Source organism: Mycobacterium sp. Dal123C01 (genome assembly GCF_052566995.1).
Map to the genome: position 1 here is coordinate 5817562 of NZ_CP199580.1, position 57671 is coordinate 5875232.

Genomic DNA, 57671 nt, shown 5'->3' on the forward strand with positions numbered 1-57671 from the left:
CCACCTGCGGGGTGCCGTCGGTGGAACCGTTGTCGGCCATCAGGACGCTGACGGGGCGCTCGGTGGCATGCGACAGCGAAGCCAGAAAACGTTCGAGGTGGTGGCCCGGCGAGTAGGTCACCGTCACGACCGGCAAGACGTCAGTCACGCGTAGAGATTACCGGTCGTTCGGTTGGCAGTCCGCTGCCCGAGGCGGCCAGCGCGGCGACAAGTGCAGGGCGCCAGGGCCTTAGCGGCGCCATGCCCGCCGCCACCGACTGCCGGCTCGACAGCGCGGAGTAGGCCGGCCGCGGCGCCGGGCGGGGAAATTCTTCGGTGCTCACCGGGTTCACCCGCTCGGGGTCGGCGCCACACTCCTCGAAGACCGCGCGCGCCAGCCCGAATCGGGAGACGACGCCCTCGTTGGCGGCGTGCAGGATCGGCCCGGGCACACCGTCATCGGCCACTTGGAGCAGCGCCTCGGCCAGGTCGGCGACGTAGGTCGGCGAGCCAACCTGGTCGTCGACGACCTTGATCGGGCCATTGACATCACCGCCGGCCGCGAGCCTGCGCATGACCGCGACGAAGTCCTTGCCGGTGCCGCCGGTGTAGACCCACGCGGTCCGGACCACGATGCACTGGGAGGCCTCCGGCAGCGCCGCCAGCGCGGCCACCTCACCGGCGCGCTTGCTGCACGCGTAAACGCCGCGCGGCGAGGTCTCGTCGCCGGGTTCATAGGGGCGCTCGGCGCCACCTTCAAACAACGGGGGATCACCGGCGAACACGAAGTCCGTCGACACGTGGATCAGGCGGGCCCCGGCGCGCGCGCATGCCCGCGCAATGTGTTCCGGCGCGGCCTCATTGACCGCATACGCCCTCGCTTCGTCGCTTTCGGCGCCGTCAACATCGGTGTACGCGGCGCAATTGACAACGATGTCGCCACTTTTCACGATCGTCTCAGCGGCGGCCGGGTCGGTGATGTCCCACTGCGAGGACGTCAGGGCCAATAGCTCGCGACCCTGGTCAGTGGCTTGGGCGGCCAGGCAACCGCCCAACTGCCCGCCGGCTCCGGTGATGACGATCCTGCCTGACATGGTTCGAGTCTGGCATGCCTCAGGCTCGCCGCCGCTGGCTACCCGAGAAGCGGGTGTTCCGCAAGTAACCTAGTGTGATGCCTGTGCAACGTGTTGTTCGTGTTGCTGCCACTGTGCTCGCCCTCGCCGTCGTCCTCGGGACCGGCGTGGCCTGGAACAACGTCCGAGCGTTTGAAGACGGCATCTTCCACATGTCGGCGCCATCGCTGGGCAAGGGCGGCGACGATGGCGCGATCGACATCCTGCTGGTCGGCCTGGACAGCCGCACCGATGCTCACGGCAACGCGTTGACACCCGAGGAGCTGGCGACCTTGAAGGCCGGTGACGAGGAGGCCACCAACACCGATACCATCATCCTGGTCCGGATACCGAACAACGGGAAGTCGGCCACCGCGATCTCGATTCCGCGGGACTCCTATGTCATGTCCCCCGGTCTGGGCAAGACGAAGATCAACGGCGTCTACGGCCAAACCCGGGAGGCCAAGCGAGTCAACCTGGTCAAAGCCGGTGATTCGGCCGAGGATGCCGCCACCCAGGGAACCGAGGCCGGCCGTGAAGCCTTGATCAAGACGGTCGCCGACCTCACCGGTGTGACCGTCGACCACTACGCCGAAATTGGGCTGCTCGGTTTCGCGTTGATCACCGACGCGCTCGGCGGCGTCAATGTGTGTCTCAAAGACGCAGTGTACGAGCCGCTTTCGGGTGCCGACTTTCCGGCCGGCCCGCAAAAGCTCGACGGCTCGGAGGCGCTCAGCTTCGTGCGCCAGCGCCACGACCTGCCGCGCGGCGACCTGGACCGGGTGGTGCGCCAGCAAGTCGTGATGGCCTCGCTGGCCCACCGGGTGATCTCCGGCCAGACGCTGTCCAGCCCCACCACGATGAGGCGGCTGGAGTCGGCGGTGCAGCGCTCGGTGGTGCTCTCTCAGGGCTGGGACGTCATGGATTTCGTCCAACAATTGCAGAAACTGGCCGGCGGCAACGTCGCGTTCGCCACCATCCCGGTGCTCGACGGGGCCGGCTGGAGCGACGACGGCATGCAAAGCGTGGTCCGGGTGGACGCGCATCAGGTTCAGGACTGGGTCGCCGGCCTGCTGCACGACCAGGATCAGGGTAAGACCGAGGAGCTGGCCTACACGCCCGCCAAGACCACCACCAGCGTCGTCAACGACACCGACATCAACGGGCTGGCGGCCGCGGTATCAGACGTGTTGAGCTCCAAAGGATTTACCACCGGCGCCGTCGGCAACAGCGACGGCACCCACGTGAAGTCCAGCCAGGTGCGCGCCAACAAGCCCGACGACCTGGGGGCGCAGGAAGTCTCCAAGGAGCTGGGCGGATTGCCGGTGGTCCCCGACGCGTCGCTGGCGCCGGGATCGGTGCGGGTGGTGCTGGCCAGCGACTACACCGGACCGGGCTCCGGCCTGTCCGGCGGACCCGTGGCACCGGCCCGGGTGACGAACCAGTCGGCCACCGACCCGAATGTTCCAGCTCCGTCGCCCATCCTGACCGCCGGCAGCGACAAGCCGGAGTGCATCAACTGACCACTCTGTCCGGGGCGATCCTCGATCCGATGTTGCGGGCCGACGCGGTCGGCCCGCGCATCACCTACTACGACGATGCCTCCGGCGAGCGCATCGAATTGTCTGCCGTGACCCTGGCCAACTGGGCCGCCAAGACCGGCAACCTGTTGCGCGACGAGCTGGGTGCGGGCCCGGGCAGCCGGGTGGCGGTCTTGCTGCCGGCGCATTGGCAGACCGCGGCGGTCCTGTTCGGGGTGTGGTGGATCGGGGCCGAGGCCGTGCTCGACGCGTCCGGACCGGCCGACCTCGCCCTGTGCACCGCCGAACGGCTGGACGAAGCCGACTCAAGCGTCGAGCCCGGTGGCGAGGTCGCGGTGTTGTCGCTTGACGCGTTCGGCCGTTCCGCGCCCGACCTGCCGATCGGCGTCACCGACTACGCCACCGCCGTGCGAGTGCACGGCGACCAGATCGTTGCCGAACGCCACCCCGGCGCGGCGCTGGGCGGCCGATCCGTCGACGAAATCCTGGCCGACTGTGAAAATTCGGCGGCCGCACGGGGTCTGACGCCCAAAGATCGGGTACTTTCGAGCGCCTCGTGGTCCGGACCCGCCGAGCTGGTCGACGGCCTGCTGGCGGTCATGGCCGTCGGCGCATCGCTGGTGCAGGTCGCCAACCCCGATCCGGCGGCGCTGCAGCGCCGAGTCGAGACCGAGAAAGTCACCCGTGTCCTCTGAAGACGCATATTGATATCGCAATACATCAATGTTAATTTCGTGCAAGCATCAGTTGGACGGCGCGATAACAAGCAGGGCGCTTAGCTGTTACCGCGGCCGCGGGGTAGTTTCTTGGTAATGGTTGTCGTTAGCAACTAGCTGGCAGAAAGGTTCCGGCAATGGCGGTGTACGGGTTATTGGCAAAAGCCGCAGGAACGGTATTCACCGGATTGGTCGGGGTGACGGCGTATGAGGTAGTGCGCAAAGCCGCGGCCAAGGCGCCGCTACACCAGACCGCGGTGGTTACCGCGGAGCTCGGATTGCGCGGAACCCGCAAGGCCGAGGAGACCGCGGAGTCCGCACGACTCAAGCTCTCCGACGTCATGGCCGAAGCCCGCGAGCGCATCGGCGAGGAGGCACCCACCCCGTCCGTCGGCGAAGCCCACGATCACGAGCACTGACCCTCGGACATGAGCCTCGCGATTGTTGAAGACGTCGCAACTGCCGAAGATCCCGCCCTAACAATAGTTTCGGATGCCGCTGGCCGCATGCGAGTTTCGGTCGCGTGGGTTCGCGCCAACTCGCTGCGGGCCGTCGCGGTCGAAGAGGCCGTTGCCAAAAAGACCGGCGTGCGCGCCGTGCACGCCTACCCGCGCACCGGATCGGTCGTCGTCTGGTATTCACCGCACCGCTGTGATCGCTCCGAGGTACTGGCGGCGATCAGCGGTGCCGAACACGTCGCCGCCGAACTGATCCCAGCGCGCGCACCGCATTCGTCGGAGATCCGCAACTCCGATGTGCTGCGCATGGTGATCGGCGGCGTCGCCCTGGGCCTGCTCGGGGTGCGCCGCTACGTGTTCGCACGACCACCGTTGCTTGGCACCAGCGGCCGGGTGGTCGCCACCGGCGTCACCATCTTCACCGGCTACCCCTTCCTGCGCGGCGCGCTGCGCTCGTTGCGGTCCGGCAAGGCCGGCACCGATGCGCTGGTCTCGGCAGCCACCGTGGCGAGCCTGATCCTGCGCGAGAACGTGGTCGCCCTCACCGTGCTGTGGCTACTCAACATCGGTGAGTACCTCCAAGATCTGACCTTGCGACGGACCCGGCGGGCCATCTCGGAGCTGCTTCGCGGCAGCCAGGACACCGCGTGGATTCGGCTGACCGAGGGGCCGCAAGCCGGCACCGAAATCCAGGTGCCCATCGACAGCGTCGAGATCGGCGACGAAGTGGTGGTGCACGACCACGTCGCCATCCCGGTGGACGGCGAAGTCGTCGATGGCGACGCCGTGGTCAATCAGTCCGCGATCACCGGTGAAAACCTCCCGGTGAGCGTCGGCGTCGGGGCACACGTGCACGCCGGTTCGGTCGTGGTGCGCGGACGCGTCGTGGTGCGCGCCGAAGCCGTCGGCAAACAAACCGCCATCGGCCGCATCATCACCCGCGTCGAGGAGGCCCAACACGACCGGGCACCCATCCAGACGGTTGGTGAAAACTTTTCCCGCCGTTTCGTTCCCACCTCGTTCATCGTTTCGGCGATCACGCTGGCGGTCACCGGAGACGTCCGGCGCGCGATGACCATGCTGTTGATCGCCTGCCCCTGCGCGGTGGGTTTGGCCACCCCGACCGCGATCAGCGCCGCGATCGGCAACGGCGCTCGCCGCGGCATCCTGATCAAGGGTGGATCCCACCTCGAGCAGGCGGGCCGGGTCGACGCGATCGTGTTCGACAAGACCGGCACGCTGACCGTCGGGCGTCCGATGGTCACGAATATCGTTGCTATGCATAAGGATTGGGAGCCCGAGCAGGTGCTGGCGTATGCCGCCAGCTCGGAGATCCATTCCCGCCATCCGCTGGCCGAAGCGGTGATCCGCTCCACCGAGGAGCGTCACATCACCATCCCGCCGCACGAGGAGTGCGAGGTGCTGGTGGGCCTGGGCATGCGGACCTGGGCCGACGGCCGCACCCTGCTGCTGGGCAGCCCGTCGCTGCTGAAAGCCGAAAAGGTGAGGGTGTCAAAGAAGGCGACGGAGTGGGTGGAGAAGCTGCGCCGCGAGGCGGAGACCCCGCTGCTGCTGGCGGTGGACGGCAAGCTGGTGGGGCTGATCAGCCTGCGTGACGAGGTCCGGCCCGAGGCAGCCGAAGTGCTGACGAAGTTGCGCGCCAATGGGATTCGCCGCATCGTCATGCTCACCGGCGATCACCCCGACATCGCGCAGGTCGTCGCCGACGAGCTGGGGATCGACGAGTGGCGCGCCGAGGTGATGCCGGAGGACAAGCTCGAGGTGGTGCGCGAGCTGCAGAACGCGGGCTACATCGTCGGCATGGTCGGCGACGGCATCAACGACGCCCCGGCGTTGGCCGCCGCCGACATCGGGATCGCCATGGGGCTGGCCGGAACCGACGTCGCCGTCGAAACTGCCGACGTGGCGCTGGCCAACGACGACCTGCATCGCCTGCTCGACGTTCGGGACCTGGGCGCCCGGGCGGTCGACGTGATCCGGGAGAACTACAGCATGTCCATCGCCGTCAACGCCGCCGGGCTGATCATCGGCGCGGGCGGGGCGCTCTCCCCCGTGCTGGCCGCGATCCTGCACAATGCGTCGTCGGTAGCGGTGGTGGCCAACAGCTCCCGGCTGATCCGTTATCGGCTGGACTGAACACCAAGCCGCACTGGGAGCCACTATCTTTCAGCTGAGAGTCGCTGCCTCTCAACTATTTTGGTAACCACCGATCTTCGGCGGACCCGGTTGGAACGTGCTGCCGTCGCTACGGATAAGCGGCGCCTGCCGCAGCCTGCTCATCCGTTCCATGAACTCCTTGATCAGGTACGCCTGCCGCTCGGCTGCCGCCTTCGCAGCCGCCTGGGCGGTGTCGAGGATCAACTTGGCAAGTGCTTCAGATCCCTTGTGGTAGGCGCTATCTCCCAGCCACAACCCCGTCATCGCGCCCAAGCCGTCTACCTCGGCACTTACCGACCCACACCGGCTCGTGACACGCACCGAGATGGACTTACAGTGCTGGTCCATCGCTTGCATCAAGTCGCGCTGCATCCCGATGCGCGCGAGCAACGAATCCGCAAGTCCGCCGGTCAAATCGGGGCCATCCAGGTACCGGGAACACCGTCGGAGTCATCGCCTCGCAGCGCCGCCTCGGCTTGCTGCAGTTCCTCCTCGGTGCTGAGATCAAGGCCCCGAACGACGCCCGGGCTAAAGCCACGAGCAACTAGGTCGCGGCGGCGCGCGACCTGCATACGCCGTGCGGAAAGCTGGCACAGCAAAAGAATCTCACTCGCCAATTGCGTTGGTGGTCTTGATAGCTCACGTTGATCGAGCTTGAGCGCGATCGGCAATCCGCGTTCGGTCGTCCGAACCACGATCCGCCCACTCGGGGAACTCAGCGATCCGTCCATCTTGATTGTCCTCGCCAAAGATTCGAAACCGTCTGCCCTGCAGCTTAGTACAATCACAGTCGACCCTGCTGTAGTCATCTGTCCGGCAAACGTCGACGCCATCCGTGTCACCGTTCCCCGAACCGAGACCGAACGAAAGGGAGTTGGGGACACCGATGAGCGGTGATAACAGAAATGCGCAGCGTGTGTTCGATGCGGGGGTGCTCTCTCTCGGTATCCCGATCGACGGTCTCGAAGTCGAACGCGACCTGCACTACGCGACATTGGCATTCAAACGAGCAACCGAATATGACCCGCACATGTGCGACGCGTGGCTCGGGCGAGCCGCCACCGGCGAAACCACCGCGGAGGTGATTCACCACCTCTTTCGCACCAGCGGACTGCTCGGTCGTGAACAACGGCGGTTAGGTCTGGCGCCGCGCACACTCTGCGGCCGGTTCGAGACCGGCCTATATGTGGACTACACGCTGAGCTCGCTGACCGAAGTCACGCTGGCCTATGTGGCCAGCCTGATCCAGGGCCAGGACTACGACGAGGCCGAGCGAACGCTCGACGAACTCGTTGCGTCGGACGTAGCGATAGGCGACCTTGCCACCGAAGAGGTATGCGCCTACATGCGCGGCATCCTTCATTTCACGACTCAGCGTTGGCCCGATGTGCTTACGGCGCTGGCGACTTCGGCCTCGTTCACCGACGACTACATCGCGGCGGGCGCACATCTGATGGTGGGCTCGGCCTGTTCACAGATGGGCTTGTTCGGCGAAGGGCTGCGCCGGCTCGAGCAGGCGCTCGAGGGCCCGATCCCGGCGGCGCGGCGCGCCGCGGAATTCACCAGGGGCCTCACACTGCGGGAAATGGGCAACGAAGACGAGGCACGCAAGACCTTCGAGCGCATCTACAGCGAGGAACCGGGATTCGAGGCCAACTACGCGGCCCTGAAAGACTCAAAATACCGGCTAGTCGTGACAACCAAGGAAGTCATCGAGTCTCGCGCCGACAAATGGGACCCGAGTACCGCGGCGACGAACGCGGGCCGCGAGGCGGACGAGCTCACCGAGCGCGGCAACGAACACCTCCGCGCCGCGCAGCAAGAACTCGACCGCCAAGTCGGGCTAGGAGAGGTCAAGTTGCAAGTGGCAAAACTGCGGTCCGCCGCGCGGCTGGCAAAAATGCGCGAGGATAAGGGCCTGAGCACGGCTTCACGCAGCCTGCATCTGGCGTTCACCGGTCCGCCCGGAACCGGTAAGACCACCGTCGCCCGTGTGGTAGCTAAAACCTATTGCGGACTTGGCCTTTTGGAATCGCTTTCCGTCGTCGAGGCCAAACGACAGGATTTCGTCGGCCAACATCTGGGCAGCACCGCCATCAAAACGAGCTCACTGATCGACACCGCCATGGGCGGGGTGCTCTTCATCGACGAGGCCTACACGTTGATCCAGACAGGCCTGTCGGGTGGTGACGCATTCGGGCGCGAAGCGGTCGACACGCTGCTGGCCCGTATGGAAGACGACCGCGACCGTCTGGTCGTCATCATCGCCGGATACGACGCGGAGATCGACCGATTCCTCGCAGCCAATGAGGGCCTTGCGTCACGGTTTACTAAACGAATCCGGTTCCCGTCATACAGTCCCCCGGAACTGGGCGACATCGGACGACTTATCGCCAAATCGCGCGACTCCGAACTGTCAGCCGACGCCTACGACGAGCTGGTGACGGTGTGCACACGACTTTGCGCCCAGGAATCCATCGATCATGACGGGAAAGCCCGCAAGAGCATCGATCTCGCCGGCAACGGACGGTTTGTGCGCAACGCGATCGAAACGGCGGAAGAGGAGCGTGCCTATCGGCTCACCGAGGGCTCCGATGCCAGCTTGGACAGCTTCGATGAGGACATGTTGATGCGCATCGAAGGAAGCGACATGAAAGCGGCGTTGAGCGGCATTCTGCAGACGCTGAATCTGGGATAGCAATGAGGAGCGGCCATGATCGATCGAGATGAAATCGCCGGCAACGATGCGGCGATGATAGGGCGTCATGCGTTGGCCGACACCGAGTTCACCACTGCCACTGCCGGCGAACCGGCATGGGCGCACAGGGTGAGCACGCCGCCCGCCGACGAACTTGGCTTGGTACGTCCGGCGAAGGCAGCTCCCCGACACGGCTGGCGAAAGGGATTGCACCGCATAACCGGCGGCAAATTGAACCCTGGCGAATCCTCAGCCGACGCCAACTGGAAGGTGTTGGCCGATCGCGCAAACCAGCCGGTACGAGGCTCGTACAGCATCGCCGTGCTGTCACTCAAAGGCGGTGTCGGAAAGACCACGACCACCTTTGGGTTGGGTGCCACATTCGCATCGCTGCGGGGAGACCGCGTGATTGCAGTGGACGCTAACCCCGACTTCGGGACGCTGGCCCAACGAGGTCCGAATCAGACCCGCTCCACGGTGCGCAATCTGCTGACTGATGGCCAAATTCTTCGGTATCCCGAGATGCGCCGTCACACGTCGCAAAGTCCCAGCCGACTGGAGATCTTGGCGTCCGAACGGGATCCGGCGGTATCCGAAGCGTTTTCGGAAGATGATTATCGGACCGTGCATCAAATCCTGGACCGCTTCTACAACATCATCCTCGCGGACTGCGGAACCGGTCTCACGCATTCGGCCACCCGGGGCGTTCTCGACGTCGCTGATGCCTTGGTGGTGGTGGCCTCCCCGGCAATTGACTCTGCGCGTAGCGCATTGGCGACACTCGACTGGCTGCGGCATCACGGCTACGCCCGTTTGGTGCCCGATGCCAGAGTGGTGTTGAGCTCGGCCCGCCCGGGCGCCATGCCGATCAATATCGACCAGTTGAGCCAGCATTTTCGGTCGCGGGTGCGTACGCCATTCGTCATTCCCTACGATCACCATCTCGCCGAGGGGGGCGAGGTCTCGCTGGAACTGCTGAATCGCAAGACCCAGTACCAGTACCTGGAACTGGCCGCGTCGCTGGCCGACGAGTTCGGCCGGCAGTATCACCGGTAAACCGATATTTCCCTTCGTATCAAAGGTTTCTCGTCAATGGATTACGTCCTCGACTCCGAATTGGCCGCTTTGGCTACCGGCTTTCCCAAATTTGATCTTGCCGATCTCGCGTCCGCGCGCGAAGTTGAACGGACACTGCTCGGCCAACTACCAAAGTACGAGACACGAATCGTATTGGCGGTGCACGACATCGTGGTGCGCCGTCAGGGTGCCGAGGCCGTCCCCGTTCGGGTCTACGCACCGGCTGAACGCTCGGCCCCGGCGCCCACGCTCCTGTACCTGCATGGCGGCGCGTATGTCATGGGAGGGTTACCCCTTGCCGATTCCACCGCCCGGATGCTCGTCGATCAGGCAGGTGTCACCGTCGTGGCCGTGGATTACCGCTTGGCACCCGAGCATCCGTACCCGGCCGGCCTGGAAGACTGTTACGCGGTTCTGCAATGGGCCTGCGCCGAAGGCCGCCAATTCGGGATCGATGCGGACCGCCTGGGCGTTTTGGGTGAAAGCGCCGGCGGCGGCTTGGCGGCGGCACTGGCGCTGATCGCCCGCGACCGCGGCGGGCCGCGCCTGCTCGCCCAATTCCTCGATGCCCCAACCATCGACGACCGGCTCAACACCCCGTCCATGACGATGCTCGTCGACACGCCGGTCTGGCAGTCCGTCAATTCCCCGTACAGCTGGCGCTATTACCTTCGCGGCACCGCAGAACCCGGCAGCGCCGATGTCCCGATTTATGCCGCCCCGGCTCGCGCCAACGTGGCGGACCTATCCGGGCTCCCGCCCGCCATCGTGATCGCTTACCAAATCGATCCCACCCGAGACGAGGGTCTGGACTACGCGCGCAAGCTCATCGAGGCGGGAGTCCCCACCGAGCTGCACCACTACGCGGGGGCGTTCCACGTGGCCCACTTCACCCCGGGAACCGCCATCGGCGCCCGGATGGTCGCCGACCGCATGGCGGCCATCCGGCGAATGCTGGGCAGCTGACGAGCTCGGACCGGTTGACGAACTACAGACCGGATTGCTCGACGCCGCCTCCGCTCGCGTCCCGCTGGCGCAGCCGATCGGGATACGATTCCGGCGCAACGCGGTTCGCGCCCGGAACCCCGGTGTCGGCCGTCGATGGGGTAGCCGGGGCCGCGGCGACACCACGCGACTGCCGCGCGGTGCCAACCACGCCGTGCCGGGCGTATTTGGCTTGCATCGCAGCGAACGACTCTTGCGCGGTGTCGCCGCGCACGCCCGCGGTCGCCTCAGCCTCGGCTTGTGCGCCGGCTTGCCCAGCGGCGCTGTGCGGGGCCGAGAACAGCTGCTGATACTGCGTCGCGTAGGCCTGATAGGCCTCGGCCAGGCGCGTGTACGCCGAGTAGTCGGAAACGCCCTCGGATTCAGCCGATCCGGGCTCCCGGGACTCGCGAAGCAAGGCGCCCACAGCGGCCACTGCCTGTAATGAGTTGAGCACCACGACGACTGTCAGCGCCCAGCCGGTTTCATCAGCCTTGATCCAAACGGCTACGGCGTCTAGACAACCCGTGACCGCAAGTGCGACCACGATCCACCCGCGGGTGGCTTGGCCGGGCAGTAGTCCGACCGCTGCCACGATTGCTGCGAGCACGCTGATTCGGACCGGGTAACCAAGCAGCGTTGGCGAGCCTAGATCCACCGCAAAGGTCGCCGGGCCGAGAACGGCAGCGAGCGCCCACAGCGATCGACTTACCCCGTCCGCCTGCTCCTCCGGCGACCTGGGCCCCGATGAGTGCCAGCTCTGGGCGCTGTCTGGTCGGCCGTACCCCGCGTACGCCGAGTGCCCCTTCGTGTTGGTCATGGCCGCTCCCCGCTCGTTCGTTCGGTCGCCGTCACCGTCGATACAAGCCTCCGACTGACAAACTACTCGTACGTCAGTCCACGATGTCCAATGACGACTTGATGTAACGCATTTCGTCGTCGGTGGCTACCATCGTCACCAACGCCATGGCTGACCGGGTACCCACACGGACCAGGTCTTGATCGTGGTCGAGTAGTTGCAGTGTGACGTCGGCATCCGCCGATGGCTCGGCATGCGATGGTTTGACCACCATCGTTGTCACACCTTCTTGGACCAAATGTTCTGTGGTGCCGTCAAACATCTCCACCCGGTAGTCACGATCGGAGCCCACCCGCGTCGCATCCGAGTCGGGGTCGTTGACGCTCAACAGATCCGAATCGCCGATCTGTTCGGCCATTGTTCGCCAGACTGCGGGTCGCCGAGTATGAACGTTGACCAAGGCTCCTAACGCCAAGGAGCGCAGCACCACCTGCTGAGCCAGATGCAGGGTTCCGCATAGTTCCACTCGCTTTACTCGGGGCCCGAATAGCGGCAGTGCGACCGCCCGGCCAAGTTCGTCGGCCCCGACCACCTGCCCGCACCCCCACACCGGCAACTCGAGATCCTCCGCCGCATCAACGCCTTTCCCATGCACCCACTCTGCTACCGCCCGCCGCGGAGACGGCAGCGGGAGACTGCAGAGCAACGCGGCGTACTGCCGGCCCGACAGCTGCCCGAGATCACGCAGATGGGCACGGGTACGTCCGTAGTTGTCGAACCGCACGAGACCACGAAGTTTGATCAGATCGTTGCGATCATCGCGGCGCAACGAAACACATACGGTTGTCGAGTGACTCGGCACCGTCCACGGCACGCCGAGACCGGCAGTGGTGAACATGGACGGTTTGACAACGAAGCTGCGGAGTTGCAGACGGTCTTCGTGGCAAGCGGACCAGGTTTCATGAATGCCCCCCAGGTCCACCCCGTGCGACAGTTGCTCTGTGGCCTCGGCAATTTCAGCGGCCGTCATGATCCGTGATCGCAGTCCCGCGTCGGATAGTCGGTTGGCGACGCGTCGGGTCGCCGTCGCCGCGGTTCGCACAATCCCATCCCAACCGCCGCCCCGGTTACCTACCGCCTCCGTGCACAGTGCCGGATCCAAGCGCACCACCACCCACACCGAGCGCTGGGCGATCGCCGGCAGTGGACCCAGCACCGTGTCGTAAACGGCTCCGATCTGACCGCGGCCGTTCAATCGAGCACCCTGGCTGATCACATCAATGGAATCCACCGTGATGTCGAACTGCTGCAAGCAGTCGGCCAGCATCCGCAGGGAAACCGTCTGGCCCGAAACGGCGATTGCGGGTTCCATGATCGTTATCGCCTGGGGATCCTCCACAATGCGCACCAGTGACATCAGGAGTCTGCCGTCCCAACGGAACCCGATACGCGAGCCGTCGTGCAATTCCGCATCGAACGGCTCGAAACGTTGCACCCGCCGCTTGCGACGGCGTAGCTCGTACCAGAAGCCCAGTCGTTGGGACGTCCAGCGCGGAATCGAGTGTCCTCGGATTCGCAGCACGAGAAGCACGCCCCCGCCCAGACCGGCCGCGGCGCCGTACCAACCGGGCTTCTCCAGCACCAATGCGACAGCGATGCCTGCCGAAACGAATATCTGAAGTGCCAGCAAGGCTGATAGTGGCAGCACGCGTTGCGGCATGATCGCGGCTGTCGCGAACAACCGCCGGCAGTCCCGCCGTTCGGCCGATTGTTGATCGGTTCTATCTTGTGGTATCATTGACGGTCCTTTGTCTGCGCAGCAACTGATTTCCGCTGGCAGCCTCCGTGTTTCTGCTGCGGGTAAACTGGTTCCGAAACTTGAGCATTACGTCGAACGCTGATCGGGGCCGCCATGCCGGCGCAAGTCACCACCCGCGCGCAAGTCAACGGATATCGGCTCCTGGTGCGGAGGCTGGAACACGCCCTGATACGTGCCGACTCGCGGATGATCCACGACCCCATGCGGGGGCAGATGAGGGCGCTGCTGATCGGAATGGTCATCGCGGTGGTCATTTGCGGCGGAGCGGGTGTGCTCGCCTTCTTCAGGCCGACACCTAATTTCGGCGATTCGACGATCATGCTCAGCAAGTCAAACGGCACCATGTTCGTGCGGATCGGCGACCACCTGCATCCGGTGCTCAATCTGGCATCGGCGCGGTTGATCGTCGGAAAGAGCGACTCGCCAAAACAAGTGGACGACAAGTTCCTCAACACTCTTCCGCTCGGTCCGGCGGTCGGTATCGTCGGCGCTCCTGGCAGTGTCAACGCAGGCGATGACATGGCGACGTCGTCATGGACGGTGTGCGACTCCACACAACTAGCTTCCGCCACCGAGCAGTCCCGCGTTTCCGCGATCGAGACCACAGTGCTGGCCAATGACCCTGTGCTCAGTGAGGACATCCAAGCGGCGTCGCCCGACGAGATGATTCTGACCAGAGCCGGCGGCACCATATATCTTGTATACAACGGCGTACGGGCCGCGATCGACCCGGCCGATCCGATACTGCGTAACGCGCTGCGTCTGGCGGACAGCGAGATTCGAGAAGTTTCGCCGGGGCTCCTGAATTCCTTCCCGCTGGTACAACCGATTGTGCCGATCACCATCCAAGGGGTCGGGGAGCCAGCTAACTATCTCCCGGAGATCTACCGGGTGGGCTCGGTCCTCAAAACAGTTGACTCGCGTGGTGACCATTTATACGTCGTGCTGCGAGAAGGGTTGCAGCCCATCTCCGCTGCCACGGCAGACATCGTGCGGTACGGGAACCCGCAATCGCCAACGGCGTCGGAGCCGACTGGCATCTCACCGGCCCTGGTGAACGGCGCTCCCATCGTGCATACCTTGGCGGTTGATCACTACCCGGCGGTCCAGTCGCGGTTCGTGCGTATCGATCCGGACCGGGTGGTGTGTATGTCCTGGCAGCGCAACAACTCGACCGCCGCGGCAACGACCAGCCTACTTGTCGGAAATCGGCTGCCGTTGCCGAACGATGCGCAGCCAGTGCACCTCGCGACCGCAGATGGCGGCGGCCCCGGCCTCGACAGCGTCTATCTCAAGCCCGGGACTGGTGAATTCGTGCAGGCCACGGGGGTCGAGCCGGACAGCCGAGCCTCGGGACAGTTGTTCTACATCAACGACTTAGGAGTGCGTTTCCACGTCAGGGACGAGACAGCGGCCGCGGCGTTGGGTGTTGTCGGGGTGAAAGCGGCCAGCGGGTCGAACGATACGGCGCAGCCCGCGCCATGGCCCGTCCTGGCGCTGCTCCCGACCGGGCCCGAATTATCCCAACAGGCCGCGTTGATCGCTCACGACGGGATAGCCGCCGATCCGGAAGGGCACCAGATTGCGCCACCTAAGCAATGAGCGCGCATCGCGAAGCTGATCACCGCGAGCCAAATCCAAACAGCTGAGAGGTGTTTCCTATCAACGTTTAATGGCACATCGACAGGCGCCTAGTTGAAAAGCAGCGTGCCGGCTGCGTCGAGTTGTGCGAGAGCCTCGGCAATGTCGAACGCCTCGGGCACGCCACCGGGGAACAAGCGGTCCAAATGCCCACGCGAAGCGACCCCCGCCTCAGCGGCTTGTACGAAATCCACCGCTGCCGCAGATATATCGCTTGTCCCGAACGACGCCAAAACGACCATGATCCGATCGGCCGTGCTGGCAGCGCTGCGCACATCCGGCATAGCAGAGACGATCTCGTCAGCCGGGCCCCACGCCTCAGGGGCGTCGGCAATACCAGCCCTATACCAGTGTTGCCCGTCCCACCAGTAGCAGAACGACAGCATGCCGTCGGCGGCTCGCTCATCGAGGTAGTAGTTGTGTAGCCACGATGGCGCACCACGGTATAGCTCGGGAAACATGATTTCACCCCGGTACGCAGCGATGAGTAGTGCGGAATTGTCTGCGCCACCGGACAATACGGCACGGCCGTTAGGCAGGCGGGCCAGCGTGCACCCACCGTGATCACCGCGGTACACGCAGAACGCCGGGTCGACTCGCGGCCCCTGCGCCGCATCCGCCCCACGGCAGGCTGCCGCTAATGCCGCCATCCGCGACCACAATTCCGGCAGCGATGGAACCTCCGCGTCGGTTTCCCGTGGCGCCGTACCCGCGTCAACGTCGTTGGCCTGGGGCGCGGCCGCCTGAGCCGCCATGCGGATCTGATGACCTTCATTGGCCATGTGTGCCAAAAGCCACAACGGAGCACCAGCGCGAGGGTAACGCTCGAAATCGGCCAGATATGCCTCGCCGGGCAGCCGATGTCCCGGCGGTATGATCATCTCGCCGTAGTCGAAACCCACCGTCAGGGTCCCGTCGCGATCAACGTCGATCAGCAGCCTGAGCCACGGCCCCTGCTCACTCATCGTCAACTCGCGATGTGTCCACGCCCGCTGCACCGCACCAGTTGCGACCGGCACCCCAACGACACCACCCCGGGTTACAGCTACGGCGTCAACGACCTCTTGGTCATCGGCCATGCTGAAAACCATGTGCATCGACGTGAAATCGGGCGCCGCACTTTCGGCGAGGATCTCCACGATCTCCTCCACCAACATCCGCGGATCCACCACGGACTCCGTCGACGTCTCTTGATCAGACCCAGTCACGACGTATGCATCCGATCACCGATTCACTCAGTTGATAGCACTATTCGGATGCCACGGTACCGGCAAGCGGGCCTTCGCGTTCGGCCGCTTGACGGAGGGGTGACGCATGGCAGAAATTCAGCTTCGCTGAAATGGCTGTGGCACAACCTGTTTAGAGAATAGCGGGTGCTGGCCAACCCGGACAGGTGATCAGGTCCACGGGCACCGGCACGGACAGATCGGCGGGAACGACTTATATCGTTTTTTAGTCCGCTTGGGTAGTTTGTTTCGCCACTAGACACCATTAGGTAATGACTAAAATTCTCTTAGCTATATGGTTTTAGCTCCTAGTGACCAGGTCGCTCGCCCTGCATTAACATCTTTGCTAAGACCGCAGAACTGCCAGCGTGGTGCAAAGTAAGCCCGTGCTCGGGAATGGGTACACCGACTGTGACCTATGCGATGAAACACACTCAGCGACAACTAATTCCACTACCTTGTGGCGGTAGTCACGCAGCGCGCCGGTCGGCGGAGTAGCAGTCAAGTCGCGGACGAGGTCGTGTTACCACGCTGAAGGGGCTGTATTTCAATATCATTTTGTTTGCTGCGGATTGCTTCCAACAATCGGGGGTTGAATTATCGAATTAACGTGACACGATGCTGACGTGGTGACAACTCAACGGCTTAACGCTGATCAGCGAAACTCGTTCATCGCGGCGATGTTGGGCTGGACGATGGACGCCTTCGATTACTTCATCGTGGTGTTCGTCTACGCCGATATCGCCAAGACTTTCCACATCAGCAAGGCCGAGGTCGCCTTCGTCACGACCGCCACCTTGGCCATGCGCCCGGTGGGCGCCTTGCTGTTTGGGCTCTGGGCCGACCGGGTCGGTCGGCGGCTCCCGCTGATGGTGGACGTGATCTTCTACTCCATCGTCGGCTTCCTGTGCGCATTCGCGCCCAACTTCACCGTGCTGATGATTCTGCGGATGCTGTACGGCCTCGGAATGGGCGGCGAGTGGGGGCTGGGTGCCGCGCTCGCGATGGAAAAAGTCCCCGTCGAGCGGCGCGGCTTTTTCTCCGGGCTACTACAGGAGGGCTACGCACTCGGCTATCTACTGGCCAGTGTGGGATCGCTGGTGGTGATGGATTGGCTGGGGTTGTCGTGGCGTTGGTTGTTCGCGCTGTCCATCGTCCCGGCCCTGATCAGTCTGATCATCCGCTACCGGGTGCAGGAATCCGAGGTATGGGAAGCCGCCCAGGACCAGATGAAGGTCACCAACACCAAAATCCGTGACGTGCTGCGCAACGGCGCCGTCGTCCGCCGGTTCTTCTACCTGGTTGCCCTGATGACGGCGTTCAACTGGATGAGCCACGGCACCCAGGACGTCTACCCGACATTCCTGGGCGCGCACACCAACCACGGCGCCGGTCTGGACAGCGTGACGGTCAAATGGATCGTGGTGGTCTACAACATCGGCGCCATCATGGGGGGGCTGTTCTTCGGCACGCTGTCCCAGCGGTTCAGTCGCCGCTACACCGTGATCTTCTGCGCGATCCTCGGACTACCCATCGTGCCGCTGTTCGCGTTCTCCCACACCGCCGCCATGCTGTGCCTGGGCTCGTTTTTGATGCAGGTCTGCGTGCAAGGCGCCTGGGGAGTGATCCCCGCACACCTCACCGAACTATCCCCCGACGCCATCCGCGGCCTCTACCCCGGGGTGACCTACCAACTCGGCAACCTACTCGCCGCATTCAACCTGCCCATCCAGGAACACCTCGCCGAAACACACGGCTACCCCTTCGCACTCACCGTTACCATCATCCCGGTGCTCTGCGCCGTCGCCTTCCTGACCTTCATCGGCAAAGACGCCACCGGTCTACGCTTCGGCACCACCCAAAGCACCTTCCTTCCAACAGAAATGACGTGACCTAAAGAAGCGCAATACCGCGCTGCAGCTCTAGATGGGGGCCGCTCCTGGCGCAAATCAAAAACTCGAGCCGAAAACCTTTGAAGTTCCCGGCCGTTGGGCAGCGAGTCAGTGATTCATGTCTGGATGGCCGAACCGTTTTGCCACTGGCGTCTGACGGAGGTGTTCATGGGAGGAACCACGCCCGACCAAGGAGGGTCAGAGTCGCAGTTGAAACCGCCTGGTGTGGCGGCAGAGTCAGCGGACTCTCTGGTGTTGGTGGAGGAAATCGTCCGCATGCTCGCCGAGAATGCGCCGCCTGATTCCTCTGGTCTGCATGCCGTGTTCAGCATTGCCGGTAACGAAGAGATCGTCGATGTGGTTGCCGACACCCCCGACGGCGTCGCGTGGGTGCCGGTCGAGATCGGGGCAGTGGAGCGAGCGCGGGCGCATCGTGAACTGACAATGGACGAACGAGGCCCGTGGCTGAGACTGCTGCTTGACGTCGACCGCAACGGCAGGTTGCAGCTTGGACTCGACTACGGCGACGTGGCGATCCCGCAGGGACATCAGCTATCCGGTAAGGCGTATCTCGCCGATCTGGAGCAGTACCCGCGCGCCGACATTGCGCTCTGGTTGATGGCGTACATCGTTGACGAGGGTCTGCAGCTGCGCACTGCGGCTCAAGCGGCAGCCGACGCCGCCAACCGAGTCACCGCGGCCACGGTGCCGCGGCAGGCCGATGATGAGGTCCCTCCGCTGCCCGCTCTGTGGTCGCGGTTGGCCGCACTGGCAGCGGTATGCCGCGGTTCTGACGCCCCGGGCGGAGCGCGCACCGACGGCGCGTATTGCGTGTACCGCAGCGACAGCGGTGCCAGCACGCTCGCTCGTCTGCCGGACGGCCGGGCGGTATTGTCTGGTGGCGCCGACGATTCAGTGCTTCTCAAGGCGGCGTATCGGGGTGCGATCGAGTTTCCTCAGCTGTACCGGGGCGCACCGCGCTGGATCCATAATTTGTATCTCGACGAGCGCGCCTGGTCCGGGCTGTTGTCCTTCTGCTACTGGTGGGACGGGCACCATTGGTATCGGGCCGAGATCACTGAGCGGCCTCAGCCGTGGAGCGCGGCCGACGAGATCGTCCCTGCGATGCCCGACGTGTGGACCGACAACAGTACGGCCGACCTGATTGTCGATGTGTTGACCGCCGCCGGGATGGCCGAGCGGAGTGAGGTTGCCTCGGCAGCCGGGGAATTCGTACATGCCGCCGAGGCGCGGATTTCCTCGCTGTCGTATCTCGACCGATTACTTCCGCACCGAACCCGCGCCGAGTTCGACATCGCCGAAGCTCTGGCTCAACTCGACTCGGCGGGTGTGTTGCTCCCTGCCCATGTGCCCATCGACGCAGAGGCCGCCAAGCAGACCGTCGCGGAGTACTGCCGTGCCAACGCGATCAACAGCCCCGACCATCCGATAAGCCGTCTTGTCGCGACACGCATGGACGCTGGCTGGCGAGTCTCCATTCCGGTAGCCGAAGGTGAGACCGCCTCCGGCGAAACGGTTTTCCTCGTCGCCGATGACCGTGTGACGGAGGCGGAGCCGTCAGGGCCGCCTGGCGAGGCGGCGTTCGCATTCGCGGCGCGCTATGCGTCGAGGCTGCGCGGCGCTTTGGCAAGCGACGACCTTGACTAGACAAATCACCACTCTCCGTGAGGAATCACTAGCGCTGAGAACGACGCCCCGTCTCGTCGCGCTGGCCGGCTATCCGCATCGCTGCCGCGTCCGTTGCACCCATTGTGTCGGCCCCCCACTGATCATCCAGCCACGGGATTTCGTGACCTAACGACGGTGGTAGCGCACCCGGCTGCACGGCGGCGTCCCTAGTGCCACCTGAATCAGCCTCTTCGGCAGGCGGTCGAGAATCCGCCGTGGAATTGCCGGCATCGTTCTGCCGCGGCCGACCGTCAAGACCTGACACGAGCGCACGCATTGCACGCGTCATTCGCTGGAAGATGACGTCATTCGACCTCGACGTGCCCTCGGTGGTGTGGACGACGTGCACGGTCGGCGGTCGCGCTGATGGCTGCGCACGACCTGTCGTGCCGACACTGGGCGCCTGCGGCGTTGGACCGGTCAACGGCGCCCGCGAGGGCGGGCTAGCTGCAATGCCGGCGACGGGTAGACCCGCCGCTGCTTCCGCTGCATTGATTGTGTTGGCCATCCAGTCGTCCTGCCCCCACTCCTGCGTCAACAGCCGCGCGCCGGCGTGGGGGTCTGCAGCGGTGTCGACGGTTGGCTCAGGCAGTGATGTCGTCACGCCGGGTGCGGTGACCTGCGACGGCTTGGTCGCGGGTTTGGCGGACTGAACCTCCGAATCGGGAATCAGGATCGGGGCGCTCACCTTCGATGCGGGCAGAGTGTGCGCAGTGCCGCCGACGTGCACAGTCAAGGTGATGCTGACGGTGCCGTCGTATACGACATACGGCCGCAGGCTTTTCCCGTTTGCCGTCACTCGTGAAGATTGGCCGAAGCTCTTGCCGGTATTCCGCTGACCCATGGCACCTAGGCCGAAGAGGAGGCTGCCGCTGTTCGAACCGCCCCAACGCGGGCCGAACTCGAACCGCGTGCCGACTTCGCGGGAACTGCTAGTGCCTCGGCTTTGCCCCCGGGAAATTTCGTTATAGACGTTGGGGCTGGCGCCCTTGTCTGCGATCTTCGGAGAGGCGAGGTCCGTAACGTCCGCGTGCCCCGTGATACGCCAGCTTCCATACTCCAGAAGATTTGTTTCTTTGCGAATCATCTTCGCGATATTGCCGCCGATCAGAGAGTCGCCGAAGAATTTGTCCAGACGGAATTCGATCTCTTGCTTTATCTTGTGGCTCAACTGTTTTGGTAGATTCTCCGCTGCGTGGGTACGGAAATTATCGCCACCGGCAATCTTCCCGACGATGGTGTCGTGGCTGAGCTTCGGGTGATCGCCGAGCGTGCCCATATTCTCGCGAACGTTTCGCTGCGGCTCGCGAGTCATGAAGTCGATCTGGGCCTCGGTAGTCGCGGAACGACCCTTGGGGACGGTTGCCCGCGTCATGGTTGCCTCGATGGTGGCGGTTCCGACGTGAGCTTTCGGGGGACCGACCTCGCGCAGGGTTAGTCCGGTCCCGGTGGCCTGCGTGTGAACGTCGACCGTTTCGTTGCCGAGGCCGCCCGACAAACGACCCAGCAATGAGATGTTGACAGGGGCGCCGGGCAATGCGCTGAACAGCCCTTGCAGGTAAGCACGGTAGTGACTATTCGTGATATTGGAATTGTTGACGCTCAGGGCCTGCTGATGGCCGGTGAACAAGTCCGCTTGGGCCTTGTCTGCTACGGGGACCATTGCGTCAATACGGCCGCGGAACGTTATCTCGCCCCCCGGCAACGACTTTAGAGCAACTCGTGTGACATCGCCGTCGGCGTAATTGCGGAGCTTTCCCTGCAAGGAATTCGTCTGGAGGTGCTCGGCAATTTCGCTGCGGACGCTGGGCCATTTGTCGTCGAAGACCGCGATGCCATCCTTGGACATGGCACCAAGGACATGATTGGCGATGAGGTCCTCTTTGGGAGTCGGTCCGCCGGTAGTCGCCGCGGCATCGACGGCGACCGGAGCCGCCCCCTGATGCGGTCGGATCTTGACGACCAACTGCTCGGGCCGGAGTCGTAGGTCCGGCCGCGTGCGCTGATCGCCGCCGTGGTGGCCACCTTGGTCGGGCACTGTGTCGGCACTGATGTCTGTGTGAGCAGGGTAGGAGAAGACACCGGTGAGCCGAACCGGTTGCGGCTCTTTCGGAATGTCAGTCAAAGCGCGTGCGGCACCATGCTTTTCATAGCTTATGTGAGCCACCACCGGGTGCCGGAACAGTTCGTGCAGGTCGATCATCCTGGCTCTTCCTGGCTCGCGCACCTCTTGCGTGACGGCGACATTGGAAGCGGCTGAACGCTTTTGGGAGGACTTCGGGTCGCGGAGGCGATAAGGCAGATCCGTCGAGTGGCTGTGAGTGAGCTGGGCGCTTACCGTGCCGTGCGGGACGGGCGCCGCTAGGCGGCCGCCGACCACCCTGGACAGCACGTCGCGTTGACTATGCGCGGAGGCAAAGCGCGGGTCAGTCGTCACATCGGAATCGAACTTCGCGGACTGGCCCACGTATTTGGCTTGTTCGTCGCGCACCAGCCGGACCTTGACAGTGATGTGGCCGGCGCCGCCCAACACCGAGATCCGATGCGACCATTCCTGGCCAAACTGGTGAGTAGCCCGAGGGAGCAACACCCGATCGCCGAAAGCATCGGACAAGCCATCTACATCAGTTTCAGACGCGTAGCGGAGCACCCCGCGGAGGTCGTCGTGGATCGCATCCGACAAGGCAGTGAGCGGGTCGAGACCGATCAGCATGTCGTAGGGGTGCCCGCTGGGCAATGCTGCATGCTTTGGCGGGCTCGGGGGATCCTTCGGCTCTTCGCTTTTCTGCCAGTCCGGTTTGAGGTCCGTGTCGGCCTCTCTACCTGGCAGAGCCGCAACCTTGAGGAGCATCTCACCTTGGGCGGCAAACGATGGTTGCTGTTCTCGGAGAGCGATTTCCAAATCGAGCGTCGCTCGTCGGCTTGGGCCTGCGGCGGTCGTGGTGCCCGTTACAGCGGCCGGGCTCGGCGGGGGCACTCCGATGCGCGAGACCTTCCTACGTGGGCCGGCGACTGGGCTCGCGGTCTCACTGCTCCCGTGTTCCGTGGTGCTCAACTCCCTCAAAGACGGGTCAGACATTTGCCGTTGGAAGAGACGTCTCATAAGACCCGTTTCCGGGGACGTGGCCCGTCTGGTCGCAGCTAGGGAAGACGGCGAGTCGGACCCTGAACGCTCGAAGGTCACCTGCCGACTCACGCGTGTGGGGCTTGGGGTGTCTCTTCCAGAGACTGAGCTTTCGACCTCGCTGTCATCCCCGTCGCTGTCCGGGCTGTGAGTTTGGGGGTCGGCGGAACCATACCGCTTGGAAGTCTGCCCATCCGGAGCGTGGCCAGACGTTAGCAGGGGAGCCAGGATTCCCCTAAGGCGAGCCAATCTCCCTGTGCCAGTTGGGGACGCGGGTCCGGCGGGCGGCAAGGGTGTGGCGTAGCGGCGGTCGGACGGCCCGATGCCGTCGTCGGTGCTGCTCGCAGCGGGGGCTGTCCTATCATCGACCGGTTCGGCAAATGAGGCGACCTGAACCCCTTCCGGGAGGGTTTCCAGTGCTGTATTCGGAACTAACGATGATGTCCGCGTCCGTAGTCCGACGACCGGCGACTCGGCACCGTGGGTCACGTCGTCTGGACTCGCCAACTCGATACTGTCCGGTTCGTCATAGATGGGGCTGTCGACCGGAGCGTCGGCGGAACTAGGTCCGTGAAGGCTCTCCCCCGGCAAACTCGAGCGAGGCGATTCCTCCGCGCGAAAGAAGCTCTGTCGGGGGAACGATGTGCTCGACGAGCGAAGGCGAAAGAACGAGCTCAGTGAGCCACGCCTGGTTGAGGAAAGCGAATTCTCCGTGCCGGACCTGGTCAAGGAATCCGGCAGCCAGGGCGCCTCGTCTTCGGGTACCGCGGGTTCGTCGGGCTCCGCGAGCGGCGCGTCCGATTTGTGTTCGACGGGGTCGGCGTCCGGGGGCTTCCCAAAGTATCCGTCGGGCCAGTCGCGTCTGAAGGTGGGTGGCAAGTCGTGGGGGTTTTGCGCTTGGGCCGCCAGTTCGGTGTACGGGATCGCGATTTGGATTGGGAACAAACCTGATTCGTGCACCGTGCGCTTCGAGCCAAAGCGCATCGAGCCCTCAATGGTGCCGTCTATGCGCACCCAGCCCGAGTACTCCGCCATCCGCTGGTCAAACTTGGTAACCACACTCTCGCGTTGCTCCGCGCGGAGTTCGTCGCCGACTCGTTTGCTCTGATCCAGCCCGAAAATCCCTTCACCCAGCAAGGTTTCGCCGTCTTCTCCAAGGGAGCCATGTCCATGGTTCTGCTTGTCGCGAAAAGCCGTATTCGCATAACCCGTGGTGAGTTCGGTGCCTGGGCTCGACAGTGGGACGAAGTCCCTGAGGTAGGTGAGCTCATGGATGTTGGCTACGAACGAGGCTTTGGTCCCTCTGTGCGTCAGGGCGCGCTGCTGAGTCATTGCGGGTAGTGCACCGCGTACTCGGTTGAGGTGGTACCAGGATGCGGCGTCGCCGCGGAGCGACGAGCCGTCCCTGCGGATCCCGTTCCACTTTGCGCCGCCATACGCTTGGCGACCCATGGCGTCGACCATGCCTTGGAAACCGTGCAGATCTACGTTGGTAACCCGATACATGCTGCCCAAACCAGTCAAAAGCGCATCCTGTGAACCGCGCAGGATCAGTGCCCGCTGTGCACGGTGGCCGGCATCCGAGCTGCGCTTAGCGAGGGCGCGGGGGTCCCAGATCTTCCGCTGCGTTATCGAGTTTCGCTCGACCGGCGGACGGGGGCCCCAGATCCCCCGCGGTGGCCTCCACACGATGCCATTCATGTATTTCTCTGGCGGGCCCTGCTTTTCCACCAGCACGTCGAACTCGGCGCGTCCCTCGTAAACCGCACCTTTGAAACTTGCTTCAGCCCTCGCACGCTCGTTTAGCGGCATGCTGATCCTCTTGTGCCATTCATATTCAAAACTGGCTTTGAGCCGTTCCTGGAGACTTTGTGGCACCGGCACTTCCGCCTGCGCTGCGTCGATGGGCTTCTTATCGCGTGTTGCGGGTTGCGGGTCATGACTCGTGGTCGCAGTCGTGCTGTCAACGAGCGCCTTTGCCTGCCCGGCATCGTGGTTGGGCGGCCGCCCTTCACTCGATCTCCACAGCAAGGCTGTGCCGAGTTTCTTCGGGGGCGATGGATGCATGACGAACAGCAAGCGAGCCTGTCCGCGCCAGGCTTCACCAGCCGTCGGATGCTTGAGGGTGTTACGCCAGCGATACTGGACGCTATTCGTCACGCTGCGGATTGTCTTTCCGCGGAACAATACTGAGTCCACGCCACCGACGAATTCAGCGGAGGTGTCCTGACCCCGAAACCTGCCCGGAGTCGGGATCTCCACATTCAAGCCCCGCTGCTTGCGGCGTACCTGTGAGGTATCAAGCTCGCTGCCGTAGTGAAACTCCGGTCCGATCAGCGTGCCGGTCTTGCGCATCATCTGGCCCACACGATCCCTGTCAATCGGCTCGATCGACGCAAAGACCTGGACGCGACCACCATTTGTGAGCCGGTATTCCCGCGGCTGCCCATTGGTCATACCGTGCAGGTGAGCCTGCAAGTCCGCGGGATCGAGCTTGTCCACGACTTCGCTCATCGCCTGGTCCGCTGAGTCGGGGTAGGCCTTTTTGAACGCCGCCGCTATACCCGGACTTCTGACAAAATCCTGGACCGTCGCTACCGGTGGCTTCCGGGGCGAAAGTTGGATTGACCGACCGGAATGGGCGCCGTCTGACCGGGACAGATCGGTGCTCGCCCGATTCGGAGTCACCGTCCCACCCTGGTCCTGCAGCAACCATAAGTTCGTCACGACATCGGAACCGTTCAGCCTCCCGGTGGTCGCCACCCCGAATGGGCTGCCGAGATCGCCCTCCCCACGGTCGTTGACATCTCGGGTGGGAACGACCACCTCCGTGTGGTAGGTGATGCTGCGAGCCGGGCGCTCAGTCGTTTCCGAATCCCCAGTCAATCGGGAAGTGATTGTGGCGTGAATCCCTCCGTGAAATCGGGTGGCGGGCTCTCTAAGGGTTAACGTGCCACTGACCTGGCGGTCAGCGTAGAGGTTGGACCGTTGCCGATCGGCCACATACTCGAGGCCAAACGTCGCGGAATCGGATGCTGCGCGGCCGGTCCAACTTCCTCTCAAAAAGAAGAAATAGCGCCCGATACCACCTTTGGTCTTGACCGCGGTCTGGGTGTTGTCCGAAGTATGCTCGAAGTCCTCTCCCGCACCCGTCACCGGTTCCTTGAACACCAGGTACGACTGTTCGCCGCTCAGTTCAAGCTCAACCGTAAGGAAACGTCCGTTCCCCAAATCGACCTCAACCTTGACCGTGCGCCCGCCTCTCAGCATGCCGGCGGCCTGCGGCCGCAGCGCATTATCGGAAAGCAGCGCCTCGATTCGTTGTCTATTGGCGTCCCATACCTCGTCGCCCCCCTTGCTCCGCACCAGGCCTTCGACGAACTTAAAGGCTGCATCTCCCTCTTCTGACTCGAACCTTTCCATTACGTCGAGGCCGCCAATCAGCATTTTCGGGCCGATCCGCTCCGGGATCTGTGGATCAGGTGGGCCACTCCCATCGTGGTCTACCGTCGCCGGTTCTGGCCGCAACTGGCGGAGGTCGCGGTTCGCAGCGGCTGCCTCGGCCGTAGCAGGGCCGAGGCGGTCCAGTTCACCCTGGGCCAGAACGCTTTTCAAGTCATTCAGCGCCTTGGTGTACCGGTCTTGCCTCGCTCGGACCGAGGCGTCGCCACTCTCACCGGGCGGGTCAGCTGGTGCGTGCGGCTTCATCGCGGCGTCACGATCGCGGGCGGGGGCCGGCGTCGACTGTTCCGGGCGGGACGAAGTCGTGCCGTGTTGCGTTTCGGCATGGGGTGGCTCGATAGCACCGTCGTAGTGATCGCGACCGTTGTAGAAGATCCCGACTACTCGGTCGCTGCCTGCGGGTCCCACATCGCGCACACCTGGAGTCCGCACGTTGTGAAGCCGTATGCCGAGGGCATGGGCCACCAAGGCCGGAAATGTCTCGCCGTAGCTGGTGTTCCAACCGCGTGTGTCCGATTGCCAATTTCGCACGGCAGTAATCAGTTTCCGATGCTCATCGGCCGTCAGCGGTCGGCGGGCATTGGTCTCCCTGACAGCGGTTTGCAATCCGTCAATATCTAACTGGCGCAACGGCGGCAATTCGTTATGGGCTTGCAAGTACCTGAACTGATCCGACGGGCCGAGCGCTTCGCCGTCCAGTTCCCAGCCCTTTGCCTGATCCTTCAGGTTCACCTCGGATTCGCCGAGTGCACGTGCGTGTTGCTCTGACATGAGAGATGCACCCGTCGACCCGTCACTCCTGCGCGTCAGTTCCCGGACTCGCGCCTCGATGTAGCGCTGTCGCGACACCTGTGGGGACATCCAGCGCTCATGAGCCTCGGTAACGCCGGCGTCGTTTAACCGCTCCAGCAATTCGTCTTCCGTCAAGGACGGCAAGTCCCGCTCAAGTTCGTCCATCTGTTCTTGGCTTTGCCGATAGGACTCGACAACATCGGTCGGCAGCTGGGTCGCATCGACGCCACTTACCCACTGCAAGACGCTTTGATGCAAGGCGTGTGCGGCCTGCCCGAGGGCACCGCCGCCCGTGCCGGGACCGTCAGCGGCACGGGCGGTCATCTGCTCGACGACGGCCGCATGCTGGGTGCGCGCATCAATCGAAGATCCCATATCCGGCCAGTATTGCGGCGGAGTGCTCACCAAAACCGCATGCAACAAACACCATCCACCGCCAGGTACCCGCACCAACTGCCTTTCGGCGGACTCCCCGTCATTTTGGGTCGGCGCGTTGTCGCTCGGATCGTGTGTTCCGTGGGCAAGGTCGGTGAGCGGAAAGTCGTCCGGTGACGCATGCAGCTCCGACTCCCACCGCTCCGGGAGATGTTGCGGTGGAATGAGATCCGAGGGTGCGTAGACGCTCCATTCAACTGCCTTATAGTCACCGGCATCGAAGTTGGGCGGCCAGGGCTGAATTGAGTTATCCCGCCCGTCGAGGGCATACACCTCTGCGCCGTCAAAGAACGCGTTGAAGGCGTGCGCTGACGATTTGCCATTGGGCCCGCGTCGCGCAACGAACACCACCGCGTGCGCACCGGAACCCTGACCTCGCAGTAGTGCCTCGATCCCCTCCAACGACGAACGATGCGGCGCAAAACCCGTCACGCCCTGTAACTGGTTCTTCCAGATCCCCTCGAGGGGGGCCGCGGTCTGAAAGCCCGCACGACCCGACAGGCGATCAAAAACCGCGATCGTGGCCTGCCCGCAATTGAACATTCGGGACCTGCTATCACCGCCATGGACATCGACGTTGATCTGACTCAGCCAGGGCCGGATCTGCTCAATCGTTGTCTCCACCCGCGGCAACCCATGATCGTCCGGATCGATCGTTTCGGCTACCGCTTGGCCGATCCCATCGCGGCGCGAGTCCTGTTCACGGCCTTCATGATCCGTGATGTGATCACCGGGATTTGTGTCAGCGTGCGGCAGAAGCGGATCACCACTGATGCCCTTATCCGGCACCAATAACTGCTCCGATTTGAACTGTGTGGCAGGCGCACTAAATTCCTCGGAGCTTCCAGCCGAACTGCCGCGATCTCCGGCTCTGGATGGCACCGTGAGCGCACTACGAGCAGTCGGCACACCCACGGTGTTTGTGCTACGCACCCCAGAAGCATTCCCCGACAAAGACGTCCGTTGTGATGGCTCCGAAATCGCTGACGTGGTGTTCAGCTCGTCGGTGGCCGTGCGCGTCGTGCTTGTCGACGAACCCGACGAGGAGGCATTGCGAACAGCCGCCGGTGCCGCAGGCTCCCCCGCGTTCGGCGGCCCCTCAGCTGGCCGCACGTTCGGCACACCATGGTGCGACGCCACTCCGTTCGGGCCGACCAACGAATCGTTGACAATGGATTGCGACCCGCTTGACGCGCCAAGCAGATTCGCCGACGCTTCACCACCCACCGCGCTGGTAACCGGGGCGGTCTGCGATGCGCCATCACCACCGGTGACCTGCTGGCTGCCCGTGCCTTCCGCAGCCGCCGACGTCGTTGCACCGCCGCGGCCAGCGACCGGCACGATCTGAAAACCATCACCACCAGCGGGCGACTCTTGGCCGCCGCCATCCTCAGCCACCGCAGTCGTCGCGCCGCCGCGGCCAGCGACCGGCACATTGTTCAAAGTTGCGGCGTCGCTGCCCCAGTCCGTGTCATCGGACACAGACTCGGTATCGCGATCGTCCTCATCGAGCGGCACATCGGACAGCTTTGTTCTATCGCCGTTGAAGTCGTCATCGTCAAGCGCGGGATCGGCTTTCGGGCCCTTATCGGGGTCGCCGTTGAGGGTGGCCAGATCGTCGTCGCCGTTGGCTTTCTCGTCTCCGCCGTGCGATCCCCCGCCCGAAGGATGAGCGTGGTCGACGGCACCGTGCACCCCACCCGAGGCGGCCCCGATGGCCGGTCCACCGAACAGGGACAGTGCACTGAATTCGCCGCCCGTGGCCGCCGCACCCGCTGCATTGGCCGCAAACCCCACGCCGTAATGGGTTATCGCGCCTTTGACTACTTTGCCCGCGACCGACGTCGGCGCACCCAACAGACTGGACATCGGGCTGTGCAAGCCGGCACCGACAACGCCGCCTACAGAGGACGCCAGGGCGATTTCCCCGATTTGCTTGAAGTCGAATCCGTCACGGTGCCCGTCCCCCCACTGAGCGCCCTGGATGGCGAACTCCTGAATTTCGGAAATCACGGTGTCGCGCACCGCTTCCTTGGCCGCGGTTACCGCCAACTTGGGCAGCACCGAGGTAAACAGCTTCTTGATCGCGGTTTCGGTCAACGCCTCGGCGAGCGCCGTGGTGAGCCGCCGGATCAACTGCGCCACGATCACGCGGATCGCAGCCCTCGTGATTCCTTCAATCGCCGGAATCCAGGCTAGCGACCCACCAAACGTCCAATCAGCCATCGCCAGCGCGTAGGCGATCTCGGCCGCCGCGATCGCCAACGAACTCAGAATCTGCAGCTTGGTGTACTGGATCTGGGTGCCGGTCTCTTCGGCTAATGAACCCAGCGCCGACATGCCCGTGACCAATGTCGGTATCGAGTTGTCACCAGACAACAGTGCTTGGAGACTTTGCGTGACCGCAGCTCCCGTATCGCCCGAGAGCGCCGACGGTATCTGACTACTCACTTGCTGCAGAGTTGGGATCACGCCCGCCAGGTGCTGCGCCGACCCGTTCCACGCGTCGGCGATACTCCACATCCCATGCTCGCTACCCTGCGGCCACTTCTGGCCCACAAGGTACGAAACCCGCTGCAACTCGGCAGGAATGGTAATGTCACCCATACCGGTTCCCGCGCCCGTCAGCGCCGCATCGCCGACTTTGACAACGAGTTATGCTGCGGGTCTGGGCTGTTCACTGAACAGGCAGCAGAAGGTGAAAGACCGGGCTGGACGGAATTAACGGTCAACATCATCCGGACCATGCCCTCCTGAACGACGACTTTGTCGCATCTCACGTGAGCGCCGCGCGAAACGCGGGTTCATAATCCGCTCGCTGATGGTTCAAACTTCCACCCGCAGAGCACTTCCGCTACGACATGTCGCCTACCACGTGAGAGGATAAAACTCTCAACATGCTTTAGCCGCCAATCCCCACCGGTTTGTTGCGTGGGCGCACGTGTCAAATGAGATTGGTGCAATGTCTGTTGTACGACGGGCCTTAGGAATCACGAAATCTTGTGAGCTTCACCACCGTGAGCAGGCGAAGGGTAAACGGGCAGCCAACCTACCGCAGCCGGAGCAACCGATACTCAATCAGCTGAGAGGTACTGGCTATCACGCCTCAGAGTCGCATTTCTCGGAAGAAGGGGTACAGCCGAATAATCGAGCAGGCCAGCGGAAACACCGTCCCGATCGCCACGGACTCCAGGATCTCGACTCGGCGGCGCATTACCGGGGAAAACTCCAGACTGGGCGCGACCAATCCGCAGACCACCAACAGTGCCGTCAGGGCAACGAGTGCAACCGCAGTATTGACCTGCCACGCGGCGACGAAGGTCGCTGTCTTGACGATAGCAGCCAAGGCAGTCAACAGTCCGCCACCGATCAGCACGGCGGACTGGATGAGATCGTGGTGACTGCGGCCGCGCAAACACAAAACCGTTGCCACGGCGACCGCAAAAGCGGTTCCCTGCCAGAAGAATCCGTTGCCGACGTCTAGGGCCAAGTAGGAGCCGACGACGGCAAACGTTGCCGCGGCGGCGACAATCCCGGTTAGCTGGTCTCTAGCCCTACGAACTTGGTCGGTCATGCCCTCCTCGGTAGGGATGACCTGCTTCCCAATCGCATTGACACCTTCAACCGTGGTGCCGCCATTCGTTTCAATGTTGTCGAGCGGCTCGCCGGCGGTCGGAACGCGCGGCACGGGCAACCGAGACAGCAGGATAGTGGCCCTTGGCGCGAGGTATACGACGATGACCGCGATCGTCGCCGACATCGCGCCCACGATGCGTGGATTCAGATTCAGCAGCAGATGCGCCACGGCAGCAGGGACTCCAAACACCGCAAGCCCAATGACAGTGGTGTAGAGCGGTCGGCCCCGGCCGGAGCTCAGTAGCTGTAACAACGCGATCAGTGCCGTCAGCGCCAGCGCAACAGGGAGGGCCTTGACTGCGGGTGCGCCCGGCACCATGTGTAGCGATCCGGCGAAAATCAACGGCAGCGCAACCGCCGCTAGCCAGGTGTATCTGCCCGGATCTCCGGATCGCAACGGCATTACGAAAGTAGCTACAGCGCAGCCGAATCCGACCAATAGCACTATCATGGCAGCAATCGGCACGCCGGCGACCGAGGGCGCAAGGACTCGTCCCCGAAGTAACAGCGCAGCCGCCGCCGACAGCGCGATACCGGCCACGGACCATCCTGCCACCCAAAGTTGCTCAGATAAACGACATCTGATGTTGTCATCGAAATCAGCGAGGCCGTCCAGCTTGTCTACTAACGGCGACGACGCGGGCGCGCCGACCTCCTGGATGACCAGCAGATCACCGTCGCAGACATCGGCCGCAGCTAACGTTCGGCCCGGGTCGATCGGGTCGCCCGTCGGGTGAGCGAAAGTCCACTTGCCTTCGGGATTATCGAACTTTCCAGCTACGCCGGCACAGTCGCGGAACTGATCGTTGGCTAATTCGATAACGTCGGTGATGATCATCGAAATACTCACCCGGCTGGGCACTCCGACGTCGATCAGCAAGCCACCGATCAGGACCGAGATTCGGCTGAGCTCATGCTCGTCGTCTGATTCGGGGTCCAACTCTGGTACCGATGGCGGTAACGTCGATAAATGAGACGGCAACGTCATCGGCAAAGCCCTCTCCTCGCCAACCATATGGTTTGACAATACCTTTGGATGCTGGTGAGGCCAGGGCGGCCAGGCATTCAGGGGAGGCCGCTTGGCTAAGCAAGGATTCGTCCGACGTCTGCGCGTCGCACCGCCACGGATGCCTGGCGGCGAAGTCGCCCTCCAGTCGCCACCTGAGGTACCACGCATCATTCCCGGAAGCTTGCTGACCAAGCTGATGCCACTCATGATGCTCGTCGCAAGCGTCGGCATGATCGCGCTGATGATCACAGTGGGCGGTCGCGACGTGAGCCGCAACCCGATGTTTCTGATCTTCCCGATGATGATGGTCACCTCAGTGGCAGGCATGTTCATGGGCGCAGGCGGCAAACCGGGCAAGGCTGCGGCCGAACTCGACGAGGAACGCAAGGATTTCTTCAGCTATCTCGCCGGACTGCGCGATGACGCCGAAGAAACCGGCGGGGCTCAGCGCGCCGCGTTGGAATGGAGCCACCCCGACCCTCGCACATTGATCGATGTGGCCGGGACGCGTCGCATGTGGGAACGTCGTCCGACCGACCACGACTTCTGCCACGTGCGAGTCGGTGTCGGAACTCACCGGCTGGCCACCCGACTGGTGGCGCCTGAGACCGGGCCACCCGAAGACCTGGAGCCGGTGTCCACGAATGCCTTGCGGCGCTTCGTGACCACACACTCAGTGGTGCACGCCTTGCCGACAGCCGTCTCACTTCGCGCCTTTCCGACGATCAGCTTCGAAGGCGACCGTCCATTGAGCCAGCAGCTGGTGCGCTCGATGGTGCTGGAATTGTGCGCATTTCACGGCCCGGACCATCTGCAGGTCGCGGTCGTGACCGCCGACCCGGACAGCGAGAGCTGGAGCTGGCTGAAGTGGCTTCCGCAGGTGCAACATGCCTCTGTCCGCGACGGGTGCGGCACTTTGCGGATGCTCTTCCCGTCGCTCGAACTCTTGGAGAATTCGCTGGCATCCGACCTCGCCGAGCGAGGTCGCTTCACCCGCAACGCCCAGCCGACGCAGGGTGTCAAGCAGCTCGTCATAGTCGTCGACGACGGCTATGTCACCGGTGACGAGCGATTGCTCACCGATGCCGGTCTGGACAGCGTCACGGTGCTCGACCTCAACGGTCCCCGAGAGGGGCCCGCGTCACGGCGAGGCCTGCAATTGGTCGTCGAGAATGACGATGTCGGGGCGCGCACGGCGGCCGGCACCGAGCGTTTCGCCACTCCGGACCGTCTCACTCTCGACGAAGCCGTAGCCACCGCTCGTGTGTTCAGCCGATACCAGCTCGGTGGCGCCGCTCATATCGTCGATCTCCAATCAGATTCCCGTGCAAGTGATCCCGGCTTGATGACACTGTTGAAGGTGCCTGACGCAGCGGCGATCGTCCCAGACGAAGTCTGGCGGCTGTCCACACCGCGGAGCCGCCTTCGGGTGCCGGTCGGTTACACGCCCTCCGGCAACCCACTGGAGCTGGACATCAAGGAGTCTGCCGAGGGAGGTATGGGTCCACACGGCTTGTGCATCGGCGCAACCGGGTCGGGGAAGTCCGAATTTCTGCGCACGCTGGTGCTGGCGATGATCACCTCGCACTCGCCGGAAGCGTTAAACCTGGTTTTGGTGGATTTCAAAGGCGGGGCAACATTTCTCGGGCTCGACGGCGTTCCGCACATCGCCGCGATCATCACCAACCTCGAAGACGAGCTGACGATGGTCGACCGGATGCGTGACGCGCTGGCCGGCGAGATGAACCGGCGACAGGAATTGCTGCGCTCGGCAGGCAACTTCCCCAACGTCACCGAGTATCAACGTGCCAGGGCCAACGGCGCCGAACTGGATCCGCTGCCGGCATTGTTCATCGTGGTAGACGAATTCTCCGAGTTGCTCTCGCAGAAACCTGATTTCGCGGAGTTGTTCGTCATGATCGGTAGACTCGGGCGCTCTCTGCACATTCACTTACTCCTGGCATCGCAACGTCTCGAGGAGGGCAAGCTGCGAGGGCTGGACTCTCACTTGTCGTATCGGATCGGCCTCAAGACATTCTCGGCCGGCGAGTCTCGCAGTGTGCTCGGCGTACCCGATGCCTACCACTTGCCCAGCGTTCCGGGCTCCGCCTTCCTGAAGTGCGATGCCGACGAGCCCATTCGTTTCAACTCGTCCTACGTGTCCGGCGATTACGTCAGCCCCCGCATTTCTCCGCGTACCGGTCGCTCACGACTCGGGGCTCAGGCTCCGAAGCTGTTCACCGCCACCCCGGTCGAGAAGGACCCCGCCCCCGATAAACCGGGCGACGCGATGGACAGCGAGCCCGATCCCCAGATGCCGCCAGGACCGACTAAGACCACCCTGCTCGACGTGGTCGTCAGCAGGCTGCGGGGCCATGGACGGCCTGCGCACGAAGTGTGGCTGCCACCACTGGAGGCCAGCCCCGCGGTCAACGTTCTGCTGCCCAGCCCGGCATGGAACGATCCGCAGAATCTCAACGGGAGGCTATGGCTGCCAATAGGTGTGGTGGATCGCCCATACGACCAGCGTCGTGACGCCCTAGTGGTGGATCTCTCCGGCGCTCAGGGCAACGTCGCGGTGGTCGGCGGTCCGCAGTCGGGCAAATCCACGGCGATCCGCACACTCATCATGGCTGCGGCTGCCACCCACACCCCCGAGCAATTGCAGTTCTATTGCCTCGATTTCGGTGGCGGCACGCTGGGCAGCGTGACGAATCTGCCTCACGTCGGCAGCGTCGCCGGGCGTATGGACGCCGACCGCATTCGCCGAACCGTCGCCGAGATCAGCGGACTGCTGCGAGAGCGTGAATTGCGCTTTAGAGACCTCGGGATCGAATCGATGCGCGATTTCCGGCAGCGCAAAGCTCAGCTGGCCACGCTGCCTGCCGATGTTGCTGCCCGAGACCCACTGAGCCATGACAAATTCGGCGACGTGGTGCTCGTGGTTGACGGTTGGGCCACGATCAAAAGCGATTTCGAGATGCTCGAGCCAGCATTGCAGGGGATCGCGATCGGCGGGCTGTCGTACGGAATTCACCTCGCGGTCACCGCCAGCCGGTGGATGGAAATCCGACCGGCGGTCAAAGACATGCTCGGCACCCGCGTGGAGTTGCGGATGGGCGACCCGGTCGACAGCGACATCGGGCGTAAATGGGCCGAACTTGTTCCGATCGGCCGGCCCGGCCGCGGCATGAGCCCCCAGCGGCTGCATATCCTGGTCGGGTTGCCGCGCCTGGATTCCAGCTCCGACATCGAGGATCTGCCTACCGGGGTCGCCAGCGCCTGCGAGGCGGTCCGCCAGGACTACGGTGACCGGCACGCTCCCCCGGTGCGCATGCTCCCGCACAGTGTGGACCGCGCCGCGGTCGTCGACGCCGCCAAGCGCGCAGGCGCGCCGGGAAAGGCAAAAGTCCCCATCGGCATCAATGAAGCCGAATTAGCCTCCGTGGTAGTCGATTTCGATGCTCAACCACACTTGGTTGTAATCGGGGACAGCGAATGCGGCAAGACCGGCTTACTACGCAACATCGCCGAGGGGCTGATGGAGAACGCGTCGTCGCACGAGTGCAAGATCGTCCTCGTCGACTTTCGGCGCACCTTGCTCGGCGTCGTTGAGAATGATTATCTGGGGGGGTACGCCACGTCGGCGCAGGCCTGCGCGGAGCTGATGACGGCGTTGGCGGCATCGTTGAAGGACCGACTACCCCCCAGCGATATCACCCAGCAGCAGCTCAAAGATCGCTCGTGGTGGCAAGGCCCCGATGTGTACGTGCTGATTGACGACTACGACCTCATCCCAGGAAGCTCACTCAATCACCCGTTAGGCCCGCTCGTCGAATACTTCCCCCAGGCAAGGGATATCGGGCTGCGTGTCGTGATCGCCCGGCGTATCGGCGGCGCCGGGCGTGCCATGATGGACCCGATCATCGGCCGGCTCAAAGATCTCTCGTGTAACGCACTCGTCATGAGCGGTACCAAGGAAGAGGGCGCGTTGTTCGGGTACAAGGCGCAGCTGATGCCGCCGGGTCGAGGCATGTTCGTCTCCCGAACGATGAAGAGCGACGTGATCCAGCTCTCCCGAATGCCCGACCTATGAGCACTGCATCAGAGACAGACGAATTCCAGGTCATCTCCGCCGCATCCCAACACGTGCGATTGTCGTTACTGAGCAACCGAACTCAGGTCGATGTAACACTGCCGCTCGATGTGCCCATCGCCAACCTGACTCCGGAACTGGTTAAACTCGCACGGGTCGGTGCGGACTCCGAGCGCGATACAGCCGACGACCCATTCGCCAACGAGGCCAATCACAATGTCTGGGTGCTGAGCCGCCTCGACAGCCCGACACCACTGCCGTCGAGTAGCACACTGCGTGACAGCGGCGTGGCGGACGGCGAGCTGCTGCGACTGACGGGGCAGCGCGCTTTAACCGCGCCGACGCTGTACGACGATGTCGTGGATGCGGCCGCCCGCCTGAACAAGGCCGGCCATGCCGGTTGGGATGCCACTGCGTCCCGCTGGATGACGTTCGCCGGTGTTCATCTGGCCTCCGCCGTATGGGTTTATTTCCTGCTGGCTGACGCGCTCGCGCCGAACCGTGCTGCCGTCGTGGGATTGTCGGTTGCAGTGACATTGATGCTGACGGGTGTGGCGGCGCTGGCCCACCGCTGCCACGGGCAGTCGGATATCGGTGCGGCACTGGGATGGGCGGTGCTTCCGATCATGGCGGCAGTTGGGTGGGTAGCGCTGCAGGGGCTGGGCAGCTACGGGTTGGCCACCGGTTGCGTAGTCATGGTGCTGCTGTCGGCGACGTTGTTTCGCGCCATCGGCACCGGGCACTGGGGTTATCTCGCCCTCGGGTTGACTTTCGCCCTGACTGGACTCGCACTGGTGGCGCGTGCCGCGGGAGCACCTGCTGACCTGGTAGGCGCCGGGCTGGCATCGGTCGCGACGCTGGGCTGTCTGGCCGTCCCCAGGGCGACCCTCCGCCTCGCTCGAGCCTTGCAACCAGCGGCCGAGCCGAAGTCGACCGATACCGTCACACCTCCTGGCGCGGAAGATATTTGGGCTCGTGTCAGGTCGGAAACGCTGACACGTTCGGCCCTCTATACCGGCCTGGCGGTCAGCGCCGGCCTCGGGGTGTTGGCCGTGCTGACCTCGGCCGGCCCGATTCGATGGCCTTCCCTCACTTTCGCGTTGAGCTGCGCGGCGGCGCTGGGGCTGTATGTTCAACGGCCGAACACCAAGGCGGAACGGGCGGGACTGGCGATTCCGGCTGCCGCACTGACCATCCTCAGTTGCGCCCTGGCCCAGGGTGGTAACCAACCGATGCCGCTGGTGGCGTTCGGTGTGCTGTTGACGACGGCCCTGGTGTTCGCCAGTATCGGAACGAGCGCATCGGCCGGCCGACTGGGCGCGCGATCGAGGATGGCACTCGCATATCTCGCCTACATGATCACCGCGGCTTTAATCCCGCTGGCGATGTGGGTGGTTGGCGTCTACGGCCGATTGAGCATCGCATGATTCGCTGGGCAGCGGTGCTGACCGTCCTATTGTCCGTCGCGTGGATAGCCCTAACGCCGGCACCCGCACTGGCCATCGAGCCACCCCTGGTACCCCCGGGGGACCCGCCTCCCGGCGCCGTCGCTCCGCCGGACCCGACCGAGCAGAAAACCGCCTGCGGGATTGGCACGGTGTCGCCGGGCAGCCAGCTCGGGCTCCGTCCCAGTGCCGACATAATGCTCAACTACACCGGCGCTTGGAAGTTTTCGCGCGGAGCAGGACAAAAAGTTGCGGTGATCGATACAGGCGTCGCGCCCAATCCCCGGCTGCATGCGCTAGAACCCGGCGGCGATTATGTCTCGTCATCCGATGGTTTGGTCGACTGCGACGCGCACGGCACCCTCGTCGCGGGGTTGATCGCCGCAGCACCCAGTCCCGACGACTCTTTCGCGGGTGTCGCGCCGGACGCGGCCATCTTGTCGATACGCCAGAACAGCGACCTGTACTCGGTGCGGGGAACGGGATCGACACGGAGCGACCCGAATGCGGTGTCGCCCGGCTACGGAAACACCCGGACTTTGGCGCTGGCGATAGTCCACGCCGTGGATTTAGGCGCCACGGTGGTCAATCTTTCCGAGGCGGCGTGTGCGCCGGTCGGCGCTGGATTGGATGACGCGGCCGTCGGGCAAGCAGTTCGGTATGCGTTCGAGCGAAACATTGTGGTGGTTGCCGCTGCCGGAAACATCAGCTCGCAGGGGCTGTGCAGCGCGCAGAACGAGGCGCACGATCCCAACCTTCCGCTCGCCGACGGGTGGAGTTCGGTGCGCACGGTCGCCAGCCCGGCATGGTTTCGGGATTATGTGCTTACCGTCGGCGCGGTCGCACCAAACGGAAAGCCCAGTGACTTCTCCCTGCACGGGCCGTGGGTAAGCCTGGCCGCACCTGGCGAACAGCTGACGTCGTTGAGCCCCAACGGCTCTGGACTCATGAACGCCTGGCAAGATCCGCAGCGCGGTCTGGTGCCGGTCAACGGCACCAGCTTTGCCGCTCCCCTGGTGTCGGGTCTCGTCGCCTTGATCCGCTCCCGTTTTCCGGGGATGTCAGCGGCAGAAGTCATGGAGCGGATCAAACGAACCGCTCAGACGCCGGAGACGGGTCCCAACGCGGCAACAGGTTACGGCGTGATCGACCCGGTCGCCGCTTTGAGTTATGACCTGCCCCCAGCCGCAAGAATGCCGGATCCATTTGCTGGACAATCGATTAGCGGTCCTGGGGAGCCGAGTAAGACCGATACGCGAGCGCGTGACATCGCGCTGATAGTGGTCGGTATGTGCATGGCAATTGCAGCGGTCGCCGTGGTGGTCGCCAAGAGTCGAGGTGGAGACAAAACGTGACCAACGGATTTGATGAGACTGACGAAATCGAAGACCGAGCCGCGCGCCTGCTAGCTCGGGTCGCCGCCCAGCGCACGCAGCGACCGGCGCAGCAAGCCGGACCGGATGGCGATCCCTTTCCCGGTGTAGACGACGAATCCTTCGCGTTAGAAGACGAGTCCGAACCGGAGGATGTCGACGAGTCCGAACCGGAGGATGTCGACGAGTCCGAACCGGAGGATGTCGACGAGTCCGAATCGCCATCTGGTCCGCAGCCGGGTGCATACGACGACAACGGTACCGAAGCCGAAAAGGCACGTTCCCCGCGCCGGATGGCGTTGCCGCCGTGGCAGTCTTCCACGTCGCCGATGGGCATGGAGTTCGAGTCGATCCCCGAAAACCAAGGCCAGCCAGTGGAAAGCCGATCACTGGGTGCGGACGCCGGCGAACTGCCGAACCGCCGGGAACCGCAGGGACAACTGGAACCGCAGTCTTCGGAGACTGCACCACCGGCATGGCCTGCCGGGTGGCCACCCGGACTGCCGCCATTGCCGCCTCCCCCCTGGCAAGGGCTACCACCATGGCCTGCGCCACCCGAACACGCGTTACGCGGTCCAGTGCCTCAGCCGGATCACCCTGCATCGCAGGCAATCCGGTTGCCGCCACCTCTCGATGAAGCTCAGATCATCAACCGCGATCGGAATGCACCGGAGTCGGGGTGGCGCCGCGCCGTCTACAAAGTCACCGGTCGACGGATCAACGCTGGCTTATCCCGCAAAGAGCGCGAACGCAATGAACTATTCGAGCAGATCCGTCAACCCATCGTCGGCGATTTCCGGATCGCCGTGCTGTCCATCAAGGGCGGTGTCGGAAAAACCACCACCACATTGGGTTTGGGCTCGGCTCTGGCGACGGTGCGCACAGACCGTGTCATCGCCGTCGACGCGAACCCGGACCGAGGCACACTGGCCGAGCGAGTGCCGGATACCTCGACGTCCTCGACGGTGCGTGATCTGCTGAGGGATCCGAACATCAAGCGATATGCGGATATTCGAAATCACACCCGAATGGCACCGAGCCGGCTGGAGGTTCTCGCCAGCGAGCAAGACCCAGCAGTGGCTGAGGTTTTCGGTGAAACCGACTACCGGCGCACTGTGGACATTCTCCGGCATTACTACAACATCATCCTTACCGATTGCGGCACTGGAATCATGCATTCGGCGATGGCCGGCGTGCTGGACTTGGCCAATGCGATCGTGCTGGTGAGCTTGCCGGCCATCGATGCGGCACGCAGCGCATCAGCGACACTGGACTGGCTTGCACAACACGGTCACGAAGCCTTGGTGCGGGAGGCCCACGTGGTACTGACCTCACCGAAACGCGGTGCGGCGGCACTCAAGTTGGACAAGGTCGTCGAACACTTCGACGCGCGCTGCCGGTCGACGCACGTCATCCCGTTCGAGCCGCATTTGGCCGAGGGGGCCGATTTCGACTTCGGGTTGCTCAAACCCGCGACGCGGCAAGCCTATCTTGAACTGGCTGGAGCGGTGTCGGAGAAGTTCTCGCGGCTGGCGTGGCCCTACGACGTCCGCTGACTACCCGTCCTTTTTAGGGTCCGGCTCGTCGTCCGTGTCCGCATCCGAGTCGCTATCGGTGTTGTAGTCGGTGGTGATTTTTCCGCTCCGTGTTCGAGTGACGTAGCTTCCGATCGATTTTCGGACGTTCTCCTCGATGATCCGTTCACCGTCGAGGAGGTGGCTCGCGGTGTTCGTCTTCCAAAACGGCCCGCGCGGGCGTTGGTCGTCGAAACCCAGGTCCGCTGCGCAGTAACCGCAGGCTCGCATAGTGCCAGCAAGTAGCTCGAGATCGATAGTGTCGCGACCGTCTTCTTTCAGCGCGGCGTGGATGCGGCGTTCGGCGTGCAGGTGCACGGGACTCTGTTTGTCAAAGAATCTTCTGTTCGGGACCCGAAAGCGTTTCTGTTCGATCGCTGTCAGCATCTTGCCGAACACTCCGGTCCCGTTCACCGCTTCGGTCCTTGAGAGCGTTTTCTTCAGTTTGCTCCAGTGGCGAGTCTGTCGGCCATCCGCATCCCCGCCCTCGCGGCTTTCCAGCAGATCTTCCAGGCCGGATGTATTGAGCAGCTCACGAATTCGGTCGTTGACGACGGCATTGTTTGACGATACGTAGATTGTTTCTTCCTCGGCGTCAAAGTAAGACTGCACTTCCGTTGAGTCCGAAAACTTTTCCTTCAACACGGTGGACATCCAGCGCAGCAACTGCGTTGCGCGATCGTGTTCGTAGGATCTTGGATCGTGCACGAGTTCCGGATTCTGCTCGTAGAGGCGTGTCACGTGTCCGCCCCGCCCGCCGGCCGCAGGGTTGGTCTCGGCATCAATGATGAAGAGCCGTTCCGGCGCGTATGCGGCTCCGGGGACCGTCACCCCGATCATCCCAGTTCCCGAGATAGCGTCGATCTCGGCGCCCTCGGCGAGGCGGTTCAGCTGCCCAAACGCGTCGTCGAGCCCTTCCTGCAGATGAGTTGGGAGGTCAAGCAACTCAGACTCGACTCGCTTTTGGCTGCGGATCGTGCCGCCGGCGCCGACCGCCATGGAGAATGCCTCCCACGGCGCACCCGCCGCCTCGGCGGCATCGCGAGCCGAAAGTGTGGGGTTGTTTTGCATCCGTCGGAAGGCGTCGCCGAACTGTGCGCGGTTGTGGCGAAATGCTCGCAGAAAATCCATAGCAGTGATGGCCGTAGGTGGCAGCTTCTCAGCCTGATTGTGTAGGCCCATGGCTTCAAGCGATGCCACGATCGAGTCGCGCCGCTCCGCGTAGTGGCTCAGCCCCACCACCCGCTGCGTTGTCGCGCGAAGTCCTTCGGTGTTCATGCCGACATACAGCCGGAGAACACCTGCGCTCACTCCGAGTTCATTACTGATCTTCTGCAGAGTCTTGTTCGGGTCCTCGACAAGCTTCTTCAGCGCATCGTCCAACGTTTCCGCCGTCATGTCGCCGGCAAGCGCCGCACCACTCGCTTCGGGCAACCCTTCTGCCGTGTTGTCGTGCCCTATCCTTGCGAAGGCGTCCCTCAATCGATCGCGGTGTTCGGTGTAGCCTCGCAGTCGAGCGAGTTCTGGCATGCTTTTTCTCAGCGAGCCATCGACTGTGATCCAGTGTTGGAGGTCGGTGCGCTTAATCCCGGCCTCGTTCGCCATATCGTCCCGGACGGTGTCTCCACGTTTCCGTTTGCCTTCTGTCCGGCTCTTCTCGACGAGAAACTCTAGTGCTCTAGCTAAATTTTCAGCGGTGATGGGCGGCTTCGGTGGCTCTGGAAGTTGGCCATCGTGCAGACCCAATCGTTCGACCAAGCCCTGGATAGCATCCCGATGCTCCGGGTAGTCCTCCATCGAACTCAGCCGCTTAGGCAGATATTTGTCAGCGCCGGGTTTCCAGCCTATTTGCATCATCCAGCCCTTGGCGGTGTCGAAGGTCCCGCGCGGTGCCTCCTCGACGAGGTGTCGCCGGGTGATATCGGCAGGCGTTTCGCGCTGTCCTGCAGGCTTGATTGATTCCGCCTCCAACTCGGAAAGCAACGCCTCAACCTGGGCGGCCGTCGTGACTTTGTCATATTGCTCGAAGTCGGCGGCTGCCGAATCGGTCTTTGTGCGCTTTTTCGGTCGACCCCGTTTGCGGCGCTGTTCCTCAGGTTCGTCCAGAGCCCGCTTGGCTGGGCCCGTCCGTCCTTTAGCAACCAAGTTGTCCTCAGCGCCCGACATATGCGCTGACGACGGAGCCTCCGACAGCTCACTGGTGTCCGGGGAGGGATGACGCGACGGCGAGTCGGGGTCGACGTCCATCGAATGACGGCCGTGTCCCGAGGGCCCTGCCTCGGCGTGACTATGGCCGGCTGATCTTGCAATATGTGTGGGCACCCGCACGTCCTGGTTGACAAACCGGCGGGCAAGATCACCTGACGGGACGACCTGGCCGCTTTGAACCATGCCGATCACGCGATGATCATCCGGGCCCAGACCCGCGCTGTCCTGTCCAGGTGGCCGCGTTTCCAACCGGTTCAGCGTCGTGGTCAGCTCACGTTCGTCGGGCGCAAATGCCCCATCCGCCGCCTCAGTCATGAGGTCATCGCCATGATGCAATCTTCTGCGGGACAACATGATACCGCTGCTGGAGTGGATTTCTTGCGCGTGCCCGCGAGCGGCTCCGCCGAGGGTGACATCGCGGGCGTTTCGCGCGACGGGCAACCCGACGCGCTCTGCGCTCGGCGCACCGTGGGCCGATTTCATCGATAACGATGCGTGCGGCCCAGACCCAGCGCCCCCAGCAGAATCCCCGTGCCGAAACGCGGTCACCCCATCGAACGGCTCGACCATGACCCGCGACGCATCAGCCCACCACGACCCGTCCTCGTGCCGGTCTAGCACGCGGACACTCGGCAACTCTTCGTCGTCACCAGTATTCATCCACTGTCCACGGTCAGCGTTGTCGATCGATTGTTGCGACACCCCTGTCGGTGTCGCTGTGCCGCAACGACTGTGGCTCGCCGTCCGCCATCTCGACATCGCTGTCCTCGACAGCCGGCTGACCCGACATCGTCACATCATCCGACTGGCCTGAAGCCGCCTCGCGGGCGACTCGCGCGTCGTGCTCTTCCCAGGTTTCATACAAGTCATCGTCGTCATCGCGCTCCTCGCCCATGGAGGGTGACACCGTGGCCCGTGATGGACTCGGCCGCGGCACATCCGCATCCGCATCCGAGTCACTATCGGTGTTGTAGTCAACGGTGATCTTGTCGGCCTTCGTCCGTGTGACATAGGTTCCGATGGAATTTTTCTTGTTCTCTTCGATGATTCCGTCTGCGTCGAGGAAGGCAGTTGCCGCTTTCGTTTGCCAGAACGGTCCGCGCCGTCGCTGGTCCTCAAATCCCAGGTCAGCGGCACAGTAGCCACAAGCTCGCTTGGTGCCCGCGAGTAGCTCGAGGTCGACGGGGCCACCGCCGCCGTCTTCCACTGCGCGCTTGATACGGCGTTCGGCATGCAGTTGAACTACCTTGCCGTGGTCGTCCTTGATATCCGTGATGGGAATCTCAAAGCTCTTCTGCTTGATCGCGTTTACGATCTCGCGTACTCGTGCATCATCGCTGAGTGCCTTCGGGTCCGCCAGCGCCTCCTTGAGTTTGCTCCAGTGACGGGTCTCCCGGGTCTCCGGATCCCCGCCCTCGCGAGCGTTCACCAGTCCCTCCAAACCAGTTCCGTCAAGCAGCAGCTCGCGAAGCTTCTTGTTGTCCGTGGGGAGGTTCGACGACACGTAAAGCTTGTTTTCTTCGCGGTCGAAGTAGATTTGCACTTCCCGCCCAAACGAAAACTGTTCCAACAAGACTGTGGACACCCACCTCAGCAGCTGCGCCGGCCGGTCCTGCACATAGGATCGCGGACCCTGCACCAAATCCGGGTTCCGCGCGAACAGACGATACAGTCGTGGGTTTTGTCCTCGCTTCTTGCCGGACTCCAGCTCCTTAACGATGTAGACCCGCTCCACATGGTTGGGACGAGTCGTGACGTCGTGCATGCCACCCTCGACGACCGGAGCGCCCCGCGCGTGGGCGTTGAGGCGCTCGAACATCGCGTCGAGACCGCTCCGCTGCCACGGTCGTACCTTTGCCAATTGATCCACGACGCTCTTCATGTCGCGAATCGCGGGTCCGCTGTCGACCGCCATCGAAAACGCCACCGACGGCATGCCTGATTCGCGTGCAGCATCACGCGGTGACAGCTTGGGATCGTTGCGCATCCGCTCAATGGCCTCGGCAACCTGTGCGCGATGATCGCGAAGTGTCTTGAGGAAGTCCTCGGCGGTGACCATCACCCGCGGCAGGCCGTCAGCCTGCACGTGTTGACCCATTTTCCTCAGGGAGGCTTCGATCGACTCTCGCTGTTCGGCATAATTCGCTAGTTTCGATAACGCATCCGGAGCCAAGTCACGACGAAGCCCGTTGAGAGCGACATATTTTCGCAGCGTGACGTCGGTGGCCTGAACCTCGCGAACGACGTCCCGCAACGACAACTTCGGATTTGCGGCCAGCTTGTGCAGCGCATCCGCCAGAATGTCGCCCGTCATCTCGCCTTTAGCAATGCGCTCGGCCGGTTCGGGCAACGCGTCCGCGGTCTCAGTGTGGTCGAGATCTCTGAAGGCATGCTCTAATTGCTCGCGATTTTCTGCGTAGCCCGGCAGGTTTCGGAGCTCGTCGACCGACCTCATGTTGGAGAGGTCGCCGTACGCGGTGAACCAACCTTCCAACGTGCTCCTGCTCATACCCGTCGTCTTCTCCCAGTAGGGATAAACCCCATAACCCTTTCTCGCGTTGGACTTATTTCGCTCGACAAGCCATTGCAGTACCTCAACCAAAGTCTCAGCGGTGAACTGCTTCTTCGGCCGTTGCGCATCAGGAAGTGTCTTTCTGTACAGGTCCAAGGATTTAACCAAACCCTGCAGAGACTCGCGGCGCTCCGGGTAGTCGGGCAGGCGACTCAGTCGGTTGGCTAGATTCTGTTTTTCGTCGCTCCAAGCCGACGGACGCAGCCATTTTCCGTTCTGCGGCAGGCCTCCCGGATACCGTTTCGCGATTTCATGAGCCGTAGCGCCCTTACCTTTTTCGTCGTTCAGCGCGCGAAGCAGCGTCTCGATATACTCTGCCGTCAATTTGGATTGCCCCTTGGGGGGTGCAGGAAGCGTTTTTGGGCGCTTCCCTGGGCGGCCCGGGCTGCCCACCTGCTTACCACGCGGCCGTTTTGTCCCGACGATCTGCGATTCACGCTGCACCGCAACACTTTCCGAATCGCTATCCGGCAGCTCTGTGAGATCGCTCGTATCCCCCTGTGAGGCAACACTTTGCGCGTCATCTCTGCCGGACGCAGGCGGGTCGGTGGCCGTAGCGTCCGCATTTTTGCGCCTCGTTGAGTGGCCGGATCCGGCCCGCTGTTTACCCTTGCCACGCCGCCCTTCCAAGGGTGCGTCGTCATCGAATGTGCCATGGTCGTCGTGACTGCCCGACCACTCGTCGTCCGAAGATGGCTGATTGCCCTTCCCACGCTGCGGTTTCGGCGATGCGTCCTCGTCCTCATCCAACGCTTCAGCGTCTTCCTCGATGTCTGACAACTCCGAAGAATTCTCGCCTGAATCCACTCGTCGCGCTACGGGCAAACCGGCAGAGCCCGAGGTATCAGCGCCGCGCATTCGAGACGAGCCGGCCGCAGTGTTCGCCCGTGGGGACACCGGCCGCAAACGGTCCGGCACCTCCACCCCTAGAGCACGCACCCGGCCGTACTGACCCGCACTCATCGTGCGGACATCGTCGAGAACTAGACGAAGACCCGTCGTCTCGCTTGCCGTAAGCCGACCCTCATCTCGAGCCTGCTCCAAGTTCTGCAAAACCTCTTCCAGCCCGGGGTCCGGGCGACTGCCCCGCGCTCCGGCGTTAAACCGCGGATACCACTCACCAGTTGCCACCGCCCGAGACAAAATGTCCGCCAGATCATGGCTAACGAACCGACGCTGGTAGTCCGGCAGCTCCCGATAGGCTCGCTGAACCTGCTCGCTGCCATCATCGATCCCGGCCCGAGCCAGCCTGGCCGCCGCGTCTTCTAAAATGGCCGCAGCGCGCTCCGGTTCGGCCTTCGCAAACCGAGTCCAATCATCAAACGGCGTAGCAGACCCCGACGACGCCACGCGACCCGCCGTAGAACCACGGCTTTCATCAGGGACACCGTGCGGTACGCCCGACTGACCGGCCTGCGATTCGTCGAGGCCCACCTCCGCTAAGTCCTTACCGACGTTGACCTCACCCGGCCAGTCGGTCGCTTCGCCAATATCGGCATCGGCGTGGGGCAATCCCTTCGACGGCGCATCCGCTGGCGACGGCAGGCCCGCCCCGCCCGGCTGTCGGCTTTTCGCCACCGCGCCGACCCCGTCGAACGCCCGGCGCTGCTGGGCAGTCGAGTCGAGTGTGCCGTCGTTGCCGACGCCTGGGATCGCTTCGTTGAAGACGCCGTAGCCCTCGCCGCCGAGTCCGTCCGGCGTGAAAAGCATCCACGATGTCCCGGCCTCTGAGGCAATCTGGCCGCGATGCTCCGCGTTGCCGATCAGGACGCGCTCGCGTGGGGCGAGCACGTCGCGACCGGTGGCATCGGCCAACTTCTGTGCGAAACCACCTGACAGCGCCCCGCTATCGCATGCGACCAACACCAGCGCGTTGCCGGTATCGCTGGGAAGCTTGGGCATGAGGATCTTCGCGAGTTGCCCGGCTTCAAGCAACACCTCACCCGTCGACCCATCGGGGTGTCCGACCGGAACCCGGACCAGGCGGCCGACACCGCCACCATCGGCGACACCGTGAACTAGCACGGCGAAACCCTGTCCTCGGGGAACCATCTCCTCGAACGGCTGCGACGGCTCGTGCCGCGGCAGCAACGCCACACCGCGCCGACCCTCACCGCCGAAATCGTCGACGAGGACTCGCGACCCGTCGGCTCGCCACGAACCATCCTCGCCGAGCTCTAACCGCTCAACCCCGTCCCACGCTCCAATCCCGCTGGCGTCCAGCCAGTTACCGCTTAGGTTATCCAGGAACCCGAGGTCACCGAGATCCGGACCCGAGGCTATCGAGGGCAGAACCAATTGCCGGGGCGGTCGCGCCGGGGCGGCGCCGGACACGGTCACCCACCCGACCGCGGCCCGCCGGTCGGTATTGTCGGCGACGGTGTAACCCTGGGCGGTCAGCGATCCCGAGCCCCGGCTGGTGGCAACCAGGGAAACCCGATCCGCGGCGAGCCCTTCGTTGCGAAGTCGATCGCGGATCAGTGAGAGCAATGCCTTACCGACCTTATTCGCTTCTATCGGCCCCGCGGTTCGGGCGAATATGCCGGAACCTTTCGGAATCCCAGCATCCACATGAACCTGCACTGGTCCCTGTTGTTGGTGCGCCACCTGCACCACCTGGTCGGCAAAGACTTCCAGCCGGCCCTGGTCGTCGCCTGATGAGGTTTGCAGCCACGGCGGGGCCACTGACTTGAGTTCGCCCACAATGTCTTTCAAGTCGGCGACCGCCTGCTTAAGCTGACGGTCGAGCAATTCGCGGCTGCTCGCGATCGGGTGGCGTCCCACTTGATCCAAATCGAAACGGCTCATCCGTTGGTGAAGCTCGGTCAAGTCGGTTATCAGTGTGTGCCAGGCGGCAGGTTCGGACCGATTGAGTCCATCGATCAGGTTCTTCAATCGTTGTCCCTGCTCGGTCTTCAGCAGCGCATCACGCTGCTGGGAATCCGCTGCCTGGTCCTTGTTCCAGGCGTCGTCGAGTTCCGACAGGAACTGGTTTCGGGTTGTGTTGGGGGTCGCAAATTTCGAGACTTCACGCACCGGTTCCCATACCTCGGCCGGATCAACCCGGCGGGAGTGCTCCGCCTCCCTGTGCACGTCGGTCAGCGTGGTGCGCAGCCAGTTGAACCTGTTCTCGAAAGTATCGGGATCCACCACCGATTCGTCCAAATAGCGCAGCTCCCAAAGGTCCAGGCCGGGTCCGTTTTCGCTGGGGTTGGTGTCGAGCTCAGCGAAGCGCGTCCGAACCCCCATCGCGCGGTACTGGTCGATGGGCACATCCGGCCGCGGCAGCAGGAAGTTGTCGAAGTACTGCGTCCAAGGCTCGCCGGGGATCCCACCGGGCTTATTCGGAAGCCGCCAATCCCCGATGTCGGCCAATTCAGAGTCACTGAGTGCTTGTTGATCGAACCGTTCTCTTGCGGCCCGGTCATTGGCCGTGAACGTCTGAAGGAAAAACTCCCGAGTCGCCTTCGGGTCCGCGGCGAAGAAGCGCCGCACCTCTGCGGGCGCTGCTCCGATCAGCGCTTTAGGAGCAACGCGTGAGACGGCCGGAGTGAAATTCTTCGGCCCCGCGGCGCTTTGCTCTCCCATCTTTATATGCATGCGCCAACGCAACACCGCCGAGTTGTGCAAGTAGGCCGACGTGGCGATGGCGCGGACCCAGGCCACGTTTTTATCGGAATGTAGCGCCTCCACCAGGAAGCCGGGATACGGCTCGTTGCGGTGGCTGCTGTGTGACGAGGCGGTGAATCGCCGCGCCATCAGCCGCCCGAAGTCCAGCCCCTCCAACAGGTAAGCGTTGGCGGGTGCGTTAAATGCTTTATCCCGCAACTGATATAGGAAGGCCCAGTCGTAGTCGGCATCGGTACCCCCGGTGTACTGCACCGCGTCCTTGTCGGACTGTTCGCGATCGGCGAACACCTCGATGTCCTCTGCGCCGGGTTTGATGGTGTACTTCGACGTGTCGGAGAAGATGTCCTTGATCTTGGCACTGGTGTTGTGGATTCTGGTTTTGTTGTGCAGCAGGTCGTCGATCTCCCGCTGCCTGTCGATCAGATCGCTGCTGAACGGGCCGGTTTCACCCGGCACCATTGCCGCGGGATCGCTGACCGTCTCCAGGATGGTCTTTCCCTCCGATGACTTGTCCGTCGTCACATTGACCAGTCCAGTGACGATCTTGGTGTTCGGATGGATGTTGGCCGGTAACTCCTTGACTCGGTAGCGTGGCTTCTCCTTTACGAAACCTCCCTTGCCATAGCCAGGGTCGCTCGGAGCGTCGGTGATCGCTCGGGCGGTCGAACCCGATTCCAGTTGCCTCACCACCAGTTCGGGGCGCGCCACCCCGTTGGTGTCCACCACCACGATGCGGGTGGACACGGCCGACTCCAACTGATCACCCCCACGCCGCGCCCACTCCGCCGACGATCCGGGTCGGTTGTGGGCCGCTAAAAGCCTTTCACCCGGGGGCATCTGGGGATCGACCCAGAACAATCGGCCACCTTCCGTGTGCCGCAACGCGAAGGCGTGCCCTTCCCCGGACGGGCGGGCCATCAACACATATACCGTGCTACCCCGCCCCGCGCGCCGCGCAGCAGACTCCGCATCGCTCCAATCCGCAATATCCACCCAATCGGCTCCCGGAGCGATCCGCGTCTCCGCCGCCCGCGACCAGTTGTCGTCGTCCATCAACCGCCCGGCCGTACCCGAGTCGGGCACCGCCGACTCCTCCACGGTCCGCTCCGCACGCACACCGTCCGGGTTGAACGTCTCCCGCAAGCCCTGCAACAGCAGCACACAGTTGACCGGCTCATCCGTCTGCCCGGCCGGTTGGCGTTGTTCGACCCGGGTGACCGCCTCGTCGACCGCGGTTCTCAACGCATGCTCATCTTCGCGCGCGGCCTCGGCGTTGAGGTGTCCCGGCATGGGCGGTACATGGGATGGCGCGGAAATACCTGGGCGGACTAAATGTTCGGTCTGACCAGGGGTCGGGACAACATCGCCGCGTTCCGACACAGCGACCCCCGGGACCGCATCACTACTGAGGCGCTGCAGACCACCTCGCGAGGGCACCGTGCTCGCGTAGTGGCCCAAGGCCAGCTCGATGCGCCGCTCGGAGTGGCTGCGCTGCTGGGGCGTCAGAATTGCAAACGCTGCTCTGACCCGCTCTTCGACATCGTTGATTCCCCGGCGATTGAGCATCTCGGTCAGCCGGTCAAGGATCCGGTGGGCGCCCTCTGGCTCGCGAGCCACGAAATCGTCCCACCCGCGGGGTGCGAGGACCGCCGGTAGCAGGTGCGCACGATCTGTGAGGTTGCGCCACCGATCGAAAGGTTGCAGGGCCGCCTCGGCCGCGCGGACCTCGTCGGGAGTGACCGCGGAGAACCTCGGCACCTGCCTCACGGCGTCGACGAGATGAGCGAGCTGTTCATCATTCAAATCCGGCGGCGTTGCGGGCGGTGCGTCTTTAGTGGGAAGCGGTCCGCCGAGATTTTTGTAGAGCTGCGCGAGTCGGTTCGCGAGGTCTGGGTCGTCGTACGTACGACCCAAGAGCCGGCCCAGGCCGTACTCCGCGACGAACTCGCGAGGGTTTTCCCGTGCGTAGGCACTGACCTTTGCGATGTCCGCCGCGTGATGCGCAAGGAACGACGTCGACATCAAGTCCACGTACCGACGCGGGCTATTTTGGTAATGGAGCCAATGCAGCGACTCGTGCAAAGCGCCGCCCAGAGTCCTGTCCTGCATTAAGTCCCGGACGCTGTGCACGCTCTGGCGAGTGGCGCCGACTGGCGGATTTTCGGCGAGCCGAGAGCTGACGAACATCTGGTCCGGAGGGGCAAAAGAAGCCGCGCCTTCGGCCCGGATCAGCGGCGTCACTGCGAGACTGGAAACGTAAATTGTCGACTCGCCGCGACTGTCGACGCCGCCGCGCACCGTCACTAAACGGTGATAGCGCGGGAGGCCGACGTGAAGGGTTGGCGGCAACACGTATCCGCCGGCGTGCAGAACAGACAACGCACGCAAGATGACTTCGCGACGGGGGCCAGCCGTGGGGTCCTCATCCGAAGAGGAGAAACGGAGCCGAACATCCTCGTGTTGCGCCTCGTCCACAACGAGGTGCGTGTTCGAATCGGCTTGCATGGTTCGATCGGTCCGCTCGAGATAGGCCGATAGCTCCGGGTACTTCGCGCGGGCACTCGGGTCTTGCTGAATCAGAGCAACTAGCGCCGCGTCGTCAACGTCCTCGACGGTCACCCCGGCCCGGTCCGAAAGGTCCGTCAAGGTCTCCTCAACTCGGTTCCGCAATATGTCGGCGTAATCCCGCATCGCTTCGTCGGATAGCTCGCCATGTTGCGTGCGGGGAAAGTCGGTGAACAGTCGGTGCACGCGACCGCCGAGGTCGCCCGTCGGTGGCGTACGCGTGACGAGATCCGCGAGATCGGGCGCGACTATCTGGTATGCGGCCGCCCTGTCGATCGGGGCCGGGGGTGACTCCGCCGGCCCACTCGTGCGCTTTCGATGCTCAGCCGCATCATCTCCTGACTCCTCCAAGCGGGAGCCAGGAGTGTCCGACGACACCAGCCTGCCGGTCGGCGGCCCCGGCAGCGGAGAACGGGGCCCCGCGGGACCCTCAGACTCCGGACCCAGCAGCTCGATACTGCCCCGGTCAGCATGCGCAGGCGCCGAACGATCGGCGCTCACGTCTTTGGCCTCATGTGCGGTGCGCGTGATGGGCAGACCCGCTGAACGGTTAGTCGACTCGGGACGGACCCGCGGCGCGCTGGACGGGTTCGGTGGTTCCGGAGGTTGGCTGACCTCCCCCTCGGTTGAGCGGGCCACCTCGTCGCCAGGGTCGCCCTCGGGTCGAACGGTGGATGGACCCGCCACGCGCGGGGGTTGCGGGTCCGGCGTGACGACATCGGGTGCGGGTTTCGCGACGAACCGGTCGTCCGGGCTTTCGACTCTCTGTTGCAAGCGGTTTGGATTGACGGGGTGGGTTTCGGATTGGGGGAGCAGGATCGGTCCGTGGACGTCGACCGGCGGTAGATCGTGGTCGACGCCAAAATAGTTCACCGTGAGGGAGACACGGGTGATGCCATCGAACACCGCATACGAGCCGGGGAACTTGCCGTTGGCCGAGACCCGTGCTGTTTGGCTGAAAATCGGGGCATGGCGCTGGCGGCCTGTGGCGCCGGCTCCGGCCATCAGGCTGCCTTGGAAACCGGGCAGCCTCCAGTGCGGACCGAACAGCAACCGCCCGCCGCCTTCACGGGACTTGATGGGCTGGTGTAGCCGGGTCCGGGTGACGTCGTTGAGAACGTAGGTGTTGCCTCCCTCGTGCTCGAGCTTCTTGAAGTTCAGTGCTCGGACGTCGGCGCGACCAGTGATCCGCAGGTGCCCGCGGCGGAGGAGCTCTACCCCCTCGCCGTGCTCGGCTCGGGTCATCACCGCCAGTTTGCTCGCAATGCGGGTGTCGTTGAGGTAGCGGTCCACGTGCTGGCTGATATTGAGGATGTGCAACGGGCCCAGGCTCTTTAGCGTTTGTTCGCGGAAGGTCGCCCCATTGGTGATCTTGCGGATGATGGTGTCGCGGCTGAGCCCGTGCGCGGGCAGGCCGGTCGTGTTCGGATTCGGGGCCGTTCCGGCGTGATCGTCAGGCCCGTTGTGGGACCGATCGTCGTTGCGGATGATCCCGTCACGCGGGACATACAGTGGGTGGTCCTGCTTGTCCGTCGGCGATTCACGAGTGACGAAGTCGACCTGGGCCGTGCCGGCGTGGCTGATGCGGCCGCTGCCGAATCCAAACGGTCCGGTCGGCCGGCTCATGTCGGCCTCGATGGTCGCAGTGCCAACGTGGGTCAGCGTGGGGACTTTCTTGCGAAAGACGTTGCCAGTAGCCAGAGTTTCGGTGCGTGCGTCGACTATCTCGTTGCCAATCCCACCGGTCACGCGGCCCTGCGCAGAGACATTCAAGGCTTCGTGGCCGGGCAGGATGTCTGCCTGGGCCTGGACATAGCCCTGCCAGCTGCTGGCTTTGATGTTGGAAACACCTGCGCCCAACGACTGCTGCCCGCCGCTGTAGAACTCGGTGGTCGCCTTGGACCCGGTGACGTTCATGCTGTCGAGGCGCGCGGCGAGCACGACCTTGCCGCCACGTACCGATTTCAGGCGGATGGTTTTGGTGTCGCCGCGGCTGTAATCGCCCAGCCCGCGTTGGACGGCCATTGTCTTGAGGTGCTCGGCGAGTTCGGCCCGCACCAGTGGCCACGCGGCCCCAAAGACCGCGGTCCCCTGGGTGGTCATCGAGTCGAGGATGTGGGCCGCTACCAAATCCTCTCTGGCAGTGTGGTTTTCGACGTTGGCAACCGACGCATCATCATGGGCGGTCGGATCGCCCGCGATGTGCGGACGGATCTTCACGACGGCCTGGTCGACTTCGAGCGCGATGCGCGGAGTCGTCGACGAATCGCCTTGCCCGCGGCCCCCATCGGCGGCCTCGATTTCGGTGGCGGCCGGAGGGTCTTTGGGGTAAGAGAAGGTACCGCTGAGCGTAACCGGTTCTGGCGCTTCCGGAACATCCCTCAATGGCGGGCCAAAGACGTGCTGTTCGTAGCCGATTTCGAAGCGGATCGGTTGCCGGAACAAATCATGCTGCTCGGTCGTGCGCACCCTCGTCGGGACCCGGTACTCGGTTTCCCCGGTGAAGTTTGGAAAGTCCACATTGCTCAGGTGCCCGAGGCCCTGGTCGGCTCGGCCCTCGACGTCCTCTTGCGGGCGCACGGTGGCGGTGTAGGTGACCTGCGCGCTCACTGAGCCGTGCGGCACCGGGATCTGGAGCCGGCCGCCTGCGACCGTTCGCAGCGAATCGCCGTAGATGTGCGCGGTCGAGGATTGCGACTCAGTGGACAGATCGGTTTCGAATTTCTTTGAGGGCCCCACATATTCGAAGTCGTTGGGGCCGGTGCCGCGGACCGGCCGTACTTTGACGGTGATCTTGCCGCCGCGCACCGAGATGTCGTGACTCCACTGTTGGCCGGACTCATGCGTCAGCCGGGCGAGCAGAACGCTCGGGCCGAACTGATCGGATAGCCCGCTGATTGCCTCGTCGAGGGAGCTGCCGAGGGCCGGCGCGAGGTCCTGGCGGATCGCCTCGAGCAAGCCGCTGGCCGGGTCGACACCGACCAGCATGTCGGAGGGATGCCAACCTTCCTCGAAGGCGTGTGCGGGCGGCTCCGGCGCGTCCCTGACCGGCGGCGCCGTCCAGTCCAGGTTCGGCCGTACCGGGTCGGGCTCCGGTGGAGGCGCCGTGCCGTCTGCAGCATCGGTGAGCCGGGGGTGCGGTGGGTCGACCGGCGGTGCGTCGACTGTCCCCTGATGGTCGGGCACACTGTCGATCGTGTCCTGACGATGGGCGAGGAGCGGCGTCGTGCTGTCCGTCGTGGCTTGACGCTCGGGCCCACTGTCGGCCGTCCCTTGACGGCTCGACCCGATTTCGACCGTCTCCCGGTCTCGCGGGACAAAGGGTGTCACCCTGTCTACCACGCCTTCGCCGTCAAGCATGCTCTCGACCGTGCCCTGCCGACGGGGAATCCGCGGCTCCCAATCATCCTCGGGCCCTTCACCTTCACCCAGACTATCGACCGTCTCCTGACGTTCGGGCACGCTATCGAGTGTCCCTCCGCGCGGCGGGATCAACGGCGTTGCGCTGTCCACCGTCCCCTGACGGTCGGGCTCGCTGTCGACCGTCCACGGGCGAGAAGGGGCCGTGGTTGTTGGACTGTCGATCAGCTGGTAGGCGTGAGGGTGTTCTCGAACGTCTTCGCCGACAACGTAACTGATGTTCTGCAACCGTCTCGGGCGCGATCCCGAAGGTGCCGGATCACGGGATGGCCCCTGCTGCAAGCCCGCCGGGGACCGATCGCCCTTGTCCGTGCCGCGGGTGAGCGGGACACCCTGGTGTTCAATTGATATGGGCGCGAAGGGATTTTTGGGCAGGGGGGCCTGGTCGACTGGGTCTGGAGGAGGTTTGGGGCGCGGCTCGTCGATGAAACCCGTTGGGATCTTTCGGGTGAAGGTAGGTGGCAGCGATGAGTCGTGCGTGCGTGAGCCTTGCAGCTCGGTGAGGGGGACCGCGATCTCGACCGGGAAAAGACCGGACTCGTGCACGGTGGCCTTGGGACCAGTCATGGTGCCGTCGAGCCGGACCCACCCTTCGAAAATGGCCATCGGTTGGTCGAACTTGGTTGCCACCGCGACGCGTTGCTGGTTGCGCACCCGTTCGCCGTCCCGGACGGTCCGGTTGGTGCCGACGATAACCTCACCGAGAACTGTGCTGTCGTTGACGCTTCCGCCCCGCCCGCCGAGGGCGCTCTGCACGGAAGTCTGCTTGTTGCGGTCGGTCGTGGCCGCCTCGCCCTCAGTGAGCTCCGCACTCGGGCTGGACAGTGGGTTGATCACCCGGCGGAAGGTGAGCTGCTCGAAGTCGGCCGTGAAGTAGTCTTTGCCCTTCGAGCCGCGCCCTGGCGACTGCGGGCGGCTCAGCGGGCTGTGTTGGGACATGGCGGCCAGCGAGCCACGGACCCGATTGAGGTGATACCAGGAGGACACGTCCGAGCGGGCGTCCTTCCAACCGCTGCCGTACGCCTTGTGGCCCATCGACTCGAGCATTCCGTGAAAGCCGCCCAGGTCGAGGTTGGTGACGCGGTCCATGCTGCCCAGTCCCCGCAGGGGCACAGCGCTTTCCCAGCCCGCCCCGCGTGAGATGGCCGGCGGCTCCGGCAGATGTGCGGCCCGCGGCGGCACACTGTGCTGGCTGTCGCTCCCGCTGCGGCCTGAGCCGAACAGGCGCCAGCGAGGTGACTTGGCAATCGAGTTTCGTTCCGTCGGCGGCGTACCCCAGATTCGCTCCGGCGGCGCCCACACCTCTTTGCCCAGGAAGTCGGTCGTCGGGTTGGTCTCGGATTGCTCCATCAGCACGTCGAATCGGCCGCGGGTCTCGTGCACCGCGCCCTTAAACGGCTCCCCGAGCCGGGTCGGCGAGACCGAATCGGGCGTGTGCATCTCAAACCGAAGCCGAACCTGGCCGTGCCAGCCCTGCCCGGGCGCCGGGGTTTTCAGCGTGTTGCGGATGCGCAACTGACGGGTGTGCGTCTCATTATTTGTTTGTGCGCGGGTGAAGGTGCCGCCCAGACCGCCATCTACCTCGCTCGCGTCGGTACCGCCTTGCCCGCGAAACCGGCCGGGCGTCGGCAGCTGGGTGGACCAGGTCACCAAGTCTTGGCGCACCTCGGACGTGTCAGTTTCGGTCCCGTAGTGAAATTCGGTCTCGTTTGTCGTGCCGGTGGCGCGCATCATCCGCCGGGCAACGCCCTTTTCGATGTCTCCGGCTGGGGGGTGTATTTTCGCGGGGGCGCCGAGGGGTTCAACGAAAGCGTGCACCTCCAGCCGGGCGCCGGGGATGCCTTCAAAGTTGAGGGTCAATGGCTGTTTGTTGGTCATGCCATGCAAATTGGCCTGCACCAGGTCGACGGTCAGCCAGCTGTTGGTCTCGTTCATTGCATGGCGGCCTAGCCTGTTGCCGTAGGCCTTGGCGAAGGCAGCCTGCATCGGTTCGCTGGTGACAAATGCGGCAATGGTCTGCGGCCGCGGACCGCGCGCGGGCGGCCGTTGCGGTTCTTCGTCGTGCTCCGAAGGCCGGGAATCGTCGGGTAGCAACGAAAAATTGGTGACGACGTCGGAGCCGCTCAGCGCGCGGGTGTACTGCACCCGTGGTGGGCCAACGGATTCGGGGGCAACCTGCTGGCTCGACTCCCCGGGCAGCGGACCGACCGTGTCGCGTGCCTCGTCGGCATGATCTTCACCGCGGTCGTTGACATCTCGCGTCGGAACGACGACCTGCGTTTGGTAAGCGAGCGCGTGGGGGTGCATCTCGTCGGGAGAAGTGCTCAGCCGGTGTGTAATGACTGTTTGGATCTTCCCGTGGAAACGGGTGGCGGGCTCCGCAGTCTGGCCACCGCTGATCTGGCGGTCCGCGCGCTGATGGGTCAGCGCCGCGTCGTGCGTCCGCGCGCCGGTCGCGGTGGCGGTGTCGCTCGCCTTCGGGTGGGTGATGTTGGCTTGCACGACGCCGTAGAACTGATTC

Annotated in this window: 23 protein-coding genes and 2 pseudogenes (2 of these 25 only partly in view); 14 read left to right on the forward strand and 11 right to left on the reverse strand. The window is 63.7% G+C overall.

Annotation, left to right across the window (positions count from 1 at the left end; translation table 11 throughout):
• Together ACTXG5_RS27190 and rfbD are read right to left on the reverse strand one after the other, a co-directional pair.
• Positions 1 to 148, reverse strand: partial view of a glycosyltransferase family 2 protein gene (locus ACTXG5_RS27190; protein WP_445161727.1) — the start only. 749 nt of this gene lie to the left of the window's left edge; the window shows 148 of its 897 coding nt (coding positions 1-148); its start codon is at positions 146 to 148; its stop codon lies beyond the left edge, outside the window.
• Complete coding sequence (rfbD, locus tag ACTXG5_RS27195) at positions 141 to 1073, reverse strand: dTDP-4-dehydrorhamnose reductase (RefSeq protein WP_445161728.1); 933 nt, start codon at positions 1071 to 1073, stop codon at positions 141 to 143. The genes ACTXG5_RS27190 and rfbD overlap by 8 nt, the downstream gene beginning before the upstream one ends.
• 74 nt (positions 1074 to 1147) lie before the next feature.
• Here rfbD and ACTXG5_RS27200 point away from each other — a divergent pair, with 74 nt between their 5' ends.
• The 4 genes from ACTXG5_RS27200 to ctpC all read left to right on the forward strand — a co-directional run bounded on the left by ACTXG5_RS27200 (position 1148) and on the right by ctpC (position 5963).
• Positions 1148 to 2614, forward strand: coding sequence for an LCP family protein (locus tag ACTXG5_RS27200; RefSeq protein ID WP_445161729.1), 1467 nt, complete (start codon positions 1148 to 1150; stop codon positions 2612 to 2614).
• Positions 2602 to 3327, forward strand: a complete 726-nt coding sequence (locus ACTXG5_RS27205) for a TIGR03089 family protein (protein WP_445161730.1) — start codon at positions 2602 to 2604, stop codon at positions 3325 to 3327. The genes ACTXG5_RS27200 and ACTXG5_RS27205 overlap by 13 nt, the downstream gene beginning before the upstream one ends.
• 158 nt (positions 3328 to 3485) lie before the next feature.
• Positions 3486 to 3767: a DUF1490 family protein gene (locus ACTXG5_RS27210; RefSeq protein ID WP_445161731.1), complete on the forward strand. Its 282-nt coding sequence runs from the start codon at positions 3486 to 3488 to the stop codon at positions 3765 to 3767.
• A gap of 9 nt (positions 3768 to 3776) precedes the next feature.
• The gene (gene ctpC / locus ACTXG5_RS27215; protein ID WP_445161732.1) at positions 3777 to 5963 is read left to right on the forward strand and encodes a manganese-exporting P-type ATPase CtpC; all 2187 of its coding nucleotides are present in this window, start codon (positions 3777 to 3779) and stop codon (positions 5961 to 5963) included.
• Positions 5964 to 6014: 51 nt separating this feature from the next.
• Here ctpC and ACTXG5_RS27220 read toward each other — a convergent pair whose 3' ends face one another.
• Both ACTXG5_RS27220 and ACTXG5_RS27225 read right to left on the reverse strand, forming a co-directional pair.
• Positions 6015 to 6398, reverse strand: a complete 384-nt coding sequence (locus ACTXG5_RS27220) for a YbaB/EbfC family nucleoid-associated protein (RefSeq protein WP_445161733.1) — start codon at positions 6396 to 6398, stop codon at positions 6015 to 6017.
• Entirely contained in the window at positions 6395 to 6715 is a 321-nt protein-coding gene (locus ACTXG5_RS27225) for a hypothetical protein (protein WP_445161734.1), read from the reverse strand. The genes ACTXG5_RS27220 and ACTXG5_RS27225 overlap by 4 nt, the downstream gene beginning before the upstream one ends.
• Positions 6716 to 6870: 155 nt before the next feature.
• Between ACTXG5_RS27225 and eccA the strand changes: the two genes are divergently transcribed.
• The 3 genes and pseudogenes from eccA to ACTXG5_RS27240 all read left to right on the forward strand — a co-directional run bounded on the left by eccA (position 6871) and on the right by ACTXG5_RS27240 (position 10725).
• Entirely contained in the window at positions 6871 to 8682 is a 1812-nt protein-coding gene (eccA, locus tag ACTXG5_RS27230; RefSeq protein WP_445161735.1) for a type VII secretion AAA-ATPase EccA, read from the forward strand.
• A gap of 81 nt (positions 8683 to 8763) precedes the next feature.
• Positions 8764 to 9738, forward strand: a pseudogene (locus ACTXG5_RS27235) (MinD/ParA family ATP-binding protein); the annotation flags it as partial.
• 36 nt (positions 9739 to 9774) lie between these two features.
• The gene (locus ACTXG5_RS27240; RefSeq protein ID WP_445161736.1) at positions 9775 to 10725 is read left to right on the forward strand and encodes an alpha/beta hydrolase; all 951 of its coding nucleotides are present in this window, start codon (positions 9775 to 9777) and stop codon (positions 10723 to 10725) included.
• A gap of 22 nt (positions 10726 to 10747) precedes the next feature.
• On the opposite strand, the gene ACTXG5_RS27245 is transcribed toward ACTXG5_RS27240, so the two are convergent.
• Positions 10748 to 11563 carry a DUF5336 domain-containing protein gene (locus ACTXG5_RS27245; protein ID WP_445161737.1) on the reverse strand — a complete coding sequence of 272 codons (816 nt, stop codon included), beginning with the start codon at positions 11561 to 11563 and terminating at the stop codon, positions 10748 to 10750.
• Positions 11564 to 11636: 73 nt separating this feature from the next.
• Complete coding sequence (gene eccE / locus ACTXG5_RS27250) at positions 11637 to 13250, reverse strand: type VII secretion protein EccE (protein WP_445161738.1); 1614 nt, start codon at positions 13248 to 13250, stop codon at positions 11637 to 11639.
• Positions 13251 to 13454: 204 nt separating this feature from the next.
• On the opposite strand from eccE, the gene eccB reads away from it, so the two are divergent.
• The gene (gene eccB / locus ACTXG5_RS27255) at positions 13455 to 14963 is read left to right on the forward strand and encodes a type VII secretion protein EccB (RefSeq protein WP_445161739.1); all 1509 of its coding nucleotides are present in this window, start codon (positions 13455 to 13457) and stop codon (positions 14961 to 14963) included.
• A gap of 89 nt (positions 14964 to 15052) precedes the next feature.
• Here the strand turns inward: eccB and ACTXG5_RS27260 are convergent, their stop codons facing one another.
• Positions 15053 to 16210 (reverse strand): hypothetical protein, encoded by a 1158-nt coding sequence (locus tag ACTXG5_RS27260; RefSeq protein ID WP_445161740.1) that lies wholly within the window; start codon positions 16208 to 16210, stop codon positions 15053 to 15055.
• Between the two features lie 698 nt (positions 16211 to 16908).
• Here ACTXG5_RS27260 and ACTXG5_RS27265 point away from each other — a divergent pair.
• Both ACTXG5_RS27265 and ACTXG5_RS27270 read left to right on the forward strand, forming a co-directional pair.
• On the forward strand, positions 16909 to 18120 hold the full coding sequence (locus ACTXG5_RS27265; protein ID WP_445164620.1) for an MFS transporter: 1212 nt from the start codon (positions 16909 to 16911) through the stop codon (positions 18118 to 18120).
• Positions 18121 to 18288: 168 nt separating this feature from the next.
• Positions 18289 to 19788, forward strand: coding sequence for a hypothetical protein (locus tag ACTXG5_RS27270; protein WP_445161741.1), 1500 nt, complete (start codon positions 18289 to 18291; stop codon positions 19786 to 19788).
• Positions 19789 to 19816: 28 nt separating this feature from the next.
• Here ACTXG5_RS27270 and ACTXG5_RS27275 read toward each other — a convergent pair whose 3' ends face one another.
• Positions 19817 to 30229: a WXG100-like domain-containing protein gene (locus tag ACTXG5_RS27275; RefSeq protein WP_445161742.1), complete on the reverse strand. Its 10413-nt coding sequence runs from the start codon at positions 30227 to 30229 to the stop codon at positions 19817 to 19819.
• A 499-nt stretch (positions 30230 to 30728) separates the two neighbouring features.
• Positions 30729 to 32246: a type VII secretion integral membrane protein EccD gene (gene eccD, locus ACTXG5_RS27280; protein WP_445161743.1), complete on the reverse strand. Its 1518-nt coding sequence runs from the start codon at positions 32244 to 32246 to the stop codon at positions 30729 to 30731.
• Positions 32247 to 32337: 91 nt separating this feature from the next.
• Between eccD (ACTXG5_RS27280) and eccCa the strand changes: the two genes are divergently transcribed.
• The 4 genes and pseudogenes from eccCa to ACTXG5_RS27300 all read left to right on the forward strand — a co-directional run.
• Positions 32338 to 36363: a type VII secretion protein EccCa gene (gene eccCa, locus ACTXG5_RS27285; RefSeq protein WP_445161744.1), complete on the forward strand. Its 4026-nt coding sequence runs from the start codon at positions 32338 to 32340 to the stop codon at positions 36361 to 36363.
• Positions 36360 to 37790 carry a type VII secretion integral membrane protein EccD gene (gene eccD, locus ACTXG5_RS27290; protein WP_445161745.1) on the forward strand — a complete coding sequence of 477 codons (1431 nt, stop codon included), beginning with the start codon at positions 36360 to 36362 and terminating at the stop codon, positions 37788 to 37790. The genes eccCa and eccD (ACTXG5_RS27290) overlap by 4 nt, the downstream gene beginning before the upstream one ends.
• Positions 37787 to 39163, forward strand: coding sequence for a type VII secretion-associated serine protease mycosin (gene mycP, locus ACTXG5_RS27295; protein ID WP_445161746.1), 1377 nt, complete (start codon positions 37787 to 37789; stop codon positions 39161 to 39163). Before eccD (ACTXG5_RS27290) ends, mycP begins: the two co-directional genes overlap by 4 nt.
• Before the next feature lie 425 nt (positions 39164 to 39588).
• Positions 39589 to 40737 (forward strand): annotated as a pseudogene (locus tag ACTXG5_RS27300) (nucleotide-binding protein); the annotation flags it as partial.
• On the opposite strand, the gene ACTXG5_RS27305 reads toward ACTXG5_RS27300, so the two are convergent.
• Both ACTXG5_RS27305 and ACTXG5_RS27310 read right to left on the reverse strand, forming a co-directional pair.
• Positions 40738 to 43623 carry a hypothetical protein gene (locus ACTXG5_RS27305; RefSeq protein ID WP_445161747.1) on the reverse strand — a complete coding sequence of 962 codons (2886 nt, stop codon included), beginning with the start codon at positions 43621 to 43623 and terminating at the stop codon, positions 40738 to 40740.
• Positions 43624 to 43636: 13 nt separating this feature from the next.
• Positions 43637 to 57671 carry the 3' portion of a scabin-related ADP-ribosyltransferase gene (locus ACTXG5_RS27310; RefSeq protein WP_445161748.1) on the reverse strand. It continues 10850 nt past the right edge of the window, so 14035 of the gene's 24885 nt are visible here — the last part of the coding sequence; its start codon lies beyond the right edge, outside the window; the stop codon is at positions 43637 to 43639.

Coding starts and splice junctions, on each gene's coding strand:
- rfbD (WP_445161728.1), bottom strand. CDS start 1,073: ATGTCAGGCAGGATCGTCATCACCGGAGCCGGCGGGCAGTTGGGCGGT.
- ACTXG5_RS27210 (WP_445161731.1), top strand. CDS start 3,486: ATGGCGGTGTACGGGTTATTGGCAAAAGCCGCAGGAACGGTATTCACC.
- ctpC (WP_445161732.1), top strand. CDS start 3,777: ATGAGCCTCGCGATTGTTGAAGACGTCGCAACTGCCGAAGATCCCGCC.
- ACTXG5_RS27225 (WP_445161734.1), bottom strand. CDS start 6,715: ATGGACGGATCGCTGAGTTCCCCGAGTGGGCGGATCGTGGTTCGGACG.
- eccA (WP_445161735.1), top strand. CDS start 6,871: ATGAGCGGTGATAACAGAAATGCGCAGCGTGTGTTCGATGCGGGGGTG.
- ACTXG5_RS27240 (WP_445161736.1), top strand. CDS start 9,775: ATGGATTACGTCCTCGACTCCGAATTGGCCGCTTTGGCTACCGGCTTT.
- ACTXG5_RS27245 (WP_445161737.1), bottom strand. CDS start 11,563: ATGACCAACACGAAGGGGCACTCGGCGTACGCGGGGTACGGCCGACCA.
- eccB (WP_445161739.1), top strand. CDS start 13,455: ATGCCGGCGCAAGTCACCACCCGCGCGCAAGTCAACGGATATCGGCTC.
- ACTXG5_RS27265 (WP_445164620.1), top strand. CDS start 16,909: ATGTTGGGCTGGACGATGGACGCCTTCGATTACTTCATCGTGGTGTTC.
- ACTXG5_RS27270 (WP_445161741.1), top strand. CDS start 18,289: ATGGGAGGAACCACGCCCGACCAAGGAGGGTCAGAGTCGCAGTTGAAA.
- ACTXG5_RS27275 (WP_445161742.1), bottom strand. CDS start 30,229: ATGGGTGACATTACCATTCCTGCCGAGTTGCAGCGGGTTTCGTACCTT.
- eccD (WP_445161743.1), bottom strand. CDS start 32,246: ATGACGTTGCCGTCTCATTTATCGACGTTACCGCCATCGGTACCAGAG.
- eccD (WP_445161745.1), top strand. CDS start 36,360: ATGAGCACTGCATCAGAGACAGACGAATTCCAGGTCATCTCCGCCGCA.
- mycP (WP_445161746.1), top strand. CDS start 37,787: ATGATTCGCTGGGCAGCGGTGCTGACCGTCCTATTGTCCGTCGCGTGG.
- ACTXG5_RS27305 (WP_445161747.1), bottom strand. CDS start 43,623: ATGAATACTGGTGACGACGAAGAGTTGCCGAGTGTCCGCGTGCTAGAC.